General features: G+C 71.3%; 48 protein-coding genes and 2 pseudogenes (2 of these 50 running past the window's edge). 20 read left to right on the forward strand and 30 right to left on the reverse strand.

Going from position 1 to position 56,383, the window contains the following annotated elements; genetic code table 11:
* A protein-coding gene (locus ACIQI8_RS27820) for a beta-galactosidase (RefSeq protein WP_402355708.1) crosses the window boundary here: on the reverse strand, positions 1–1,043 show its start. Its footprint begins 3,034 nt before the window's first position; only the first 1,043 of its 4,077 coding nucleotides appear in the window; it begins with the start codon at positions 1,041–1,043; the stop codon falls past the left edge of the window.
* 338 nt (positions 1,044–1,381) lie between these two features.
* On the opposite strand from ACIQI8_RS27820, the gene ACIQI8_RS27825 reads away from it, so the two are divergent.
* Entirely contained in the window at positions 1,382–1,621 is a 240-nt protein-coding gene (locus ACIQI8_RS27825; RefSeq protein ID WP_124004695.1) for a hypothetical protein, read from the forward strand.
* Positions 1,621–1,998, forward strand: a complete 378-nt coding sequence (locus ACIQI8_RS27830) for a fic family toxin-antitoxin system, toxin component (protein WP_402355710.1) — start codon at positions 1,621–1,623, stop codon at positions 1,996–1,998. Before ACIQI8_RS27825 ends, ACIQI8_RS27830 begins: the two co-directional genes overlap by 1 nt.
* Positions 1,999–2,104: 106 nt before the next feature.
* Here the strand turns inward: ACIQI8_RS27830 and ACIQI8_RS27835 are convergent, their stop codons facing one another.
* The 5 genes from ACIQI8_RS27835 to ACIQI8_RS27855 form a co-directional block, all read right to left on the reverse strand.
* A complete protein-coding gene (locus ACIQI8_RS27835) occupies positions 2,105–4,123 on the reverse strand; it encodes a hypothetical protein (RefSeq protein WP_402355712.1) in 2,019 nt (672 codons plus the stop codon).
* On the reverse strand, positions 4,120–7,725 hold the full coding sequence (locus ACIQI8_RS27840) for a DUF5682 family protein (protein WP_402355715.1): 3,606 nt from the start codon (positions 7,723–7,725) through the stop codon (positions 4,120–4,122). Before ACIQI8_RS27840 ends, ACIQI8_RS27835 begins: the two co-directional genes overlap by 4 nt.
* Complete coding sequence (locus ACIQI8_RS27845; RefSeq protein ID WP_402355718.1) at positions 7,722–8,882, reverse strand: AAA family ATPase; 1,161 nt, start codon at positions 8,880–8,882, stop codon at positions 7,722–7,724. Before ACIQI8_RS27845 ends, ACIQI8_RS27840 begins: the two co-directional genes overlap by 4 nt.
* Positions 8,883–8,965: 83 nt before the next feature.
* Entirely contained in the window at positions 8,966–13,867 is a 4,902-nt protein-coding gene (locus tag ACIQI8_RS27850) for a DNA-binding protein (RefSeq protein WP_402355721.1), read from the reverse strand.
* Positions 13,864–14,730: a DUF4132 domain-containing protein gene (locus ACIQI8_RS27855; RefSeq protein WP_402355724.1), complete on the reverse strand. Its 867-nt coding sequence runs from the start codon at positions 14,728–14,730 to the stop codon at positions 13,864–13,866. Before ACIQI8_RS27855 ends, ACIQI8_RS27850 begins: the two co-directional genes overlap by 4 nt.
* Positions 14,731–15,027: 297 nt before the next feature.
* Here ACIQI8_RS27855 and ACIQI8_RS27860 point away from each other — a divergent pair, with 297 nt between their 5' ends.
* Both ACIQI8_RS27860 and ACIQI8_RS27865 read left to right on the forward strand, forming a co-directional pair.
* Positions 15,028–16,740: a stealth family protein gene (locus ACIQI8_RS27860; protein ID WP_402355727.1), complete on the forward strand. Its 1,713-nt coding sequence runs from the start codon at positions 15,028–15,030 to the stop codon at positions 16,738–16,740.
* 13 nt (positions 16,741–16,753) lie between these two features.
* Entirely contained in the window at positions 16,754–18,568 is a 1,815-nt protein-coding gene (locus tag ACIQI8_RS27865) for a stealth family protein (RefSeq protein ID WP_402355730.1), read from the forward strand.
* A 48-nt stretch (positions 18,569–18,616) separates the two neighbouring features.
* Here the strand turns inward: ACIQI8_RS27865 and ACIQI8_RS27870 are convergent, their stop codons facing one another.
* Positions 18,617–19,846: a PP2C family protein-serine/threonine phosphatase gene (locus tag ACIQI8_RS27870; protein ID WP_402355733.1), complete on the reverse strand. Its 1,230-nt coding sequence runs from the start codon at positions 19,844–19,846 to the stop codon at positions 18,617–18,619.
* A 101-nt stretch (positions 19,847–19,947) separates the two neighbouring features.
* Positions 19,948–21,183, reverse strand: coding sequence for a low temperature requirement protein A (locus tag ACIQI8_RS27875; RefSeq protein WP_402355736.1), 1,236 nt, complete (start codon positions 21,181–21,183; stop codon positions 19,948–19,950).
* Between the two features lie 175 nt (positions 21,184–21,358).
* Between ACIQI8_RS27875 and ACIQI8_RS27880 the strand changes: the two genes are divergently transcribed.
* The 3 genes from ACIQI8_RS27880 (at position 21,359) to ACIQI8_RS27890 (ending at position 23,891) form a co-directional block, all read left to right on the forward strand.
* Entirely contained in the window at positions 21,359–21,997 is a 639-nt protein-coding gene (locus ACIQI8_RS27880; protein ID WP_402355739.1) for an HD domain-containing protein, read from the forward strand.
* Between the two features lie 31 nt (positions 21,998–22,028).
* Positions 22,029–22,949, forward strand: a complete 921-nt coding sequence (locus tag ACIQI8_RS27885) for an NADP-dependent oxidoreductase (protein WP_402355741.1) — start codon at positions 22,029–22,031, stop codon at positions 22,947–22,949.
* A gap of 102 nt (positions 22,950–23,051) precedes the next feature.
* A complete protein-coding gene (locus ACIQI8_RS27890) occupies positions 23,052–23,891 on the forward strand; it encodes a lysozyme (RefSeq protein WP_402355744.1) in 840 nt (279 codons plus the stop codon).
* Between the two features lie 79 nt (positions 23,892–23,970).
* On the opposite strand, the gene ACIQI8_RS27895 is transcribed toward ACIQI8_RS27890, so the two are convergent.
* The 3 genes from ACIQI8_RS27895 to ACIQI8_RS27905 form a co-directional block, all read right to left on the reverse strand.
* Positions 23,971–24,651 (reverse strand): class I SAM-dependent methyltransferase, encoded by a 681-nt coding sequence (locus ACIQI8_RS27895; protein ID WP_402355747.1) that lies wholly within the window; start codon positions 24,649–24,651, stop codon positions 23,971–23,973.
* A gap of 88 nt (positions 24,652–24,739) precedes the next feature.
* A complete protein-coding gene (locus ACIQI8_RS27900) occupies positions 24,740–25,465 on the reverse strand; it encodes a hypothetical protein (protein WP_402355750.1) in 726 nt (241 codons plus the stop codon).
* A gap of 13 nt (positions 25,466–25,478) precedes the next feature.
* Positions 25,479–26,117, reverse strand: coding sequence for a SigE family RNA polymerase sigma factor (locus ACIQI8_RS27905; RefSeq protein WP_402355753.1), 639 nt, complete (start codon positions 26,115–26,117; stop codon positions 25,479–25,481).
* 241 nt (positions 26,118–26,358) lie between these two features.
* Here ACIQI8_RS27905 and ACIQI8_RS27910 point away from each other — a divergent pair, with 241 nt between their 5' ends.
* Positions 26,359–27,435 carry a dihydrodipicolinate reductase gene (locus ACIQI8_RS27910; RefSeq protein ID WP_402355756.1) on the forward strand — a complete coding sequence of 359 codons (1,077 nt, stop codon included), beginning with the start codon at positions 26,359–26,361 and terminating at the stop codon, positions 27,433–27,435.
* A gap of 2 nt (positions 27,436–27,437) precedes the next feature.
* Entirely contained in the window at positions 27,438–27,929 is a 492-nt protein-coding gene (locus tag ACIQI8_RS27915; protein WP_402355759.1) for a carboxymuconolactone decarboxylase family protein, read from the forward strand.
* 73 nt (positions 27,930–28,002) lie between these two features.
* On the opposite strand, the gene ACIQI8_RS27920 is transcribed toward ACIQI8_RS27915, so the two are convergent.
* Complete coding sequence (locus ACIQI8_RS27920) at positions 28,003–29,643, reverse strand: GMC oxidoreductase (protein ID WP_402355762.1); 1,641 nt, start codon at positions 29,641–29,643, stop codon at positions 28,003–28,005.
* A gap of 226 nt (positions 29,644–29,869) precedes the next feature.
* On the opposite strand from ACIQI8_RS27920, the gene ACIQI8_RS27925 reads away from it, so the two are divergent.
* The 4 genes from ACIQI8_RS27925 to ACIQI8_RS27940 all read left to right on the forward strand — a co-directional run bounded on the left by ACIQI8_RS27925 (position 29,870) and on the right by ACIQI8_RS27940 (position 33,255).
* Positions 29,870–30,406, forward strand: coding sequence for a hypothetical protein (locus ACIQI8_RS27925; protein ID WP_402355765.1), 537 nt, complete (start codon positions 29,870–29,872; stop codon positions 30,404–30,406).
* A gap of 2 nt (positions 30,407–30,408) precedes the next feature.
* Positions 30,409–31,620, forward strand: a complete 1,212-nt coding sequence (locus ACIQI8_RS27930) for a sensor histidine kinase (RefSeq protein ID WP_402355768.1) — start codon at positions 30,409–30,411, stop codon at positions 31,618–31,620.
* Positions 31,617–32,282 carry a response regulator gene (locus tag ACIQI8_RS27935; RefSeq protein WP_402355771.1) on the forward strand — a complete coding sequence of 222 codons (666 nt, stop codon included), beginning with the start codon at positions 31,617–31,619 and terminating at the stop codon, positions 32,280–32,282. The genes ACIQI8_RS27930 and ACIQI8_RS27935 overlap by 4 nt, the downstream gene beginning before the upstream one ends.
* Positions 32,283–32,358: 76 nt before the next feature.
* Entirely contained in the window at positions 32,359–33,255 is an 897-nt protein-coding gene (locus ACIQI8_RS27940; protein WP_402355774.1) for an arginase family protein, read from the forward strand.
* 391 nt (positions 33,256–33,646) lie between these two features.
* Here ACIQI8_RS27940 and ACIQI8_RS27945 read toward each other — a convergent pair whose 3' ends face one another.
* Positions 33,647–34,252, reverse strand: a complete 606-nt coding sequence (locus ACIQI8_RS27945; RefSeq protein WP_402355777.1) for a TetR/AcrR family transcriptional regulator — start codon at positions 34,250–34,252, stop codon at positions 33,647–33,649.
* Between the two features lie 264 nt (positions 34,253–34,516).
* On the opposite strand from ACIQI8_RS27945, the gene ACIQI8_RS27950 reads away from it, so the two are divergent.
* The 3 genes from ACIQI8_RS27950 (at position 34,517) to ACIQI8_RS27960 (ending at position 36,898) form a co-directional block, all read left to right on the forward strand.
* Complete coding sequence (locus tag ACIQI8_RS27950; RefSeq protein WP_402355780.1) at positions 34,517–35,335, forward strand: tautomerase family protein; 819 nt, start codon at positions 34,517–34,519, stop codon at positions 35,333–35,335.
* An 89-nt stretch (positions 35,336–35,424) separates the two neighbouring features.
* Positions 35,425–36,153, forward strand: a complete 729-nt coding sequence (locus ACIQI8_RS27955) for an SDR family NAD(P)-dependent oxidoreductase (protein ID WP_402355783.1) — start codon at positions 35,425–35,427, stop codon at positions 36,151–36,153.
* Between the two features lie 118 nt (positions 36,154–36,271).
* A complete protein-coding gene (locus tag ACIQI8_RS27960; protein ID WP_402355785.1) occupies positions 36,272–36,898 on the forward strand; it encodes a GntR family transcriptional regulator in 627 nt (208 codons plus the stop codon).
* Between the two features lie 39 nt (positions 36,899–36,937).
* Here the strand turns inward: ACIQI8_RS27960 and ACIQI8_RS27965 are convergent, their stop codons facing one another.
* The 3 genes from ACIQI8_RS27965 to ACIQI8_RS27975 are packed head-to-tail and all read right to left on the reverse strand — an operon-like array spanning position 36,938 to position 39,459.
* Positions 36,938–37,276, reverse strand: coding sequence for a cupin domain-containing protein (locus ACIQI8_RS27965; protein WP_402355788.1), 339 nt, complete (start codon positions 37,274–37,276; stop codon positions 36,938–36,940).
* Positions 37,273–38,064 (reverse strand): carbon-nitrogen hydrolase family protein, encoded by a 792-nt coding sequence (locus ACIQI8_RS27970; protein ID WP_402355791.1) that lies wholly within the window; start codon positions 38,062–38,064, stop codon positions 37,273–37,275. The genes ACIQI8_RS27965 and ACIQI8_RS27970 overlap by 4 nt, the downstream gene beginning before the upstream one ends.
* A 30-nt stretch (positions 38,065–38,094) precedes the next feature.
* On the reverse strand, positions 38,095–39,459 hold the full coding sequence (locus tag ACIQI8_RS27975) for an MFS transporter (RefSeq protein WP_402355793.1): 1,365 nt from the start codon (positions 39,457–39,459) through the stop codon (positions 38,095–38,097).
* Between the two features lie 175 nt (positions 39,460–39,634).
* Between ACIQI8_RS27975 and ACIQI8_RS27980 the strand changes: the two genes are divergently transcribed.
* From ACIQI8_RS27980 to ACIQI8_RS27990, 3 genes are all read left to right on the forward strand, one after another.
* Positions 39,635–40,321 (forward strand): DUF2848 domain-containing protein, encoded by a 687-nt coding sequence (locus ACIQI8_RS27980; RefSeq protein ID WP_402355796.1) that lies wholly within the window; start codon positions 39,635–39,637, stop codon positions 40,319–40,321.
* A 352-nt stretch (positions 40,322–40,673) separates the two neighbouring features.
* The gene (locus tag ACIQI8_RS27985) at positions 40,674–41,165 is read left to right on the forward strand and encodes a universal stress protein (protein WP_402355799.1); all 492 of its coding nucleotides are present in this window, start codon (positions 40,674–40,676) and stop codon (positions 41,163–41,165) included.
* A gap of 115 nt (positions 41,166–41,280) precedes the next feature.
* Entirely contained in the window at positions 41,281–41,763 is a 483-nt protein-coding gene (locus ACIQI8_RS27990) for a nitroreductase family deazaflavin-dependent oxidoreductase (RefSeq protein WP_402355802.1), read from the forward strand.
* A 27-nt stretch (positions 41,764–41,790) separates the two neighbouring features.
* Here the strand turns inward: ACIQI8_RS27990 and ACIQI8_RS27995 are convergent.
* Positions 41,791–42,213 (reverse strand): annotated as a pseudogene (locus tag ACIQI8_RS27995) (carbohydrate binding domain-containing protein); the annotation flags it as partial.
* A gap of 584 nt (positions 42,214–42,797) precedes the next feature.
* Here ACIQI8_RS27995 and ACIQI8_RS28000 point away from each other — a divergent pair.
* Positions 42,798–42,896 (forward strand): annotated as a pseudogene (locus ACIQI8_RS28000) (pyridoxamine 5'-phosphate oxidase); the annotation flags it as partial.
* A 38-nt stretch (positions 42,897–42,934) separates the two neighbouring features.
* Here ACIQI8_RS28000 and ACIQI8_RS28005 read toward each other — a convergent pair.
* The 13 genes from ACIQI8_RS28005 to ACIQI8_RS28065 all read right to left on the reverse strand — a co-directional run.
* Positions 42,935–44,659, reverse strand: a complete 1,725-nt coding sequence (locus ACIQI8_RS28005; RefSeq protein WP_402355805.1) for a glycoside hydrolase family 9 protein — start codon at positions 44,657–44,659, stop codon at positions 42,935–42,937.
* 73 nt (positions 44,660–44,732) lie between these two features.
* On the reverse strand, positions 44,733–45,269 hold the full coding sequence (locus tag ACIQI8_RS28010) for a hypothetical protein (protein WP_402355808.1): 537 nt from the start codon (positions 45,267–45,269) through the stop codon (positions 44,733–44,735).
* Positions 45,269–46,729, reverse strand: coding sequence for an aldehyde dehydrogenase family protein (locus ACIQI8_RS28015; protein ID WP_402355811.1), 1,461 nt, complete (start codon positions 46,727–46,729; stop codon positions 45,269–45,271). The genes ACIQI8_RS28010 and ACIQI8_RS28015 overlap by 1 nt, the downstream gene beginning before the upstream one ends.
* A 55-nt stretch (positions 46,730–46,784) precedes the next feature.
* Complete coding sequence (locus ACIQI8_RS28020; RefSeq protein ID WP_402355814.1) at positions 46,785–47,687, reverse strand: N-acetylglucosamine kinase; 903 nt, start codon at positions 47,685–47,687, stop codon at positions 46,785–46,787.
* Positions 47,684–48,703 carry an SIS domain-containing protein gene (locus ACIQI8_RS28025; RefSeq protein WP_402355817.1) on the reverse strand — a complete coding sequence of 340 codons (1,020 nt, stop codon included), beginning with the start codon at positions 48,701–48,703 and terminating at the stop codon, positions 47,684–47,686. The genes ACIQI8_RS28020 and ACIQI8_RS28025 overlap by 4 nt, the downstream gene beginning before the upstream one ends.
* On the reverse strand, positions 48,700–49,818 hold the full coding sequence (locus ACIQI8_RS28030) for a Gfo/Idh/MocA family protein (RefSeq protein ID WP_402355820.1): 1,119 nt from the start codon (positions 49,816–49,818) through the stop codon (positions 48,700–48,702). The genes ACIQI8_RS28025 and ACIQI8_RS28030 overlap by 4 nt, the downstream gene beginning before the upstream one ends.
* On the reverse strand, positions 49,815–50,567 hold the full coding sequence (locus tag ACIQI8_RS28035; RefSeq protein WP_402355823.1) for a sugar phosphate isomerase/epimerase family protein: 753 nt from the start codon (positions 50,565–50,567) through the stop codon (positions 49,815–49,817). The genes ACIQI8_RS28030 and ACIQI8_RS28035 overlap by 4 nt, the downstream gene beginning before the upstream one ends.
* Complete coding sequence (locus tag ACIQI8_RS28040; RefSeq protein WP_402355826.1) at positions 50,564–52,555, reverse strand: primary-amine oxidase; 1,992 nt, start codon at positions 52,553–52,555, stop codon at positions 50,564–50,566. Before ACIQI8_RS28040 ends, ACIQI8_RS28035 begins: the two co-directional genes overlap by 4 nt.
* A 41-nt stretch (positions 52,556–52,596) precedes the next feature.
* Positions 52,597–53,433 (reverse strand): GntR family transcriptional regulator, encoded by an 837-nt coding sequence (locus ACIQI8_RS28045; RefSeq protein WP_402355828.1) that lies wholly within the window; start codon positions 53,431–53,433, stop codon positions 52,597–52,599.
* Positions 53,430–54,470, reverse strand: coding sequence for a Gfo/Idh/MocA family protein (locus ACIQI8_RS28050; RefSeq protein WP_402355830.1), 1,041 nt, complete (start codon positions 54,468–54,470; stop codon positions 53,430–53,432). The genes ACIQI8_RS28045 and ACIQI8_RS28050 overlap by 4 nt, the downstream gene beginning before the upstream one ends.
* Positions 54,471–54,562: 92 nt before the next feature.
* Entirely contained in the window at positions 54,563–55,534 is a 972-nt protein-coding gene (locus ACIQI8_RS28055; protein WP_402355833.1) for an NAD-dependent epimerase/dehydratase family protein, read from the reverse strand.
* On the reverse strand, positions 55,531–56,322 hold the full coding sequence (locus ACIQI8_RS28060; protein WP_402355836.1) for a sugar phosphate isomerase/epimerase family protein: 792 nt from the start codon (positions 56,320–56,322) through the stop codon (positions 55,531–55,533). The genes ACIQI8_RS28055 and ACIQI8_RS28060 overlap by 4 nt, the downstream gene beginning before the upstream one ends.
* A 43-nt stretch (positions 56,323–56,365) precedes the next feature.
* Positions 56,366–56,383, reverse strand: the final stretch of a protein-coding gene (locus ACIQI8_RS28065; protein ID WP_402355839.1) for a ThuA domain-containing protein. 657 nt of this gene lie beyond the right edge of the window; only the last 18 of its 675 coding nucleotides appear in the window; the start codon falls outside the window, past its right edge; its stop codon occupies positions 56,366–56,368.

Below are 56,383 nucleotides of genomic sequence, written 5' to 3' on the forward strand. Positions count from 1 at the left end.
TCGTACTTCGGATCGAGCTGGCGGGTCTCACGGATCGCTGCCCCGTAGTCGTACGACGTGTAGTTCTGCGGCATGCCCAGCCAGCCCCAATTGGTGCCGCCGTAGGTCATGTAGAAGCTCTGCGCGGTCGCGCCGACGGCGATGTTCTGCTTGTAGAACACGTTGGCGAACCGGTCGTTGATCAGCTGGGCGCACTTGTCGTAGCCCGGTCCGCCCCAGGGGTCGAAGGCGCCGCCCTGGAACTCCGGTGAGTACAGCGGCTTTCCGGCCGGGTGGTCGTAGCTGATGTCGGGGACGCCGTTCCACTTCGAGGGATTGGAGCAGTCGAAGCCCTGCGGGTAGGAGTCCGGGCCGTCGACATCCAGGGCGCCGGTACCGGAGTTGAAGGTGCCGTTGTTGTTGCCGGTCAGCGGGACCGTGATGCCGTCGGCGTGAGCCTTGTCCTCCAGGTGCTGCATGTAAGAGCGCGCCGCGGCCGAGCCGTTGTAGTACTCGTTCTCGACCTGGTAGGCGATCACCGATCCGGTGCCGTTGGAGAGTTGGTGGCGGGCGATGATCCGGTCGATCTGCGTCAGCCACTCGTCCGCGTACTTCAGGAACCTCGGGTCGTCACTTCGGTTGTTCTCCGCCTTGGTGGTCAGCCAGCCGGGCAGACCACCGCTGTCGACCTCCGCGTTGATGTACGGCGCCGGGCGCGCGATGACGTAGAGGCCGGCCTCCTCGGCCATGTCGAGCAGCTTGTCGACGTCCCGCACCCCGGTGAAGTCGTACACCCCCGGCTTCGGCGAGTGGTATCCCCAGTCGAAGTACAGCGAGGTGGAGTTGAACCCGGCCGCCTTCATCTTCTGGAAGATGTCGCGCCACAGATCCTGGCTCGGGAGCCGGAAGTAGTGGAACTCGCCGGACCACAGATAGGTGCGCTTGCCGTCGACGAGAAACGAGTAGCCGTCGAGTGTCACCGTGTGCGCCCGCGCACCGGCGGCGGCTGCGGTGCCGGGTGGTGACTGGGTGCCGACGTCCCTGGCCGCGGCGGGCGCGGTCATGCCCGCTGCCAGGGCGATGGTCGCGGCAACGGCCAGGGCTGCCCTCCACCACCGGCGGCCGGGTCTCGCAGTTTCCGATCCGATCCCATGACTCCGCACTGCGGCCTCCATAGCCCCTGAGCGATCAGCATCGAACAGACTCAGGCAAAGCCGAACAGTAAAGGGGCACACGGCTCAACACAATGGGGCGGGAGGAGACGGTCGAGGTGACAGAGGCGATGGCCGAGGTGACAGAGGCGATGGCCGAGGTGGCAGGGGATATGCGGGGGGTGTTGAGCGGACGGCAACTCGGGACCGGTGCCCGGCCGCTTGCTGGTACCAGCTGTTACCATCGGCGCATGGCGAAGACGCAGAAGGGCTGGCGGGTCGACGACGAGATCGCGGAACTGGCCACGGCCAGGGCCCGGGATCGCGGAATGAGCGTCGGTGACTACATCGCCGCGCTCGTACGGGAAGACGTCGGCGGGCTGCGGCAGCGGGGCCTGGACGCGGCACAGCGATTCCTGGACGAGCACCAGGCGGTGTTCGACGAAGCCGAGGACGCCGACCGCCGCTCCTCGGGGGCGCACGCCGCCTGATGGAACTGCACATCGACGTCCCCTGGATCCTTCAGGTCGCGGAGATCGCGGGCGCGGCAGACCCGGCTCCTGACGACTACGGAGTGCCGGTCGCCGCCGTCGCCTGCCACCGCGCCGACCTGCTGGACACGCCTGTGTACGACGGGCCTTACGCCCGTGCCGCCGCGCTGGTGCACATCCTCGGGCGCTGCCGCTGGCTGGAGCGCTCCAACATGGCCGTGGCCGCAGCGACGGGCGTCATGTACCTGGAGGCCTCGGGAATCCAGGTCAAGCCCACCCGCGAGGACGCCGTCGCTCTGCGCGACCTGCTGCGGGACCCCGCCTGCACCGCCGCCCGGATCACCGCACTGCTGCGGGCCTGGCCCCACGCCACCTGAACCGCGAAGCACGCGGCTCCACTCGCACCTGCCCGTCCGCCTTCACAGACCGGCGCTGGGTTCGCGGCCTGCGAAGGCGATCGCTTGAATGCCTCGTCGATGTCCGTCAGGCGGTGTCCGACCGCTGCCATGTGGCCTGCACCAGAGCCCGTTCGGTACCGGCCAGATAGACGGCCGCGGCGAGCCAGGCCCGTGCGTACCCGTCCGGATCGGCTTCCTCGGTGCGGCCGAAGACATCGCGGCCGCGTCGGTCCGCCTCCGCGGTGAGGGATTGCGCCAGGTCCGCGGCTGCCCGGAAACCGCTCCGCCGCAGTGCCGCGACGGCCCCCGCCCGGTCGCCGTCGCGCGCGGGTTCGGCAGCGGCCCTGCGACCGCCCGACACGGCGACTTCGACCAGCCGCCGCAGTCGCCACAGCGGCGCCTCCGCCACCGGGTCCGACGGGATCCGGACCAGCCCAGCCGGTTCCGGCAGCGCGTCGGCGGGTGGCAGGTGGATGCCTTCGAGGCGGTCGTAGCCCAGATCGGCATGCCCCGACCACTCCGCCGGCAGCCGCAGGGTCGCCGTACTCTCGTCCGGCAGCGGGCCGACGGCCAGTGGCCGGAGCGTGGCCGCGCGATCGGGGTCCAGGCGTCCGACGACACGCAGTCGCAGCCCGGGGCGCGATGCCAGTCGGCGAAGGTTCGTGGTGTGGGCGAGGTCGGGGTGGCCGTTGGACGGCAGCAACCGGATCAGGAGGCCGTCGGTGTCACCTCCGCCGGGGATCAACTCCTGCGCCAGCAACTGGTGGTCGACCACTCCGACGACGACCAGATCACAGCCGATCAGTTCACCGGCCGCCTGCTCGGCCCCTTCCGGGTCGTTCACCGGAGCGTTCCCGAGCCGGGCGGCGACGGCCTCGGCAAGGGGCCGGGTGAACAGGGCGGCCATCGGCCCCGATGCCCAGGACAGGCCCGCGACCGGTGTGGCCCGGACCCCCTTGCCGGCACCGAGCCGGCCGTCCGGGGACAGGGTCGCCCCCGAGATCAGCAGCCCGCCGCGGGAGAGTTGGGCGTGGTCGAGGCTGCCCGAGCCGAGCGCGACGGTGGCCGTCGCGGCACCGCGCGCACGGGCCGGACCGCCCGGCCGCACATCCGCGACGGAGAACCAGCGCCCGTCGTCGGAGAGGAGATGCGTGACCACTCCGCCGTAGCCTGTCGCCGAGATCACCGGTTCCCGGCACACCCCGTGCACGCGCAGCGCACCTTCGGGCCGGTAGCTGCGGCGGGCGGTGCCGACCAGCGCCGGGGCCGCATCGGCTGCGGCCAACAGGCCTGTGGTCAACAGGAGTTCACGGAGGTTGGCGACAAGATCGGCCAGCCGGTGGCCGTCATGGCGGGACCGCGCGCCCCGCAGCCCACGGACCACCCGCAGCGCCGCCGCCTCGGCGCGGTGCAACCCGGCGAGCCGTGCGGTGTGCGAGGCCCGCAGAACTTCCGCCTGTGCCACCGCACCGGCTGCGGGTACACCAGCGGCAAGAACCGCGGCCGCGGCGGTCCACAGTGCGCGCGCCGCGGCCAGTTGCGCGTCCGTAGGGCCTGTCGACTGCGTGGCTTCGCCGATGCCCGGCCCGCGCACGGCGGCGACGGCCGAGACGGGATCCGAGTCGGCGGCGATCTGTTCGGGCCGCATGCCTTTCCCGGCGATATCGGCCGCCTGGACCGTCGCGTGCGCGTCTGCCATCGCGTTCACGTCCGCCGTCGCCATGCCGGCCATCGTGTCCTTGTCCGCCGCCGCCTCTGCGCCGCCCACTGTCTCGGCGTACGCGCCCGGCTCCACATCGGCCATCGTGTCCGCGTCCGCCACCGGACTCGCGCCGAGTACGGCCGCGCGATGCAGGCACCTCGGGGACAACAGGCAACTGCACACGGCCTGTTCGGCGTCCGTGACCGCTCCGGAAGGGCCGGGAGTGAGGACGACCTCCGCGTCCTCACCGCACCGCACACGGCGCACGGCACCCTCGACGGTGACGGGTGCGGACACGTACGTCTCGATCGCGGCGTCCAGCTTCTTGCGCAGTCGGGAGGTCAGACCCTCCACGGCAGCGGCGGCCACCTCGGGTGCCACCGGGGGCAGTTCGGGGTTCATCGGGTCTCTCCGCGGAGGCGTTCGCCCACCCAGCGGGCGAGGGCGAGAGGACTGAGGGCGGCGACGGGCATGCCGGCCGCGACGAGTTGCTGGGCCACTGGCACGGAGTAGCGCGGGTTGCCGGTGTCGTCCAGAGCCGCGCAGCCCATCAGATGCACCCCGGAACTCGCCAACGCCCGTACCTCGCCGAGGAGTCCGCCCAAGGGGTAACCCTCCTCGAAGTCGCTCACCACCACCACGAGGGTCCGGCTGGGTACGGTCACCAGGGAGCGCGCGTGGGCCAGACCTGCCGCGATGTGGGTGCCGCCGCCCACTCGCACCTCCAGCAGCAGGGACAGCGGATCGTCGACGCGGTCCGTCAGGTCGATCACGTCGGTGGAGAAGGCCAGGAAGTGCGTGCTGAGCGTGGGTACTCCGCCCAGCACGGCCGCGGTCAGCGCCGACCAGATCACGGAGGCCTCCATCGACCCGGACACGTCGACCACCAGGATCAGCCGCCAGTCCGCCTCCTTGCGCGAACGGGTGCTGAACACCGGCCGTTCCGGCACCACCAGAGTGCTGCCGTCAGCCCTCTTGCGGGCGTGCACCAGGTTCGCGCGCAGGGTGCGCGGCAGGTCGATCCGCCCTCCCGAACGGCGAGTCGGGCGAGGGGTGGCCAGCCCTGTCAACGCGGGCCGCATCCGGGTGGCCAGTTCCTTGGCCAGCTCGTCGACAAGGCGGCGCACTAGCGGGCGCAGCCGGGCCAGTTGCTGCTCGGGCATCCCGCCCGCGAGCGACAGCACGGAGGTCAGCAGATCGACCGAGGGCCGTACGGACTTGGGGTCCAGCTCGGCCAGTACGTCACTGCGCCCCTGATCGGCGGCGCGGGCGAGCACCTCTTCGCGCACCTCCGTGCCGAACAGTGCCTGGAGCTCCTCGGCCCACTCGCGGGCGGTCGGGAACGAGGTGTCCTGCCCGCCGCGACCATTGTCCGCTCCCAGCTCCGAGGAGCCCTCGCCCCGACCCGAGCCGTACAGCTCGTCGAGCGCGTGCGCGTAACGCCGGGCGTGCGCCGGCAGTTGGTCACTCTCGCGGCCCAGAAGCAGGCGCCACCGGTCCGTGGGGGCGAGACGGAGAACGCCGTCGGTCGGCTCGTCCGCGTCGGACGGGTCCGGCGACGGCACCGGTCGTGCTTCGGCAGCCCCGGAGGCAGGAACTTCGGCGTTCTCCGAGGCCGGAGCATCGGCGGCCCCTGGCAGCGGGATCGCAGGCCGCAGAGACTCCACCGCCGCACGGCCGGCCTCGTCCGCCGCCGTCCACAGGGCCAGCAGTCGCGGGGAGGCGGTTAGCGTCAGGTCGAGGCGGTTGCCCAGCCTGTCCGTGATCGTGTGCAGCAGACGGTCGCGGCCGGCCGGGCTGAGCGTGTCGAAGCCGCCGCGCAGGGCGGGCAACCGAGCCAGGAAAGCCTGGTCTCCGAGCGAGTCGATCCGGTCGAGCAACGGGTCCAGCGCGGTCGGCGCCGACTGGAGCAGCGGTGCGGCCCCGGTCAGCAGTCCGGCGAGTCTGCGAGCCAGCGCATGGCGACCGTCGGGGCCGGAGGCGGTATCGATCCACCCGGCGGCTCGCGCGCCGAGCGTGTCGGCGTCGTCCAGATCCAGCAGGACCCGGCAGGCCAGGGCGGCTCCCTGGACGAGAGGAGAGGCGGTGTGCGCGAGGCCGTCAAGGGCCTCGTCCATGCGGAGTCCCAGGCGGTGCTCACCGGCGCGGGCGGCCAGGGCGACGAGCGCGGCGGCCTCCTCCGGGTCGTCGCTCCCCGCCAGACCTGGCAGTGACCGTACCGCCGATTCCAGAAGGTCCGCGGCGAGTACGCCCGCCGCCTCGCGCCCCTCGGACGTGGTCCCGGGAAGATGGCCCCGGCGCAGCGCCTCCAGCAGGTCCAGTCCGGTCAGGATCTCGGGGAGCGTCGCGGAGGCGGGCAGCACCTCGGCGGCCTCGGCCAGCCGTTGCGCGACCAGGGCGGGCAGATCGCAGCGGGCGGCGTCCCGAAGCCCCGTCAGGACCAGTGCGCAGGTGGGTCCGCCCTCCGCCGACTCCCTGCGGAAGGTCTCCCGCAGCGTTCCCTCGGCCGCCAGGGCGGCGGTCACGCCCCGCACCCCGGCCAGGTCGAGCCGGACGGGCACGGACGGCACCCACGCCAACCGCCACCGGGTGGTGAGCGCGGCGCCGTCGCCCGTACCGGACACCTCAACGGCCTCGCCGTATCCCACCCCGCACACGTCGAGGCGCCGAAGGAGGATCTCGCGCCTGTTGTCGAGGGCCGAGCGGATTGGGTCGAGGCGCAGTTCGCGCCGAGCGGGCTCGTCGGGACCGGGCAGGCGCAGGGCGGCGAGCTCGGCCTCGACGGACGGGCCGAGCCCGGAGCGTGGGGTGCCCGGTGCGATACGGCCGCGATCGGAACCCACCAGGACCACTTCCAGGGCCCGCGCGAGAGCCCGGCCCCGGCCGAGCGGTTCGCCCTGGCCCATCACGGACGTCAGGGCCTCCAGCACTTCACCCCGGCCCGGTGCCGGGAGCCCGCGCAACCGGGCGAGGTCGCAGGCCACGCGCAGCGTCTCCCGGGCCTCACCTGTTCCTGCGGTGTGCCCGGCCGTGCGCAACTCTCGGCAGACTCCCGTGACGGCCCGGGCAGCGGCGTCGTACAGCAGGTCGGGATCGCCCGCGGCGCGGAACACCGCTTGCTGCCAGCGCGGATCGCGGATCCCGGCCGGATAACCGGAGCGGGAGTCCAGAAGGTCGAAGGCGTACGGGACGAGGGAGGTTACGACGGTCGGCGGTTTTTCAGGGAGTACCGATCCGGCCGATGCCGATCCACCGCCCGTCTCTTGCGACGCCCGCTCGCGCCCGTCCGCCGCATCGGCCAGCGCCGGCGCGTGGAACGCGCCGATCACCGCAGCGACCCTGCGCCCCCCGGCCGCCGCGAGGGCGATCGTCTCCCGCATGTGGGCTTCCCGAGCCAGGTCCACAGCGGGAACGCCGCCCGACGACGCGGCGTCCTGTCGCAGCGCCCAACCGACGCCCAGGGCGGCGCGGCGCAGCGACTCGGGGGTGCAGCCGGGAGCGAGCACCTCGACGCTTCGGTCCCACAGGTCGTCACCCTCACGGCCGGTCCCCGCCGCGGTGAGCGCCTGCGCGAAGGAGACGGGCGCCGGCTGCTCGGCCGTATCGGCATGGGTGTCACCAGGGTCGGCAGAGTGCTCCGCGCTCCATCCCGCATCGCCCATCGGTAGATCGCAGCAGACGACCTCCACGCCCCGCTCCCGCGCCCAGCGGACCGCGGCGAGTTCGGGCGAGAAGTCGGCGAAGGGGTAGAAGCCGAGCCGCCCGTCCGCACCGGCGCCCGCGAGGGCGACCGGCGCGAGGGTGCCGGGTGCGCCGAGGTGGGTGAGCCACGGCTGGAAGTCCGTCGGCAGTTCCACGCACACGACCTCGGCGCCGGCCGCGTCCAGCAGGGCGGGCACCGCGGCGGCGAGCGCCGGGCTGTGGTGCCGTACGCCCAGCAGGTACGGCAGCGCGGAGTCGGCGAGGGCGGCGAGCGCGGCCCTCGGTTCCTGAGCGAGCGTCACCGAAGGTTCTCCCGCAGGTCCCACAGGCGGCGCCAGGTCGCCGAACCGTCCTCGGCGCGGCGACGCACCGGGCCGTCCCAGTAGCCCAGCAGGCGTGCGTGGTCGGAGGGGTCGTCCTTGCGGACCACGCCCAGGAGATGGCCGGGCACCAGGTCGAGGGAGTCACCGGCGGGCAGGTAGGCGGCGGCCACCCCGAGGGAGACGGCGACCTGGACCGCTTCCGCGGTGGACATCACCGTGCCGGGGCGCTCCACGTCCCAGCCCTCGGCCGAGCGTCCGACGCGCAGGTCGCGGAAGACGGTCACCAGCACGTCGAGCACCGCGTCGTCGACGTCGAAGGCCGCACCCGCCCGCTGGACGGCCGCGACGGCCTGGCGTTTCACGAGCGCGGTCTCGGCGTCGATGTCCGAGATCGGGTGCACCGTCTCGAAGTTGAAGCGGCGCTTGAGCGCGGCGGACATCTCCGAGACCCCGCGGTCGCGCAGGTTGGCGGTGGCGATGACGGTGAAGCCGGGGGCGGCGGCGACCTGCGCGTCGTCCGTGCCGGACAGCTCGGGCACGCTCATCCGGCGGTCGGAGAGGATCGACACCAGCGCGTCCTGCACCTCGGGCAGACAGCGGGTGATCTCCTCGACGCGCGCGACCAGTCCGGATCGCATCGCGGCGAGCACGGGGGAGTCCACCAGCGCCTGGGGAGTGGGTCCTTGGGCGAGGAGGAGCGCGTAGTTCCAGCCGTAGCGCAGGGCGTCCTCGGTGGTGCCCGCGGTGCCCTGCACGGTCAGCGCGCTGGTGCCGCAGACGGCCGCCGCCAGCAGCTCCGAGAGCATCGACTTGGCCGTGCCCGGCTCACCGACCAGCAGCAGTCCCCGTTCGCCGGCGAGCGTGACCACGCACCGCTCCACCAGGGCGCGTTCACCGACGAACTTGGGGGCGATGACGAGTTCGCGGGGCAGCGTCTCGTGCGGCTTCGACAGCTTCAGCTTTTCGCCGGCGCTGCCGCAGACGAAGGTGATGACGGCGCGGGGCGTCAGCAGCCAGCCGGGCGGACGCGGTCCTTCGTCATGGGCGGCGAGGAAGGCGAGTTCGGTGGCGTGGCGCTCTTCGGCGGGCAGGGTCTGCCGGTCCGGCAGGGCCGTCGCCGTGTCGGTGAGGGTCATGAATGTCCTTGCTGGGTAGGTCTGTTCGTCGTCAGAGAGGCGGGGGCGCCCGGTGAGGTCCCGGGCGCCCCTTGAGGTGTGCGTCAGCGGCGGCGACCCCGCCGGACCTTCAGCTCCTCGAACCGGGGAGCGTCGCCCTCGCGCACCCGCTGCCAGGCCTTGCGGTACAGGTCCGCGACCGGTTCGGTCGGCACGATCACGCCGAAGGACGCGTGATCGCCGTGGACGGCGTCGAACAGGGGCAGCTTCCAGCGCTCCAGGGGAACGCGCGGGGCCGGTTGTTCGGCCCAGCCGCCGGGCAGGAAGAGCGAGCGGCCGGCTCTGGTCCGGGTGGCCTCGACCACGAGGTCGGTGGCGGCCAGTTCGGCGCGGGCCTTCTTGAGGCGGGCCGGCTTCCATCCCGTCCACCGCGCGGTCGTGCGGTCGGTGGGGTCGGGCATGGCGAGCAGCATCAGATACAGCGTGGCCGCGTCCTCGCCGAGTCCGTACTCCTTGGCCGCCTCCGTGACCAGCTCGGGCACGGAGTGGCCGGGGTGCTGGGGCCACCAGGTGCCGTCCTTGTCCCGCTCGCCCGCGATCGGCTCGCCGGGGTCGGCGAGGAGGGCGGCGAACCGGGGATCGCGGACCAGGCGCAAGGCGACCTCGGCCGGGTAGGGGTGGTCGTCGACGCGCGCCGCGGGCAGGTAGGGGTCCTGGCCCGCCTCGTCGAGCAGGTCGACACGGATGCCCGGGGCCGGCTGGTCGTCGTGGGTGGCGAGGACGACGGCGCCGTAGCGTTCGTATCCCGGCCCGGTCTCGGTGGGGGTGCCCGCCGTCTTCCGGAAGGCCGGGAGGCTGATGTACCTGCCCAGGTCGAGCATGAGACCGGGGGCGGCGAGCCGTCCGCGCACGGCGGTGAGCACGGGTGGCAGCGCGGCGCGGATCGGGTCGCCGGCGGGCAGGCGGTGGGCGAGCCAGGCGGCGAGGCCGACCGTACCGACAAGGGTCTGGGTGGTGAACCCGGCACTGTCGTTGCCGACGGGCCGCACGCGGTCGCCGTTGACCTCCCAGCGCAGGTCCCGGCTGAGCTGTGGGGCGCGGTCCGGGTCCAGCAGGGCGGGCAGGGCTTCCCGCACCGGCCACGGCCCGTGCTTGAGGGTGCGGACGGCGTCGCCGAGCAGTTCCTCGGGGACGGCCGAGCGCTTGCCGAGCCTGCTGTTCCACACGGCGGCCGCCGCTGCCACGTCCGGGCCCTCGGTCCACAGCCGGACCGGGTCGGCGGGCAGCAGCGCGGCCACGACCGCGGCACGGACGGCGGCGTCGATGCCCCGCAGTTCGTCCTTGGCCAGCGCCGCCGGGGCGACCTTCACGCCGATGACGTTGCGGACCTCGGTCGTCAGGAAGGCCCGCTCGTAGGCGTCGACGCCCGGCAGACCGGCGACGACGAGCCGGGCCAGGGTCTCGGTGACGCCGGTGAGGCGGGCGAACTCCTCGGCGGCGTCCGGGAACCACGGTGCCGGGCCGCGCTCGGCGAGTTCGGCGAGGAAGGAGCCGAGCCTGCCCCGGGGTTCGTCCTGGCCGATCGGGTCGCAGGCCAGGACCTTGTAGGGCTCCGGCACGGCGAACCGCCCTGTCGGGTCGTGGAGGAGGCCGGTGAAGTCGCAGCCGTCGTCGTCCGGGGACCCGTGTCCGGTCACCGCGACGAAGGCGCTCTCCGCCAGCGGCAGCAGTCCGCTCCAGGAGCCCTCCCGCCAGTTGCCCGAGGCGATGCGCAGCCGGTGTGCGTCCAGATGCAGGGTCACCTTGCGCCAGGTGCCGGCCGCGCCCACCTGCCCCAGCCCCAACCGGTCGAACACGGCGAGCAGTTGCCGCAGGGTCTCGCGGTGCTCCTCGGCGGTGATGCCGGCGGCGGCCCGGAAGGCGAGAGCCGCCGTCCGGTCGAGCAGGGTGTGCAACTCCGGCTGACCCGTGGGCAGTTCGGGTCCGTCGAGGTGGAGCCGGCCGTCGGACGGTTCCGGTACGGCGTCGGTGGCCTCGGCGGCCCGGGTCAGCACCCGCAGGGCGCGGAAGACGGTGTCGGAGCCGTCCTCCCGGCTCCACCAGTAGCCGTTCGACGCGCCGAGACCGCTCATCGCGTCGCGGATCAGGCTGTCGGAGGGTCCGGACGGTCCCTCGTCCTCCAGGCCGCCTTCCAGGGCCCGGGTCAGCCGGGTCGCCGCCGAGTCCAGGACGGCCTGCTGGGCCGCCGCGTAGCGCACGACCCCGGCGATGCCCGCGAGCAGGGCGGGGTGGGTGACGGGCAGCAGGGTGCGGATCGCTTCGGGCAGCGCCTCCGGTGCCTTGTCGGCGGCGGCCGACAGAAGGGCGGCCGCGGTGTCCCGGTCGATCTGCCGCAGTCCCGTGGAGCCCTCCGGGTCGCGCGGGGTCAGGCACTCCCAGTACTGCACCGGCGGCAGCAGCAGGGTGCCCTCGCCGAAGACGCCCGCCGTGCGGTCGGTCTTGCCCCAGGCGGTGACGACACCGTCCGCGTCGACCAGGTCGAGCCGCCAGTTGTTGCGCACGACCGCGGTGGGCCGCTCCGCGCCCGGGAACAGCACCAGCCCGTAGGGTCGGCCCGCCTCCGCGGGCAGCGTGAGGGTGTGCCCGGCGAGATCCTCGACCCGCGTGGAGCCGTCGGGGAGTTGGATCCGGCGCAGGCCGACGAGGCCGTCGACCGGGGCCGAGGCGGGCGCGGCGCCGGTCGTGGGGGAGGGGCGCAGCCGGCCGCCCGCGAAGGTGCTGCCCGCGGGGGCGTCACGCAGCGCGTCGGCGAGGAAGGCGGGCCTGCTCATGCGCCCGCGCTCGTCGGTGGCCGGGTCGTACTCGTACCAGCCGCGCTCCTCGCCGTCCTCGGAGTCCGCGTGCCAGACCCAGTAGGTGGAGCCGTCGAAGAGCAGCGCACGCTCCTCGGGCACCGTGGTGTCCCCGGCGTGCAGCACACCGCGGCCGGTGGTACGGCCGCCACCGGGCAGCGGCATGGTGATGGGGAAGTCGCCCTTGTACCAGTCCATTTCGGTACCGCGAGTGCCGCGCGGGCCTTCGAGGTTCTCGACGCGGTCGGCTCGGGTGTGCCAGTAGCCGCGCAGGCCGTCGTTGCCGCTGTTCCAGTAGACGAGGAGGGCGCCGTCCACGTGGTGGAAGCCGGGGTCGCCGTGCTTCTCGCCGGCGGGGATGCGCAGGTCGTGGGTGAGCAGGGTGCCCTCGGCGCCGATCACGCGGGCCTGGGCCTCGCCGGCCACCACGAGGTGGGGCCAGGCGTCGGCGACGATCAGGTCCTCCACCCGGTCCTTCGGGACGAGCTCGGCGGCCGCGCTCTCCCAGGCGGGCCAGACGAGTTCGTCGAAGAGGCCGGCCCGCAGGGTGCGCGCCAGCACGGGAGCGAGGTCGGTGGCGACCGCCTCGCGTACGTCCGCCTCGGCCAGCGCCAGCGCTTCGGCGGGCAGCCACTTCAACCGGTCGAGCGCGTCGGGCAGTTGAGGCAGACCGACGGCGTTGAACCGCTCGACGACAGTGCGCACCCACCGGGCCAGCAGCGGACGGCAGCCGGGTGACTGGGCCAGCAGCCGGATGGCCCGCAGTCCGTGGTCGTCGTCACGGAACCGGTCCGCGCCCTTGAGGAAGGCGTCGTGGAACCGGGCGTCGGCGCCCAGGAGCAGCAGGTCGCGGTGTCCGTCGCCCAGGGCCCACTGGGTCAGCGGCAGGGCGTCGTCCCGCTCCGGGGCGGCCACCGGTACGTCCAGGGACAGCAGCAGGTCGATCAGATCGATGTCGTGGGCGACCTTCAACGCGCCGCCGGACGCGGCGAGTTCGGCCCGAAGCCGGTCCACCGTCCGCTCCACCAGCGGGTACAGCTGCGGCATCCGGGTCGAGTCGCGCCAGGACCTGGCCCGCTCCCGGAACGTGACGAAGCGCTCCAGCCAGCCCGCCGTGCCGTCCCGCGGACGCTCCTCCTCGGGCAGCGAGGCGTCCCACAGCCCCGCCGCGGCACCGGAGTCCTCAAGCACCTGGAGCCACAGCGCGGGCATCTCGTCGTCGGAGCCCGAGGGGAGCATGTCCAGCAGGGCGCCGCGCACCCCCCGCTCGCGCGCGGCCAAAGCCACCAGCGCGGCTCGGTGGCCCTTCCACCAGCCGGTGGCGGCACGCAGCGTGGCCGGCAGTCCGAGCAGCTCGGACAAGTAGCGCTGCTCGACGAGGTCGGCGTCCTGCCCCGCCGCGCGGGCCAGCTTGCGCAGGTCGCCCGCCATCTGCGCGGACGGCGGCAGACCTCCCGCCGTGCGGCGCAGACACAGCCGGGTGAAGCGCCGCAGCGCCTCCTCGGCCGGTACCCGGGCGGCCAGTTCCTTGCCGTAGGAGGACAGCACCTTCACCGGCAGCGCGCCCGCCAGAGCGAACTCCAGGAACACCGCGTCGAGCCGGTCCTCCTCGATGACCAGGCCGTGCTCGGCCTCGGCCTTGCGGGCGCGGGTGAACAGCTGAGCCGCGTAGGTGGCGTTCTCCTCGGCGAGGAACACCCGGCCCGCCTGCTCGTAGAAGGTCGGCAGGAAGTGCGGGACGGAGGCCGCCAGCCGCGCGCCGAGCTCCACGTAGGCGTCGAGGGCGGTCTTGGGCCGGGACCTGGCCTGCCGGGCCGCCCGCTCCAGGTCCGGTACGACGCCGAGCGCGTGGTGTCCGTCCTCGGGGTGGTGCACCAGCACCCACTCCGGGAAGCCCAGCGACTGACGCAGCCCCAGACCCACCACGGCCGGTTCGCCGTCCTGCTCCAGTCCCAGGAAGCCGGCTGCCAGGTCCTCCGCCGCGCCCAGTTCACCGGCGACCAGCCGCACCACCACCCGGTCGTCGAGCCCCGGATGCCGGTAGCTGCGTGCCGTCAGCGGTACCGCACGCTCACCGGCCCCCTCCGTGTCCGGCGGCAGCACCGCGCCCGCCGCGAGCATGTCCTCGTACGACACCTGCGTCCCCCCACTCATGCGTTCTTGCCCTCCTCGATGTCACGGCCCGCGTACAGCGCCGCGGCCATCCGCATCCCCTCCGAGAAGGCCACCGGGCCCACCTCGCCGAGCGGCAGGGCGCGGCCGTCCTGGTCCTGCCAGCTGAGGCCGCCGGTCTCCACCGTGTCCTCCCAGTACGGCTCCCCGATCCACACCGAGGCCTCCACGACCCGCCCGCCGTCGCGGACCCGGGCCGTGGAGTAGCCGCCGGAGACGCGGTAGCCCAGCGAACTGGCGCGTGCGGCGAGCGCGAAGCGGGAGCGGAACGAGCCGCCGGCGAAGTCCCGTATCTCGGTGGCCTTGGGGGCGAGCTCGTCGGGCCGCTGCCAGGTCGCCCGGTGGATCTGCTCGACGCGCTGGACGATGCCCAGCTCCGCCGCGAACTCCCGGATGTCGTCGAGGTCCGGCAGCAGCACCGGGTGCGGCAGGGTCACCGTGCGCGGGGAGAGCCGTACCGTCTCGCCGTCGAGGTTCACCACCCGCAGCTCGCCGTCCTCGGTGGTGCCGCGCAGGAAGCCGACCTCGTCGGGGTCGTCGCCGACCACGGCCAGGTCGCGCAGGGCCGACTGCCAGGCCTCGTCCGGCCACACGCGGGCCAGCAGACCGGTGGGGACGGGCAGCGACGACACCATCCAGGAGTCGACCTGTGCGACGCACCCCGCGGCGTGCCGATCCAGCCATTCCGCGAACCGCCGCAGCCGGTCCACCTCGGGGTGGTCCTTGAGCGCGCGCGGCAGGGTTTTCAACTGCCGTCCCGCCGACCGGCCCGTGGTGGCACGCGCCGCCACCCGCCCCTCCACCAGGGCGACTTCATACCCGTCACCCGCCGACAGCCAACCCACGATGCCCCCGCCTCCCACATCAAGACAGCCTGAAGAAAGCACAGTTCGGCCGGGAGGTTCCGGCGTCTGTGCGACGACATGCGGAACGTTAGCGGCGATCACTGACATTCGGCCGGACGGGCTGTGGACGGGCCGAAATGAGCCAAGGTCGCCGGTGATACCACACCAAGTGATGACTCAGCTGTGGAGTGTGCTTCCAACGAGTTAAATCTCGGCGAACTCTTCTACAACCATTCGTCACGCGCGTCTGTCTGGCTAGCAAGAGTGTGCCGTTGTTCGTGATGAGGAGTACAGAACGTGACCGTGCGTTCCTTTGCCAGGCGGATGCGACCGCGAGTGGAGCGGAAGACCGCCGAGGGGCTGTGGCAACTGCGTACGATGCGACGGCGCCGCAGATCCGCGGTCACGGACCCGGCACTGCGCCCGGTGACGGTACGCGGCCAGCATCTGTACGGCCGTGTCGTGACGAGCTTCAGCGCCGCCGACGCGGCCGCCGCCAACCTCGAACTGGTCGTCTCCGCGCTGGAGCAGGAAGGCATCGCCTACTTCCTCGTGCCGGCCTCCCGCACCCGGCACACGGTCGGGATGAACGCAGTCGACCGGGAACGTTTCCTCGCCGCCTTCGAGGCACGGAACGCGGACCAGGCGGTGTTCATCGGCCGCCCGCTTCCCGGCGGCAAGCTCAAGCATCCCGCCCTGCTCATGGACGGTGTCCTGCCGGCCGCCCTGCGCACCGCGCCCACGCTGCGGATCGGCGAGAACCACCTCGGCCCCGCCGGCCAGCTGCTCGGAGGTCCTGAACTCGCCTGTGACGTCGAGTTCTGGGAGGACGGCGCGCAGATCCTGGCCCGTGAGGACGGGGAACGGCGCCTGGCCAAGGTCCAGCCGCAGGCCTCGGAGGACGTCTTCGCCGAGTCCCTGGTCGCACCCCGCACCAACGACATCGCGGACGTGCTGCCGGCCTCCGAGCAGACACCTGCCACCCTGCGGATCGCCGACCGCGAGCTGCCGACGTTCGCCCCGCTCACCCTGCCGACCGTCAACGACGTGACCTTCCCCGTCGACGTCGTCTACACCTGGGTCGACGGCGAGGAGCCCGAGATGCGGGCCAAGCGCGCCCGCCACCAGGGCCTGGGCACCGCCGAGATCCTCGACAAGGAGACCAACGCCTCCCGTTACACCAGCCACGACGAGCTGAAGTACTCGCTGCGCTCCCTGGCCATGTACGCCGACTTCGTCCGGCATATCTACCTCGTGACCGACGGGCAGAAGCCCCACTGGCTCGACGACACGGCACCGGGCATCACGGTCGTGGACCACCGCGACATCTTCCCGCCGGACGTGCTGCCGGTGTTCAACTCGCACGCCATCGAGACCCGGCTGCACCACATTCCGGGCCTGTCGGAGCACTACCTGTACTTCAACGACGACGTCTTCGTGGGTCGCCGGGCGAGCGCCGAGAGCTTCTTCCACGGCAGCGGCCTCATGAAAATTCCCGTCTCGCCCCTGAAGATCGGCATCGGCAAGCCGCACGCCGAGGAAACGGCCACCAACTCCGCGAGCAAGAACGTCCGCCGCCTGCTGCTGGAGAAGTTCGGCCGCATGACGACCAACAACTTCATGCACACCCCGCTGCCCCAGCAGCGCGAGACCCTGCAAACCCTCGAAGAGCTCTTCGCCGACGACATCCGCCGCACCACGGCGTCCCGCTTCCGCTCGCCGCAGGACATCGCGATGACGGCCCCGCTGCTCTACCAGTACGCCCTGATGACAGGACGCGGCGTGCCGGGCAGGTTCAGCTTCCGGTACGTCAACATCAGCCGCCCCGACGCCGAAGCGCGCCTGGCCGAGCTGAGCCGTACCCGCCGCTTCGACTTCTTCTGCCTCAACGACGTCGACGTGCCGCCGGAGGAGCGGGAGCAGGTCGGCGTCCGCATGCACGAGTTCCTGGAGGACTACTTCCCCTTCCCGAGCCCCTTCGAGAAGCAGTCCGTCGAGAAGCAGAGCTGAAGGGGGTACGCCGATGGATCTCCGTCACCGCTTCGCGGCGCCCCGGGGCCTGCGCGCAGCCCGGGATCTGCTCCGGCGCCTGGGCCTGTGGGTGTCGGCCTGGCTGTGGGCGTTGCGGGCGGCCCGGGCCCGCCGGCGCCTGCGGGCCGCCGTCCCCGGCCTGCGCCGGATCGCCCGCGGGCCGATGCGGCTGTATGGCCAGACGGTCGCCGGCTACACCGCCGCCGAGGCCGCCGAGACCGACCTGGAGCGGGTGTGCGGCCTGCTGGAGGCGGCCGGTGTCCCGTACTTCCACGTCCCCGCGGGTCAGGCCGGGGGCATCCGGCCGGTGATCGGCGTTGAGGCCGGCCACCGCGCCACGGTCCTCGCGCAGGCCGCACGCCGGTTCGCCGGCGGCGTCGCCTACGTCGGTGCCGTCGACCCGCAGGGCACCGTCACCCGCGCGGTGCTGTGGGCCGACGGGAAGCTGCCGCGGGAGCTGAGGCGAGCCCCCGTGCTGCGCGTCGGAGTGATCCGCCTGGGCCCCGAGGGACAGGTGTTCACCGCGCTCGACACCGGCTGCGACATCGAGTTCTGGCAGTACGGCCGGGACCTGCCCGCTGCCCGGAAGCCGGACCCCGGGTGGCTGACCGTGCCTGGCCCGCGGCTCGGCGAGACCTTCGGCACGGCGCTTGTCGCCCCGCGCCGCAACCCCGTCTCGGAGGTCGTCCCGACGACAGCACAACAGCCCGCCGCGGTGGCGAGCCGCCGCCACAGCGTGCCGACCTTCGCCGCGTTCGCCGAACCGGGCATCGACGAGGTGCGCTTCCCGGTCGACGCCGTGTACACGTGGGTCGACGGAGACGACCCCGTGCTTGCCGCCAAGCGCCGCGCCCATCAGGACCTCGACGGCGGCGGCATCGCACCGCGCGAGACGGGCGCCTCCCGCTACACCAGCCACGACGAACTCAAGTACGCGCTGCGCTCGTTGGAGATGTACGCCGACTTCGTCCGGCACGTCTACCTCGTGACCGACTCGCAGATCCCCGCCTGGCTGAACCCCGAGGCGGCGGGGCTGACCGTGATCGACCACCGGGACATCCTGCCGCCCGACGCGCTCCCGGTCTTCAACTCGCATGCGATCGAGAGCCGGTTGCACCACATTCCCGGCCTGTCGGAGCACTACCTCTACCTCAACGACGACGTCTTCTTCAATCGCCCGGTACGGGCCGAGACCTTCTTCCACGGCAACGGCATCGCCCGCATCCCGCTGTCCCCGCTGAAACTGGGCGTCGGTGCCCCGCACCCCCTGGAGCCCGCCCCCAACTCCGCGGGCAAAAACGCCCGCGAGGTCATCAGGCGCTTCCACGGCAGACAGGTCACCCACAAGTCCCTGCACACCCCGCACCCCCAACTGCTGTCCGTCATGCGGGAGATGGAGAACAGCGGGATCGAGGAGCTGGAGCGGACCTCCTACTCGCGCTTCCGCTCCACCGCCGACGTCGCGCCCGCGTCCACGCTGCACCATCACTGGGCCATCGCGACCGGCAGAGCGGTCCCGGCCGACTACCGCTTCCGCTATGTGGAGTTGGGGACACCGGACATGCAGCGCCGTCTGACACGTCTCGCGGAGGGGGACGACGTCGACTTCTTCTGCCTCAACGACGTCGACACCGCCCCGACGGCCAGGGCGCGGGCGCAGGCCGCCATCCACGCGCTCCTGGAGTGGAAGTACCCCTTCCCGAGCCGTTTCGAAGGGGCGCCCCGCCCGGCTCCGGTCGCCATGATCTCCCAGCCGACGCGGGTCCCGCGGCAGTTGGCGTGCCAGGACGTGCAGCACCAGGACTGACGCTGCGGGCTCAACGCGCGCACGATTGCCGGGAGTTGGGCGAGGCCGTCACAGCCGCAGGACGACCAGGGCCGTGTCGTCGGTGTTGCCCCCGGTGGGGAGCAGGTCGGCGAGCAGGGCGTCGGCCAGCGGTTCGGGTTCCGCCTCCCGGTGGCGGGTGAGGGAGTCGGCGAGGCGGGCCAGACCGCGGTCGATGTCCTCCGTACGGCGTTCGATCAGTCCGTCGGTGTACAGCACGAGGGTGGCGCCCTCGGTGAAGCGGATGCTCGTCTCCGGCCGGCCGACATGCTCGGGGCGGGCGCCCAGGGGCGGGTCGGTGGCCCGGTCGAGGAAGGTCACCGAGCCGTCGGGGTCGAGCAGGGCCGGGGGAGGGTGGCCCGCGCAGCTGTAGGTGATGGTGTGGTCGTCCCAGTCCACGAACGTCGTCACCGCGGTGGCCGACTCGGCGCCCTCGACGAACCGGGCGTACAGGCCAAGGGCCTCCAGAGCGGACCCCGGCCCGTCGGCGACCCGGCAGGCCGCGCTCAGGGCGCTGCGCAGCTGGCCCATGGCGCAGGCGGCGGCCAGGCCGTGCCCGACGACGTCACCGACGGCGATCGCCATGCCGCCGTCGGGCAGGTCGACCAGGTCGTACCAGTCACCGCAGACGTTGAGCGCGCCGACGGCGGGCCGGTAGCGTACGGCCGCCCGGTGGTGGCCGACCGGTCGCGGCGGGGGCAGCATCGCCGCCTGCAGGGTCAGGGCCACCTCGCGCTCATGGGCGTGCGCCCGGCGCAGCCGCTCGTTGACCTCCTGCAGTTCACGGGCCCGGGTGTACAGCTCGGCCTCCAGGACCCGGGCCCGTCTGTCGTCGGCCTTGCCGCCGAAGGCCCGGATGAACTCGGTGACCTCCTCCACCCGGTGGACGAGCAGCATGACCTCCCCGTCCGGGCCGAGAACGGGCGCGTTGACCGGGCTCCAGACGTGCTCCACCCACTTGCCGGGCCGCTGGGGGTCCTCGATGTCGTAGCGGACCAGCGCCATGGTGTCGCGCTCGCCGGTGGCCACCGCGCGCAGCATCGACTCCCGGGTCTCCCGCATCCCGGCCGCCGCCGGGTCCTTGGGGTTCTCGGGGAAGACGTCGAAGATGTAGCGGCCGACCAGTTCCTCGCGGGTACGGCCCGACAGGCGCTCGAAGTCCTCGTTGGCGTCGACGTAGACCAGTTCGGGGGTGAGCAGCGCCACCATGCCGGGCAGGGCGCGGAAGACCGCCGCGTAGTCGATCTCCGGATCCTGCATGGTCTGCCTGCTTCGTCGCCGAGGGTCGATGTGTCGTTCCACGATAGGAGGGATCCGGCCACCGGGCCCGGAAAGTGCTCTCTTCGGGTCCCGATGAGCGGTCACGCCGTTGACGTTCCCGTTCCGCTGTTCACGGCCGGCTTCGACGGCTTCGTCGACCGCCGTTCGTAGAGGATCGGCCACGCGGTGATCAGGACCAGCAGCCAGACCATGACCACGGTGCGGACGTGGGCGCCGAAGGCCGCCAGCAGCAGCGGCAGTACGCAGCAGGGCAGGGCGACGGACAGCAGCCAGCGCCGTTCCCGGGCGGCCCGGCCCAGCCAGGCCAGTCCGCTGAGCAGGAAGTACCCGGCCAGAGCCGAGCACAGCAGCCAGCGGGTGGCGTCCGGCAGTGTCTCCAGGTGCTCGGCCGCGGCTCCCAGCGCGGCGGCGAGAGCGGCGAGGCAGCCGGAGACGAAACAGTGCAGGGGCAGCGCCGCCCGGGCCGGCAGCACCCCTGCCGCGAGGTGCGGTACTCCCGCGTAGCCGTGCCGGAAGGACAGTGCCCACAGCGTGGCCAGCAGGAAGAACGCCGCGACGGCGAGCGTGTACAGCTTCCTGTCCCACTCCGCCGCGGACGTGGCCTGGACCAGCTGGGCGACGCCTTCGCCCAGCACGATGATCACGAAGAGGCCGAGCCGCTCGCTCAGGTGCTCCGTCTGCGACCGTGCCAGCGACGTGCCTCTCCCGGAGTCGCGCCGGGCGGGCCGGTTGCCGAGCCGCTCCCGGGCCTCCTGCCGCTCGACGATGTCGCGAGCGGAGACCGCGAACGTGACGTACAGATCGAGGGCGATACCCAGGGCCCAGAGCCAGGGACGGGTCGGGTCGTGCGCCCAGAGGGACACGATCCACGGGATCACGCCGAGCGACATCTGCGCGGCCGGCCAGTCGACGAGGATCTGCCGGCGGTGCTGCCAGGCCCGGGTCGCCAGGGCCCGGATCAGGATGTACGCCAGGGCGAACACCCGCGCGTGGTGATCGTCCCCCTCGTGCACGCCCGGTACGGCCGCGGCCATGACAGCCATGCCGAACATCGCGGCCAGCACCGTACGCAGATGGGTGTTCTCGTAGGCCACGTTGGCGTACAGGGTGAAGCAGACCCACGCCGTCCAGAAGGCCAGGAACAGCAGCGCGTACAGGCCGAGGTCGGACACGTCCGGGACCCCGTGCAGCAGATGCGCGATCTGTGCCACGCCCGCCACGGCGACCAGGTCAAAGAACAGTTCCAACCAACTGGCGTGCCGGTTCTCCTCGTTGGTCCGTCGCGGGGCGGCTGCGGCCGTGTCGTCGTCGCTCACGCCACCACCATGCCCTGTCGCCGATCATGACGTCCCGCTGTTCGCCCAACGCCGTGTGTCCGGATCCGAGGGGTTGATGGCCGGACGCGAGAGGCGCCGAGGGCCGTGCGGTGGGCATGGTGGGGTACGGACGCACGGTCCCCGCCGTGCGCATCACCCGGAAAGCGCGAGCATCATGACCGACACCATCGCCGGAGTGGAGATTCCCGGAACCGCAGCCGTGACGGAGGCGACCGAGATTCTCCGTGGAATGACCGGCCCGCTTCTCTTCCACCATTCCCGGCGGGTATTCCTTTTCGGCAGCCTGCACGCGCGACGCCTGGGCCTCGACCCCGATCCGGAGCTGCTCTACGTCGCCTCCATGTTCCACGACGCCGGCCTGGTCACCCCGTTCTCCGGGACGCAGCAGCGCTTCGAGGTCGACGGAGCCGATCACGCACGGGCGTTCCTGCTCGGCCGCGGGTTCTCGAAAGGCGCCGCCGACGTGGTGTGGCAGGCAGTGGCGCTGCACACGACGCCCGGGATCCCCGGCCGCATGGGACCGGAGACGGCAGCCACGAACCAGGGCGTATTGACCGACGCCCTCGGCTGGGGCCTGGACGGACTGGACGGCGACGCGGTGGAGGAGATTCTCGCCGCGCACCCGCGCGGAGAATTCAAGAAGGAATTCCTCCAGCAATTCGTCGACGGCCTCAAAGACCGACCGGACACCACCTACGGGACCATCAACGCGGATGTGCTGGAACGGTTCGTGCCCGGTTTCCGGCGCGCGAGCATGGTCGACCGCATCACCGACGCGCCCTGGCCGAGCTGACCCGCAGAAACTCTCGAAGGAGACACCCTCCATGCAAGCCATCACCGCCCAGGACCGCGACGCCGGCCCCAGCGGGCTGACTCTCACCGTCCTGCCGTATCCCCATGCCGCCGAGAACGACGTCGTCGTACGGGTGCATGCGGCGGGCTTCACCCGCGGCGAACTCGACTGGCCCGCGAGCTGGACGGACCGTGCGGGCCGGGACCGTACACCGAGCGTGCCCGGGCACGAGGTCTCCGGCGTCGTGGCGGAACTCGGCTACGGCACCACGGGCCTCACCGTCGGCCAGCGGGTGTTCGGACCGACCGACTGGACCCGCAACGGCTCGCTGGCCGAGTACGTCGCCGTGGAGGCCCGCAATCTCGCCCCGCTGCCGGCCGACATCGACCACACGGTGGCGGCCGCGCTGCCCATCTCCGGGCTCACCGCGTGGCAGGGCCTGTTCGACCACGCCCGGCTCACCACGGGCCAGAGCGTCCTCGTCCACGGCGCCGCGGGCGCCGTCGGCTCGCTCGCGGTGCAGCTCGCGCGGGAAGCGGGCGCCCACGTCATCGGCACCGGCCGGGCGGCCGACCGGGACACCGCGCTGGCCCTGGGCGCGCACGCGTTCCTCGACCTCGACACCGAGGGGTGGCAGCAGGCGGGGGAGGTCGACGTGGTGTTCGACGTGATCGGAGGCGACGTCCTCGACCGCTCCGCCGCACTCGTCCGCCCCGGCGGCACCCTCGTCACCATCGCCGCACCGCCCAAGGTCCGCCCCAAGGACGGACAGGCGCTGTTCTTCGTCGTCGAACCCGACCGCGCACGCCTCGCCGACCTCGCACAGCGGGTCCGGGACGGACGGCTCAGCGTGCGGATCGGCGAAGTGCGGCCTCTGTCGGAGGCGGTGGCCGCCTTCGCCCCGGCGCGACGGATCCCCGGCAGGACGATCATCCGCGTCGTGGAGGAGTGAACGGCACGCCCTCCGTGCGGTCCGGAATCGATGCCCGCCCTCTCGGCAGGGAGATCCTCGTCGGCCGAACATGACGTGCGGCGCGGCACGACTCGGGGTCGGATGGAGGACGTGCAGAGATCCAAAACATCGCGGTACGACCGCGCACGCCTGCGTCTCATCGTCCTGCTGACCGGCCTCGGCCTGACCGTGGCGGCGGCACCCTCGGAGTCCGAACCCGCACCCGCGCGAGGCAATGCCTACATGGGCATCGGGGTCACGGCCCACGAACGAACCACCGGCACGCCCGAGGCGATACCCCCGGACACACGAGCCGTGTGGACGGAGGGCGTCGACGTCTCCAGCCACCAGCGTGACGTCGCCTGGTCCACCCTCTGGAGCAGCGGCACCAGATGGGCCTACACGAAGGCCACCGAAGGCACCTCCTACCAGAACCCGTACTTCAGCCAGCAGTACGGCGGTTCCTACGGCGTCGGCATGGTCCGCGGCGCCTACCACTTCGCCGTACCGGACTCCAGCAGTGGCACCGCGCAGGCCGACTACTTCGTCGACCACGGCGGGGCCTGGTCCGGCGACGGCCGCACGCTGCCCGGCGTCCTCGACATCGAGTGGAACCCGTACGGCGCCTCCTGCTACGGGAAGTCCACGAGCGGCATGGTCAGTTGGATCCGCGACTTCGTGAACCGCTACAAGACCCGGACGGGCCGCGACGCCGTCATCTACACGTCCACGTCCTGGTGGACCAGTTGCACGGGCGGCTACAGCGGCTTCGGCGCCACCAACCCCCTGTGGGTCGCCCGGTACGCCTCGTCGGTGGGGGCACTCCCGGCGGGCTGGTCCCAGTACACGATGTGGCAGTACACGTCGTCCGGAGCGACGGTCGGCGACCACGACCGGTTCAACGGATCCCCCGACGCGTTGCGGGAGTTCGCGGTCGGCTGACCGGAGATGTGCCGGCCAAGGGGCCGCCCTCTCGGAGGACGGCCCCGGTCGCGGTCGAGCGGCGAGGTGGTGGGAGGCCTCAGCGCAACCGTCGCGCACGCAGCACGATGTCGTCCGTGTGGTGGGCCCCGGCGCCGCCCTCGGGTGCCACGCGCGGCCGCTGTTCGTCCACCTCGACCTCCCAGTCGTCATCCAGCAGCGCGGCGACCATGGAGGGCCACACGTAGTCGGCCGGGTCGAAGCCGCTGTCGTCCGGCTCGTGGGTGTCCATCCCCGCGTGGTGCACCAGCAGCAGCACACCGCCCGGTGCGACGGCGGCCAGGAGCGCGCGCTCGGCCGCGGAGTCGGGGGTGCGCTGCAGGGCCGGGTACTGGGCGGAGACCAGATCGAAGGAGGCCGGCGGGAGCGCCGCGTCCGTCAGCGAGGCGTGGATCCAGCGAACGGACACGTCCGCGTCCCGCGCGTGGCCGACCGCGCGCTCCAACGCCACTCCCGAGACCTCGAGCGCGGTCACGTCCCATCCGCCGCGCGCGAGCCAGACGGCGTCCGCGCCCTCGCCGCAGCCGACGTCGAGCACCCGGCCGGGTGTGAGAGCGGCGACCTCCGCGACGAGCGCGCCGTTGGGCCGTCCGCTCCACAGTTGCTGCCGGTCGGCGTACCGGGTGTCCCATTCCGCGCGCAGCGCGGGGTCTCCGGCGTAGGTGCCGGCGGGCGAGGGGGCGTCGAGGGCAGCCGGTTGCGCTGCGATGTCGTCGGTCATGCGCCCACCGTCGGCCATGACGTCTTCGCTGGACCACTTTTGTTGCCGTTCCCGCAAATCAGCGGCGGTCCGTCAGCACCGGCACGAGTCACCAGGGGCCCACGCTCGCCAGTTGCTTGCCGTGGGCGCCGTACACGTTGAAGACGGGTCCGACCAGCTTCCTGGGGCTCTGGTTGTGTTGGGCGGGGTCCTGGGGGGCGCTGACGGCGTACGTGGTCACGAAGGCGGGCCGTCCGGGCAGGCGAACGATGGGGAGCACGGTGGTCAGGCCGTGTTCCGTCATGGTGATCCGGGTCGCGGGAATTTTGCCCGTGTAGGCGAGGATGTAGACCACGCCCTGGGGGAGGGGGTGCCAGTTCGCGGTCACCGGGATGGCGCCGGGTTGATTGACATCGAGGTCGCCGACGCAGATGGGTTTCTCGTCGCCGGCCTGCCCGTCGCACATCTCGGTCGGTTTGAGCAGATACCAGACGCCGAGGCCGGCCTGGATCCGTTCCCCGGGACGGACGATCCGCACCTCCGAGTCACGGTTCGCCGTGTGGTGCGGGGAAGGGGAGCGCGAGGGGGTGGGACGGGGGCTGGTGACGATGTGCGAGGCGTCGGGCTCGGACAGCGACACGGCTTCGATTCCGACGGGTACCAGCAGTGCCGCGCTGAGGGTGGCGGCCGCCAGTCTGCGGCGTCGTCTGATGACCTTGCTGCGGTGGATGATCCGGTCGTGCGCAAACGCCGGGACGGCGAAGTCCTGCGCGGCGTCGTCCAGTGCCTGCCACAGTTCGGGTACCGGTGGCTGGGGTGACATGTCGGTCGTCATCGGGGGTCCCCTTTCACCCTTGGGCCGCGGCGGCGGCGTAGTCGGACAGGGCCGCGCAGTCGCGCAGTTTCTTCAGGGCGCGACTGGCCTGACTCTTCACGTTGCCCACGGAGCAGTTGAGGATCTGCGCCGTCTCCTGCTCGCTCAGACACTCCCAGTAGCGCAGCACGACGACCGCGCGTTGGCGGGGCGGGAGGGTGGCGAGCGCGTCGAAGAGCTCGGAGCGGTCGGCATAGGTGTCGTGCATGCTCATCTCACCCGCCGGTGTCCGTGGCTCGGTCAGGTGGGGCGTGAGGAGTTGTACGACCCGTCGCCTGCGCTGCCGCGTGGTGTTGTTGTTGATCAGCGCCCGGCGGACGTACTGGTCGGGTGCGTCGAGGGTGCGTACGTGGTTCCAGCGCAGGTACACCTTGGCGAGAGTGGTCTGGACGAGGTCCTCCGCCTCGTGGTGGTCGCCGTTGGTCAGCAGGTAGGCGATACGCAGCATCCGCCGCCAGCGGACGGCCGCGTAGGTCTCGAAGTCCGTGAGGTCCGGGAGGTCGCGCCCGGACGGCTCCGCCTCCCGGTCCGGGCCGCTGCTGTCGTCCGCCTCCTGGTCCGATCTCCACGCCGCCTCTCTTCCAGAGATGGCAGGCGTACGAGGGCTGATCATGCGCACACCCCGTCTTCCCCGTTTCATTCACTGTTCGGCGCTCTGGTCGTGGAGCGCGTAGTCCTGTCAGTAACACCCTCGAAAAGGCGCGGTGGTTGCATGCCGCGTCGCATCCTGATCGTCGTCGTCTCCTCCCCACTGCCGACCCCGCCCCCGAACCTCGCTGACACGGCGGGCACTTGGCCCCGATTCCTCGTGCACGGCTATGGGAAGTTTTGGGGTGCATCGTTACCCTCCGGCCATGATTCCCACGGTGGTTTGGGGCACAGGCAACGTCGGACGCGCGGCCATCAGAGCCGTCGCGGCACACCCGATGCTCAGCCTTGTGGCCGTGCTGGTGTCGAATCCCGCCAAGGTCGGCAGGGACGCGGGCGAACTCGGCGGACTGGACCGGCGACTGGGGGTAGCGGCGACGGACGACGTGGACGCGGTCCTCGCCACGCGCCCTCGCGCGCTCGTGTACGCGGCCTCCGGTGACGTCCGCCTCGACGGCGCGATCGAGGACATCGGCCGCGCGCTCCGCGCCGGAGCGGTGGTCGTCACACCGTCCTTGTACGGCATGTACGACTGCACGAACGCACCGGACGAGATCCGCGACGTTCTGGTGCAGGCGGCAACGGCCGGAGGCGGCTCGCTGTTCGTGTCGGGCGTCGACCCAGGGTGGGCCAACGACGTGCTCCCGCTGCTGGTCAGCGGGCTCGGCTCCGAGATCGACGCCGTCCGCTGCCAGGAGATCTTCGACTACTCGACGTACGACCAGGAGGAATCGGTCCGCGACCTGATCGGTATGGGACATCCGCTGGACTACCAGCCGTTGATGCTCGTCGAGACCATTCCGACCATGATCTGGGGCGGACAGTTGCGGATGATGGCCCGCGCGCTGGGCGTCGAACTGGACGGCATCGAGGAGACGTTGGAGCGCCGCCCCCTCGAATCGACCGTCGTCACCGACACCATGGGGGAGTTCGCGGCAGGCACCCAGGGAGCGATACGTGTCGAGGTGCTGGGCATGGTCGGGGGCGAGCCCCGCCTCGTCGTCGAGCACGTCACCCGTATCCACGCCTCCTGCGCCCCGGACTGGCCGGTGGCGCCGGACGGCGGGGCGGGCGCGCACCGCGTGATCATCGAAGGGCGCCCCCGCATAGAGGTCACCGTCGAAGCCACGGACGAGGGAGACAACAGGGCCGCGGGCGGCAACGCGACGGCGGCCGGCCGGCTGGTGAACGCCATCGACTGGCTCGTCGAGGCCGAACCGGGTCTCTTCGACGCACTCGACGTCCCGCTGCGCCCCGCGGTGGGCAGACTGGGAAAGAAGTGATCATGCGGATCGACATCCCCGAGGGCGCCGAGCCCATCCCGTACGTCTGGGGCGACATGGTCCCCAGGATCGGTCACGCGGCCAGCGTCTTCTCCATGTCCGTCTATGAGTACTCGACCCTGGGACTGCGCGAGTTCGAGGCCGCCCGACTGCGCATCGCACAGATCAACGGCTGCCTGTTCTGCCTGGACTGGCGGACCGAACGCGAGGGCGAGGAGAAGGTCGACGCCGGGTTCCTGGACGCGGTCGCGCAGTGGCGTACGACGGACGCCTTCGACGAACGGACCCGGCTCGCCGCCGAGTACGCGGAGCGGTACGCGGTCGACCACCTGAACCTCGACGACGAGTTCTGGGACCGGATGAAGGCGCACTACACCCAGGCCGAGATCGTGGAGTTGAGCATGAGCATCGGCTCATGGCTGGCGTTCGGCCGCCTCAACCACGTGCTGGGGCTCGACAGCGTGTGCGTCCTGCCGTCGGCACAGAGTTCCTGACACCGCAACTCGGGCTGCGGGCCGGGGCGTTGGCCACGGCCCACAGTTGTCCGGTCAGGGATCCTCCGTCCGCTCAGAGGTCCTCAGCGATGACCTTCTCGATGTTGCGTTCCGCGAGCGCGGTGATGGTGACGAACGGGTTGACGCTGGTGTTGCCGGGAATCAGCGCGCCGTCCACCACGTACAGACCCGAATAGCCGCGCAGGCGGCCGTAGTTGTCGGTGGCCTTGTTGAGGACGGCACCGCCGAGCGGGTGGTACGTGAGGCCGTCGCCCCAGATCTTGTAGACGCCGAAGAGGTCGGTGCGGTAGATGGTGCCCTCGGTGGCGTTGATCTTGTCGAAGATCGATTTGGCCATGGTGATCGACGGCTGCTTCCACGCCGTCTGCCAGTCCAGTTCCACCTTTCCCGTCGCCGCGTTCCAGGTGAACCGACCGCGGTTCGGGTTCTTCGTGATGGACAGGTAGAACGAGGCCCAGGTCTCGATGCCGGTCGGCAGCGGCGCCACCTCGGCGAACGCCCCGCCCGCCACCCAGTTGTCGATGCCCGCGGTCGGGATGGACGACTGGAGCGCTCCGGTCGGGTCCCACAGGTGGTTGGCCCGGCCGCACATGACGTTGCCGTTCTCGCCCCAGCCGGTGCCGATCTCGCTGTTGAGGGCGGGGAGCGCGCCCGTCGCCTTGAGGCGGACCAGCAGTTTGCTGGTGCCGACGCTGCCCGCGGCGAAGAACACCCGTTGTGCCGTCACGGTCTTGGTGGTGGTGACGCTTCCGGTCGTGTCGAGTTGTTCGATGGTCACGGTGTAGCCGCCGGTGGCGGGAGTGACCGTGGTGACCCTGTGCAGCGGTGAGATGGTGACCCGGCCGGTCGCGCGGGCCTGCGCGAGGTAGGTCTTCTGCAGGGACTTCTTGCCGTAGTTGTTGCCGTACAGGATCTCGGCGGCCAGGGCCGACTTGGGCACCGTCCCCGCCGCCTCCTGCTTCATGTAGTTCCAGTCGTAGACGTTGGGGACGAACGTGAAGCTGAAGCCGGACCGTTGGGCCTGTTTGCGGCCCACGCGCGAGAACTGGTAGGCGTCCGCCGTCTCGAACCAGGCTGGGTCGATGGTGCCGACGCCGAGGTTGCTGTTGGCCCGGGGGTAGTACACGTCGTACATCTCGTCCGCGTCGACCGACGGAAGGACGCCCGGGAAGCGGCTCCTCTCGGGTGTCACCGCCATACCGCCGTTGACCAGGGAGCCGCCGCCGACGCCGCGTCCCTGGTAGACCACGATGCCGCCGAATTCCTCGGCGTCGAGGATGCCCGTGTACTTCGGCACGTCCTTGTCGAGCGGGAAGCCGAGGAAGTTGCTCAGGGGCTGCTTGGTCCGGGTGCGCAGCCAGTAGGAGCGGTAGTCGGGGGAGGCGGTGTTGGCGAAGATCTTGCCGTCGGTGCCCGGGGTGTCCCAGGCCATGCCCATCTCCACCATGTGCACGTCCACGCCGGCCTGGGCGAGCCGGAGCGCGGTGACCGACCCGCCGTATCCGCTGCCGATCACGAGGGCGGCCACCTGCGCGCCGGGCTCGATCACAGCCGACGCCTGAGAGACCGCGGCCGCGGTGGGAAGGTCAAATGCACCCAGCGCCACAGCGCCAAAAATAGAACCTGTTCCACCAATGAGGCGACGCCTGGAAATACCTCTTCCTTGCAGGTTGTCGCCTGATCTGGAGTCCATGTAGATCCCTTTCCTCTCACACAAAGGAAACTGGTTCTACTGATATTTGGTAAACAAGTCACGAGAAACCTATCGGTAACTTACGTGTTATTCCCCGGTTACTCGCATCAGGAATTGACCGACAACACACCGCTCTCAGGAGACGTGGCGGTGGATCTCCGTCTCCACCCGTACTTCCACCCATGGGTCCAGGTGCGAGAGGACCGGCGACAGCACGCTTGAGGGCATGACAACAACCGACTGGATCACCGACATCGCCCTCCTCCTCGTCGTCTTCCGCCAGCTGCGAGAAGGCCGTCTGGACCTCAAGACGTATCTGATCCCCCTCGGGATCGTGGCCTTCGTGGCCTCCCAGTACCTGCACACCGTGCCCACCGCCGGCAACGACCTCGTACTGATCGGCACATTGATCGCCGTCGGCGCGGCCCTCGGCATCGCGGGCGGTGTATACACCCGGATCCGCACCACCGGCGGACACCTGTTCATCAAGGCGGGCGCGGTCTCGGCGATTCTGTGGGTGCTGGGCATGGGCGCCCGCATGGGATTCCAGGTGTGGAGCGACCACGGCGGCGCCGACAACATCGCCCAGTTCAGCCTCACCCACCACATCACCACCGAGCAGGCGTGGGTCGCCGCGTTCGTCCTGATGGCCCTCACCGAGGTGGTCACCCGCCTGGCCACGATCTTCGTCCGCAGCCGCATGGTCGAACGCGGGGTCCCCTCCGGCACCCGCCCCGCGCCGGTCCTCGACCACACCGCCTGACCGTGGGTTATGGTCGCGCCGTGTCCGCACCCGAGAGTGCCCCCGCCCCCGGGCCGACTCCCGACAGGGAGCCCGGCCCGCGGGTCGTGCCACGCCAGGACCCGCGCATGCACGCGGCCATCACGCTGGCGGTCGTCGTCATCTCGATCGCGACCGTGCGGCCGGTCGGTTTCAGCGGCCGCGGACTGGCCGTCGCGGTCCTGCTCGCGGTCAACTGCGTCGCCCTGTCGGCCCGGCATCTGCCCGAGGCGAAGTTCCCGCCGCGGGTCGCCTTCGTCTGGCTGACCGTGGGCGTCGTGGCCGCCGCCGCGCTGGTCGGAGTGAGCAGCAGCGGCTCCAGCTATCTGTTCGCGTACTTCCTCGTCGGGCACATCGGCTACCGCCTGCCCCTCGCGCAGGCTCTCTCGCTGGCGGCCCTGTCCAGTCTGCTGTGCGGCGCCGTCCTGTACTTCGAGCTCGGCCCGGGCCACCGGTCGGTGGCCTGGACACTCGGGGCCACCACCGGTCTGCCGGTGGTGGCCGGGATCCTCAGCCGCAGCAGGCAACGCGCCGTGGAGGCGATGATCGAGTCCGCCGAGTCCGCCGAGCGGGCCGCCCGCGCCGAGGCCCGAACCGCCGTACTCACCGAGCGCGGCCGCATCGCCCGGGACGTCCACGACGTGCTGGCGCACTCACTCGCCGGCATCAACATGCAACTGGAGCTGGCGGACGCCCTGATCGACACGGGTGACCTGGAGAAGGTCCGCGAGGCCAACGGCAAGGCGCACAGCATGGTCCGGGAGAGCCTGAAGCAGGCCCAGTGGACCGTGCACGCGCTGCGCGAGGACTCCCTGCCGCTGCTGGAGAGCCTGACGGCGATGATCGAGTCCTCCGGCCACCGTGACGTCCTCACCGTCACCGGGACCGTCCGCGAGCTGCCCGCACCGGTCACCCAGAACCTGCTGCGGATCGCCCAGGAGGCACTGACCAACGCGGCCCGGCACGCCCCGGGCGCCACCGTGGGGGTGGAGCTGACGTTCGACGCCGCGTCGAGCACACTGGTGATCCACAACGGACCCGCGACCCGTGAGGCGGCCGCGGGCATCGGCAGCGGAATGGGACTGATCGGCATGCGTGAACGCGTCGCCCTGCTGGGCGGCATCATCACCGCGGGCCCGGTCGTCGAAGGACCGGAACAGGGCGGCTGGCAGGTGGAGGCAGTGATCCCGGGATGAGCGAACCGACCAAGAAACCGCAGCCGTTGAGGGTCGTCGTCGCCGACGACCAGGCCGCCGTCCGCGAACCCCTGGCCGCGGTACTGGGCATGTCCGAGGACATCGAGGTCGTCGCGGCCGCGGCGGACGGCACCGAGGTGCTCACCGCCGTGGCCGGCGCACCGGTGGACGTCGTGCTGATGGACCTGCGGATGCCCGTGATGGACGGCATCGAGACGACCCGCCGGCTGAGCGAGGAACATCCGCAGGTCGCGGTCGTGGTGCTGACGACGTTCGCCGACGACGACTCCATCCTGGCCGCCCTCGGCGCCGGAGCCCGCGGCTATCTGACGAAGAACGCGGGCCGCCAGGACATCATCCGCGCGATCAGGGCCGCCGCCGCGGGCCAGTCCGTACTCGACCGCGAGGTCCAGGACCGCCTCCTGGCCACCGTCCGCACCCGCCCACCGGCCCCCGAACACTCCCTCCCGAAGGACCTCACTCCCCGCGAGCGCGAAGTCCTCGCCCTCATCGGCCAGGGCCTGCCGAACCGGGCCATCGCCGAGAAGCTCTTCATCAGCGAGGCCACGGTCAAGACCCACATCAACAACCTGTTCGCCAAGGCCGACATCCGCGACCGGGCCGACGCGGTCCGCCGAGCCATCGCGGCGGGCCTGACCTGAGCGGTCGGGCGGTGCTGAATCCCGCCGGGAGCAAAACGCCATGGTCCGTGCGCCCTCGCGTCGCCAGAATGGCGGGATGCCACGTCTCGTTGTGATCGACGCCCCGTCCAACCTCGGCCTGCGGCCACCCACCGAAGGCAGCGTGCCGGGCTGCTACAAACTCGCGGGCGCGCTGCGTGAGCAGCGCCTGGTGCAGCGGCTGGGGGCGTACGAGGGCGGAGTGGTCGTGCCGCCCCGCTACGACCGAGGTGACTGGAGCGAGGGCGACGGTGTGTTCAACGCCGGGGCGATCGCCACGTACACCCGCAAGCTCGCCGACCGCATCGAACACCACGTCCGGGCAGGGGACTTCCCGATCGTCCTGGGCGGCGACTGCTCCATCCAGCTCGGCGCCTCGCTCGCCCTGCGCCGCATCGGCCGGTACGGACTCGCGGTCATCGACGGATCCGCGGACTTCCGCCACCCCGGCAACTCCGACCGCGTCGGCGCCGCGGGCGGCGAGGAGCTGGCCCTCGCGACCGGCCGTGGCCAGCGGGACCTGACGGACCTCGAAGGGCTCCAGCCGTACCTGAGGGACGAGGACGTACGCGTCCTCGGAATCCGGGACTACGACGACGAGCGCGCCGAACTCACTGAGCTGAAGATCATGAACGCGACGGTGGGGGAGATCAGGGAATGGGGCGCCGAGGAGCTGGCGCGCGCGGTTGTGCAGACCCTCGAAGTGCCCGTGACCGATGGTTTCTGGGTGCACCTCGACGCGGACGTCCTCGATCCGTCCGTCATGCCCGCCGTCGACAGCCCCGACCCCGAGGGCCTCCTGCCCGACGAACTGGCCCCGCTGCTGCGGACCTTGGTGCGGTCGCAGCGGTGCGTCGGCTTCAACCTCACCATCTACGACCCCGATCTCGACCCCGACGGCTCCTGCGCGGCCCTCCTCGCCGACATCGTCCAGACAGCCTTCACCGGCCCCTGACCACGAGCAGACGCGGCCCCCACGCGCGCGACCCTGCACGCGCCCAGCCCCGATGCCCGTGTCGGCGAGACGCCGGCGCCACACGGTCGTTGACCGAACACTCGCTGCGCGGAGAGATCCCGGCGCCGGGGAATGTATGACAGGGCCATGCGGTTGGAAGGAACGTGGGAATGAAGGGGACAGTGTCCCCGGGCCTCACCTATAGCCTGCGGGGACGATCGTCCGGCTGAAGCCCCGCAGAGCACATCGCCGCGTAGGCGACCGCCCTTCATTCCCACAACGCGCAGACGTGGCCCCGGGTGCTTCGATCGCCCCGGGGCCGCGGAATGTGCGTCACGCGTCGATGCTCACTTCGGGTCCAGTCGCCTCGCTCACCGCGGCACGTCGTTTCCTACCCGCCCTGACGGCCGGAACTCTTGGGTGAGACGCTCGCCGCGTAGTGGCTCAGCGCGATGTGTACAGCGTCGTAGGGGGCCGGGTCACGCTGCGCGCGGGCGGTGACCATTGCTCCCTCCACGCCCGCGATCACGGCGTTGGCGAGGGTGCGCGCCGTCGGCCGCTCAAGGCCGAACGCGACGAAATGGTAGGTGAGCCGATCGGTCATCTCGGCGAACGACTGGCGGCTCGCCTCGGCCACGTCGTCCGAGTCCTGGGCGGCGCCTTCGGTCACCAGCGGGGCGATCCCACAGCCGCGTGTGTAATCGCTGGCCACCATGCCTTTTCTTCCGAGGTCCACATAGATCTCGACGAGCCGTGCCGCGCTGTCGGCCTGCTCGGCTGCGCGGTCGATCGTCTTCACTTGCTCGTGCGCGTGTGCCGCGGCCGCCTCGATCGCCAGTTCCGTTTTGCCTCCCGGGAAGTGGAAGTAGACCGAGCCGCGCGGAGCGCCGCTGAGCTTGAGCACGTCGGAGAAGGCGGTCGCGTTGTAGCCGCGTTGTCGGATGAGCTGCTTGGCCGCCTGGACCATCTTCTGCTTCGCGTCGGACCGTTGCCCCATCACTGTGCCATCCCGTAGCCGTAAAAGGTATGACAGCTTACATATCTCGCGGTGGAGGTGGCAGACGCGTGTAGTAAGCCGCTCAACGTACATAATACGCGGTCACCGCTCGTCCTGACTGGCGTGATCGAGAGCATCACACGTCGCACGCTACGTAATTTTGCCGCTGCCTGACTCACTAGGTATGCCGCACGACATAGTATCGTCACGTCGTTGAGGTCGGCTGTCGGGTCGGCCCGACCAGGTCCCGGAAGGGGATGGATCATGCCGTTTGTCGATATTTCACTGGTGCGGGGCAAGTCACCCCAGTACCTTCACGCGGTTTCCCGAGCGGTTCACGACGCGTTGGTCTCCGAGCTCGACATGAAGCCCGAGGACGACTTCCAGCTCATCCACGAGTTCGAGCGGGACGCGATGGTCTTCCCCCGCGAGTTCCGGGGTGGTCCTCGTTCGGACGACTGGACCGTTGTCCGGATCACGGACGGTCTTGAGCGTGGCCCGCAGGCCAAACGTCGCTTCTACACGGCGCTTGTGCACCTGCTCGACCTCGATCCGGGCATCAGGCCGGCGGACGTCTTCGTCATGATGACGCTCACCCCGCCGGAGAACTTCTCCTTTGCCGACGGCGTCATCGGGACCGACGTGGTCGCGGTAGAGGCTCTCGACGCCGCGGCCGACCATCCCGGCTCGCGGCAGGAATACACCAAGAACGAGATGGCCTACGCGATCACGGAACTGTTCGCACGCCGTGACAGCAACCGCATTCTGCCGATGCTGCGGGAGGACTTCGTCATGTCGCTACCCGAGTCACTGCCCTATGGCGGCGACTACACCGGGCGCCAGGCATTCGAGGAGTTCTTCGCGAAGACCCCGGGTGGGGCGGAAGTGTGGGACTCGTTCAGCAGTGAAGTCGACCAGGTGATCGAGGGCCAAGGGCACTTCGCGGTCCAGTTGACCAATACGGCGGTCCCCAAGGCGACCGGCGTTCCCGTGGTGTTCCACAACCTCTGGCTGTTCGAGGTCGCCAGCGGTCGTGTCGTCCGCACCCGGCTCTACGCCGACACGGCCCGGGTCGGCGGCTAGCCGTCCTCACGCCAACAGGCAGGCGGATCTGTGCCATGCGCTTCGAGTTCGTAGACGAAATATCCCGCAAGACTGCTGAGGAGTCCTCGATGAAAGAGTCCGTACCCCCCGCACCGCTTGCGCTGGTCACCGGCGCCACCAGCGGCATCGGACGTGCCACGGCGGTCAGGCTTGCCGCCGACGGGTTCGAGGTCCTGGTGCACGGCCGGGACGCGCAGCGCGGCGCCGAGGTCGTCGAGCAGGTCGAGAAGGCCGGTGGCTCCGCCCGGTTCTTCGCTGCGGACCTGGTCGACCTCGACGCTCTCGGCGCTCTCGCCGAGGCCGCCGCCGAAGCTCAGGTCCTGGTGAACAACGGGGGGTTCGCATGGTTCGGGCCGAGTGGCGCATTGGAACCCGCCGTCTTCGAGGAGATGTTCGCCGCGAACGTGCGCGCCGCGTACTTCCTGACCGCCGCCCTTGCGCCGAGGATGGCCGCGCGCGGTACGGGCAGTGTGGTCAATGTCGGCAGCGTAGGCGGTCAGATCGGCCTGCACGGCTCCGCCGCCTACAGTGCCACCAAGGCCGCGCTTGCCGCGCTGACGCGGTCCTGGGCTGCAGAGTTCAGTCCGGCGGGCGTGCGGGTGAACACCGTCTCCCCTGGCCCCACTCTCACTGCCGCCGATCCCGAGGTGATCGCCACGCTTGGCCGCACCACGCTGTTCGGCCGCGCCGCCGAGGCGGCGGAGATCGCCGAGACGATCGCGTTTCTCGCCTCGGACCGCTCCTCGTATGTCACCGGTTCCCTGCTGGCTGTAGACGCCGGCCGCAGCGCGGTCTGACCTGTGCGCGGCTGACCGGCCGGCCCGGTGGAGGGATCGATCCGGACTGAGATCCACTCCGCGAGGTCTCGCATGATAGCGTCTGTATACAAACTGTATGCGATGTCTGGGGGTTGCGGTGGCGTCCGGTCGGGAGAAGGCCTACGCGTATCTCAAGGACACGGTGTTGACGGACCCCGAGATGCAGGGGGCCTTCCTGTCGGAGCAGGAACTCGCCGATCGTATCGGGGTCTCCCGCACCCCCATCCGGGAGGCGCTGCTGCTGCTCGCCGCGGAGGACCTGGTCGAGCTCGTGCCCAAGCGCGGCGCCCGGGTCGCACCCCTGACCGGGCGTGAGGTGCGCGAGTTGATGGAGCTGCGGGGTGTCGTCGAACGGTACGCCGCCGAGCGGCTCGTCGCGGCCCAGCGGGTGCCTCTGGACGAACTCCGCTCCCTGTTGGAACGGCAGCGCGAGCTGACCGGCGCCGAGGAGACCCGGGAGTTCATCGCCGTGGACCACCGCTTCCACGCGTCCCTCGTGTCGGCCGTCGGCAACACCCTGCTGGACCGGCACTACGACGGCCTGCGCAGTCGGCAGGTCCGCGCCGGCGTGGTCGCCGTCTTCAACCAGCAGGGACGGCAGAAGGCGGTGCTCGACGAGCACGAGGCCATCGTGGACGCCCTCGCCGCCGGTGACGCGCCGGCCGCGTGCGCGGCCATCGACCATCACCTGGAGTCGACCCTCAAGGTGCTCCTCGACGGCTGAGACCCCGCCGCCGAGGGACGCCCCCCGTGCCCGACGCGGTCAGGGATAGGTGATCACGAGCATCGTCACGCCCTCCGACGTGCTCCACGGACCGTGCGGCATGCCCGGAGGGCGGCAGGCGTACATGCCCGCCGTGAAGGTACGGTCCAGTGTCAGGTCGTACATCGCGCCCTCGACCAGGTAGACCTCCTCCCATACGTCATGCCGGGCCACGCCCGCGGCCGAGGTGTCCGTGCTCGGCGCCCATCGCACGAGCGCGGTGCGCCGGCCGCTGTCGGGATCCTCGGCCAGCACGCACTCCTCGATGCCGGGCCCGGCGCCCGTCGGGGCCCGCCAAGGTCCCCTGGGCCGAAAGAACTCCAGCTCGGGCCCGCTCATCGCCACATCTCCGGCCGCCGGTTCGCCAGTACGGACGTCTTCTCGCGGACCGCGCCGACCTCGTCGATGTCCAGGTCCGTCACCAGCAGTTCGGGCTCGGCGCCGAGGGAGGCGCGTACGGTCCCGTCGGGTCCGACCACCAGGCTGTGCCCGATGCCGGTCGGCGCGGGGCCGGGAGGGGTGCCGGGATCGGCCTGGCCGACGGCGGCGACCCAGACGGTGGCGTCCAGCGCACGGGCCCGTACCAGCAGCTCCCACTGGTCGAGCTTGCCGGGGCCCGCGCCCCAGGAGGCCGCCAGGAGTGTGCCCATGGCCCCGGCGTCGGCATGCGCCCGGAACAGTTCCGGAAAGCGGACGTCGTAGCAGGTGGCCAGGCCGAGCCTGACGCCGTCCACGTCGATCACGGCGGTGCGGGAGCCCGGGGCGACGGTCTCGGACTCGCGGAAGCCGAAGGCGTCGTAGAGGTGGATCTTGTCGTACGACTCCTCGACGCCGTCTCCGGCCGCCAGCAGGGTGTTGGTCACCCGACCCTCGTCGGCCGGGGTGAACATGCCGGCGACGACGACCGTGCCGGTGGTCCGGGCGATCTCGCGGATCCCGTCGGCCCAGGGTCCGTCGAGGGGCTCGGCGAGCGGGGCCAGCGGTGTGCCGAAGCAGGCCATCGTCGCCTCGGGGAAGACCACGACGCGGGCTCCGGCGTCGGCGGCGCGACGGGTCCACTCCTCGACGAGGCGCAGGTTCTTCTCGGGATCGGGGCCGGTGGTGAGTTGGCTGAGGGCGATCCGCATGGGGTGATCTCTCCTTGTCCGGGGACGTTGTCAGCGTGACAGGGGCAGGTCCGCCGCGGCCGGGGCCTTCGGCGCGGCGAGTTGTGCGTCCTCCTCGACGGCGGCCTCGGGGTTGCGGCCCAGCAGGACGCCGACCAGCGAGATCGCGGAGGCGAGGGCGATGTACAGGGCCAGCGGGACCCAGCTGTCGTAGGCGCTCAGCAGGGTGGTGAACAGCAGGGGAGCGATGGCGCCGCCGATGATCCCGGCCAGGGTGTAGGCCAGCGAGGAACCGGTGTAGCGCAGCCGGGGCGAGAACTGCTCGGCGATGAAGGCGGCCTGGGGTCCGTAGAGACAGCAGTGGATCACCAGGGCGACCAGGACCCCGGCGGCGAGCGGCAGCCAGGAGCCGCCGGCGGCCATCGGGAAGAAGACGAACGGCCATATCGCGGCTGCCACTGCTGAAATGCCGTACAGGAGGCGCCTGTTGACGCGGTCGGAGAGCGCGCCGGCCAGGGGCATCAGGAAGACCTGGACGGAGGAGCCGATGAGGACGGCCGCGAGGGCGGAGCCGCGCGACATGTCGAGTTCCTGGGTGGCGTAGGTCAGCACGAAGACAGTGAACATCGCGTACAGCACGTCGGGGCCGACCCGGCACAGGATCGCGGCGGTCAGGGCGCGGGGCTGGGTGGTGAAGACCTCGCGTACGGGGGCCTCGGGCCGGGACTGCTCGGCCTCCATCGCCTTGAAGACCGGTGTCTCCTCCAGCTTGGCCCGGATCCACAGGCCGAAGCCGACCAGCACGCCGGACAGCAGGAACGCCACCCGCCAGCCCCACGACTCGAACTGCGCTTCGGTCAGCAGCGCGCCGAGGGCGGCCAGCACACCGTTGGCGAGCAGGTTGCCCGCGGGCGGGCCGACCTGTGCGGCGGAGGCGTAGAAGCCCCGGCGGCGGGAGTCGCCGAACTCGCTGGACAGCAGCACCGCGCCGCCCCACTCGCCGCCCACGCCGACGCCCTGGGCGAAGCGGAGCACGACCAGGGCGATCGGCGCGGCGACGCCGATCGTGCCGTAGGCGGGCAGCAGGCCGATCAGGAAGGTTGCCACGCCGATCAGTACGAGGGTGGCGATCAGCACCTTCTTGCGGCCGATCACATCGCCGAGGCGGCCGAAGACGAAGCCGCCGAGGGGACGGGAGAGGTAGCCGACCGCGTAGGTGGAGAACGCCAGGAGCGTGCCGGTGAGCGGGTCCTCCGACGGGAAGAAGAGATCGCCGAAGACCAGCGCGGCCGCGGCGGAGTAGACGGCGAAGTCGTACCACTCCAGGGCCGTGCCGGTGAGGCTCGCGACGAAGGCGCGGCCGACGCCGGAGCGCTTCTCCGCGGCCCCGGCGTCGCTCTTCGGGGTGTCGTGCATGGGGCCCATCCTTGCTCGGGAACATCGACCTTCCGGCATACTTCTTGTATACAGGTCGTATGCGCAAGCCCTGCGCCGGAAGTTAACCGTGGAGAAATCAGAATCCGCGGACGCCTTCCCCGATCCCTGAACCCGAATCTCCGTTCACCGTTCCCCGATCCCTGGGAGTGCCCTCATGGCCCTGCTGACCTTCGAACTGCCCGACGGATCGACGCGTGAGGTCGACGTCGTCCAGGTCCTCAACGCCGGGTATGCCGGACGCAGCCAGGACGACGTCGCCGCGCACGTCAAAGAGCTCGCCGAGCTGGGCGTGCCGGGCCCGGCCGTGACGCCGGCGCTCTACCCCGTCTCCCCGTACCTCGCCCAGCAGACCGAGCGCGTCGCCGTCCAGCACGGCCGCACCTCCGGCGAGGCCGAGTGGGCGCTGGTCGTCGCGGACGACGGCGAACTCCTCCTGACGGCCGCCTGCGACCACACCGACCGCGACCTGGAGGTGCACGGGGTGGCGTGGAGCAAGAACGCCGGCCCCGACGTCCTCGCCCGCCGCGCCTGGCGCCTGGCCGACGTGCAATCCCGCATCGACGAACTCACCCTGCGCGCCTGGGTCAGCCACGCCGGCATCGAGACCGAGATCCAGACCGGCACCCTCGCCGAACTCCTCACCCCCGCCTACTGGGTCGACGTCCTGCGCTCCCGCGGCGACCTCACCCCCGGCACGGTCCTGATCTCCGGCACCATCCCCATGGCACCCGGCGTCGACCAGTTCGCCGACGGCTGGCGCGTCGAACTGGCCGACCCGTCGGCAGGCGACACCATCACCCTCGCCTACGACGTCCGACCGATGCCGGAGCCGATCGGCTGACGCACCTGAGCGCGCTCCTCAGCCGAAGGGCATGACGCGGTGTCACTGGTGGCCGCTCGACGCCGCCCGAGTACTGGACAGGGGCGCGTTCGGATCCTTCGGCGCCGGAGAGCGAAGAACATGCACGTCAGCCCCCTGCCCCCATCCTCTGGACGCGGCGGCCGGGTGCGGGCCGGTGAAGGCCGCATCGCGCCGGCCCAAAGCTGGTGCGGAGTGACTCTCGCGGCCGGCGCAGTCCACCACCGCCACCGTGTGAGGCGCCGGCCGGTGCTCGATGGTTGCCTTGTGGGTGTGTGTCGCATCTGATCGGATGCTTGCCCGGACCGGAGTCACAAGCCGGAGGTTGAGGCGTATGACCGTCGTCGTCTGGATCGTCGAGGGCACCTGGCCCGCAAGCGTGGACGCCGCCCGCGCCCACGCGCCCGAGGGATCGCAGATCGTGCTCCTGCATGTCAACGGGCACGAGGTCCCGGGTGTCGCCCACGGAGCGTTCGCCGGCCTGCTGGGGCGCGGTCACCCCGAACGCGATCCGGGCACCCGGGTGGAGGAACTCGCGGGCGTCTTCGCCACCCGGCTGCTCGAAGAGGCCGCGGAGCGTCTCGGCCGCCCCAGCACGCGCGTCGAACGCTCCGGCCACGTCGAACGCGAGGTTGTCGCGGCGGCCGAGGGCGCCGAGTTGCTGGTCCTCGCCCGCGACGGGGACCGCAGCCGTCTTGGCCCCAAGAGCCTGGGCCCGCACAGCAGGTTCGTCGTCGACCACGCTCCCTGCCCAGTGCTCCTGGTCTGGCCGGAGACCGCGCCGGGAGTTTCCAGCATCCCCGCGCCGCCCCCGCATCATCAGTAGATCGACGTCAAAAGGGATGCCGAGCGGGATGTAGAGACCGGCGTGGCGGCTCCGTCCCAGGAGTGGACGCGGCCGGCGTGGCCGCACCGTCGCACCTACCGGAAGGACAGTCGCCATGGCCATCGCCGAGGACCTCGACCGCGCCACCGACTCGCAGTGGGACTGGGTCGCCGAGCACACCCGCACGTATCTCGCCTCGGGCGGTACCGAAGGTCACGAGAACAACGGAGTGCACACGCTCGTGCTGGCCACGACCGGACGCCGTACGGGTACGCCTCGCCGCACGTGCCTGATCTACGGCACCTCGGGCGACGAGTACGTGGTCGTCGCCTCCAAGGGTGGCGCCGAGGAGGACCCGGCATGGTTCATGAACCTCGTGGCGGACCCCAGCGTCGGCGTGCAGGTCGGCACTCGCCGGTTCACCGCACGCGCCCGCGTCGCGTCGCCGTCCGAACGCGCGGCCCTCTGGCCCCGGATGGTGCAGATCTTCCCGCTGTACGACGAGTACGCGCGGAAGACCGCCCGAGAGATCCCGATCGTCCTGCTCGCCCCGCTCGATGGACCCGCCGACGCCGGGCACGGTGCGCAGGTCGGCTGAGCGCGGCGGAAGGCTCTAGGCGCTACTGCCGCCGCTGGGCTGGTGGAGGGCGATGTCGTCGGCGTAGTAACTGCCTTGTGCGTACCAGCCGTGGACGTAGATCGTCGCGCTGGTCTGGGAGGCGCCCGTGGTGAAGGTGACGGTCAGTGGGCTGTATCGGGTGGGGGAGGTGACCCAGGTGGAGGGGCCGTTGTCCACGCCGATGTAGACGTTGGAGCCACGGACCCAGCCGCTGAGCGAATAGGCGGTGTTCGGCCGGACCGCGACCGTCTGGTCGCACTGCGCGGTGTCGCGCGAACTGACCTTCCCCCGCAGGGCCTTGGAGCCCGAGTGGACGGGAGAGGAGACGATCGAGCTCGGGTTGCCGGTGCAGTGCCACGGTGAGAGGGTGCCCGTCTCGAAGCCGGCGTTCGTCAGGATGTCGAGGGGTTCGACCGCGCCCGGGGTGGCCGACGTCGGAGCGGTCGACGGGCTCGGGCTCGCCGAGGGTGCGGTCGAGGTGGCGGCGGTAGGGCCGGGTATGAGGAGGGAGCAGCCGAAGCCGATGACGGCTGCCGCGACGACCGCGATCGCCACGGCTGCCCGGCGCTGTCCGGACCCGAGGCGTGGGCGGTCCACGGGACGCGGCGGGCGGGCGTCGCCGTCGGATACGGGGAGTCTGGGCGTCTTACCGCCGGGGACAGGCGGGAGCAGCTGCGTTGTGCCGCCTGGGACAGGTGGGAGTTCCTCTGTCTCGTCGCCGGCCGGGACGTGGGGGAGGGACGCGGCGGCAGCGGTCTCGTGGCTGCGGTAGTCCTTGTCCTGGCGTATGTCTTCGAGGAGTTGGGCCAGCGCGTCGGTGCGGCGCGGGCGCAGTACGCGGATGGGCTCCAGCGCGGGGCGGTCGTTCGGTGAGGGGGACCCGGGCGGTGTGGGCATCGTGCTCTCCTTCCGTCCCGTGGCAGAGATCGGGCTGTCCCTGTGGAGTTGATTACGCAACGCCCGCTTCGGAGGTTCAGCCGGTGCAGAGCCTGGGGGAGTCACGCCGGGTGCCCTTTGTGTATGTACGAGTGGTCCCGACGACTGTGCGCGCCTGGCGCGGTGAGCCGGAACTGCGCGGGCGAGTCGTCATGCGTGACGGGATGTGGCAGGAGTAGAGCCCCCGCTCGCCGACGCGTCGCACCACGACCGGTCAGCGCGCCGCGGCCACCGCGAGCAGGAACCAGCCCGTGTGCGGGATCCACTGCTCGGCCCATCGCCACGACTCACCGTCCGGGGCGTCCGCGGGCAGGAAGGCGATGTCGTCCTCGTCCGTCCAGCCGGAGGTGATGCCGTTGACGATGCCGCCTGGAAGGTTCGGGAAGTCCGACTCGTAGTCGACGTTGCCGCGCCCGCGGCCCTGAAGCATGCACACCTGGAAGGGATTTCGGCCGGTGATCCACGCCAACTGGTCGTCGGCGAAATCCAGCAGACGTTGCCGATCGGCCGTGGACACGCCGTCCGCGTCCGCGCAGAAGGCGGCAGCCGCAGCGAGCGAGGCGATGGTGGCGTTCTCGCCCTGCCACCAGTAGCCGGTCTCGTTGGCGTGCGGGAAGAAGAAGGCGTCCCGGTCGCTGCCACCGGCCGGCCGGACCCGCTGACGCGGGTAGCCGAACGGGTTCGGTACGGCGGACGTCCGTGCCAGCGTGTCGAGCATCGCCTCCAGCGCCACCTCGCGCGCCGGGGCAGCTTCCGGCGCGTCCGGGAGGACCGCGGCGAACCGGAGCAGGGCGAGGACCGGCAGACCGGCCTCCACCGCGTGGAAGAAGGGCCGCCCTTCCATGTCGGCACGGAACCAGCCGGGGCCGCCGTCGGCCGGTCGCACATATCGGGCGCACAGCGCCCGCGCCCGTAGCCGAGCCGCCTCACCCACCGCGCCACCCAACTGAGCGCCCGTCCCCACCAGTTCGCATGCGGCCAGGAGCGCCGCGTAGTCGTCGATCACCGACTCCGTGCCGTCGTCGAGGTACTCCAGGTTGTGGGCTTCGAGGTGAGTGAAGGCGGACAGCGCCGCCTCCAGGTACTGCGGTCCCGTGAAGTCGCCGTGGTCGTCGAAGGTGGACGCGCGGGCGAGGGCGGCGATGGCGAGACCCCCGCCCTGCCGGTAGGCGGCCTGATAGCGGTCGGTACGGACGCACTCCGCGAGCGGCGCCGTGACGAACCGTTCGTCGAGCCGCTTGGTCAGGGCGTCGAAGATGCCGGTGTAGAAGTAGCCCTCGGCCGCACGGAAGCGCATCAGGAAGTCGGCGCCCCACAGGGCCTCATCGCGCAGCCGGGTGCCGAGCGAGCGGACCAGGTCGGGGTGCCGGTCGGCGATCGCGTCGCGGGCCACGGCCATCGCCCATGCGCACAGCGGGATCTGCTGCGGGCTCATGGTCCGGGTGTAGGTGAGGTGGCTCAGGAACTTGCTCGGATCGCCGCTCGCGTCCAGCCAGCCGCCCCGCGCGTCGACCTCGCGCCCGCTCTCGTCGCCCCACAGCCGCGCGTGCCGGTCCTTGCGGTCGATCTCGCCGCTGGACCGCATCGCCCTGAAGTATGCGAGCACGTCGGACATCGTCTGACGCTGGATGCGGTCGGCGGCGATCTCGAACGGCTCCGACACCGACTCGCGTCCGCTGCCGTCGACGACCCGCACCGCGTACGTCCCCGGTGACAGGTCGTCCGGGAGCGGAACCCGGGTGAAGGGACCCTGCCGCCAGCCCGGGACGGTCATGACGGGTCCGGCGGTGAGCAGACGTGGGATGCGGCCGGGACCCAGGAGTTGGCACTCGCCCGGCGCGAGCCCGTCCGGCAGCACGGCGATCACCGCCTTGGACGCCGCGAGGTTGTGGCCCAGGTGAGCGGTGAGGATCGTAGGAGAGTCATGGGTCGAGCGCACCCTCGGGTACCGCCCCTTCCGTCGTGCCGGTCGTGTCGTTCGTGCCGGTCGCGTGTGTCGTCCGTCGGTCCGGTTACGCCAGCATCGCCGCCATCGCGACAACCATGGCCACGCTGCCCCCCTCCTGCAGCGCGGCCACGCGCTGGGCCCCCACCCCGTCGGTGGGCGGGGGCCCGGACGTTCTGACGAGTGCGGTGAGTCGGACACCCGCGCGGGCCAGCGCCCAGCAGACGACGAGGAGCAGGAAGAGCCGGATGTCGTAGGTCCCGGGGGCGCCGCTCATGTGCATCGCGGACCGGTGTCCGGGTGCCCCGTCGCGCCCGATCCGGCTCGCGCACGCCGTCAGGACCGCCATCGTCGCGAGGTCCACAACAGCCGTGCCGCGACTGCCCGCCTGCCCGGCGAGCGCGGTCCACAGGGCGAGGGCGGCCACCGTCCCTGCTCCGGCCGCCAGGGTCGGACCGCCCACTCCGCACACCATCAGCGCCATGACCGCCAGGACGACCGCGGGCGGAGCCCAGTCGCGGACCGGCCCGGTGAGCCGGCCCATCACGCATGCGCCGGCTCCCAACAGGCCCAGCAGCGCCATGAGGTGATGTACCGACGTCATCAGTACGGATAGTGCACCGGGTCGGAGTTGACCGTCCGCCACCGGCGCTCGGTGAACTCCTCCAGGTTCGCGTCGCCGCCCGCCCGGCCGCCGAGGCCTGACTGGCCGATCCCGCCGAACGGGGCGAGGGGTTCGTCCTGCGGTGTCGCGTCGTTGACGTGGACCATGGCGCAGTGCAGCCGGCGCGCGACCTCCGTGGCGCGGTGCACGTCGGTGCCGACGACCGAGGAGACCAGTCCGTAGCGCGTGTCGTTGGCGAGCGCGACGGCCTTGTCCACGCCGTCGACGATCGCGACCGGTGCGATGGGCGCGAAGATCTCCTCCGTCCACAGCGCGGAGGCCGGGTCGACGTCCACGACGACGGTGGGCCGGAAGAACCTGTCCGCGCTCGTGCCCCCGGTCAGGATCCGAGCACCGCCCGCGACCGCCTCGTCCAACAGGCCTGCCGCACGCTTGAGTTGAGCGTCGTTGATGATCGGACCCAGGCCGGTGCCGTCCCGGAGCGGATCGCCCACGGTGACGGCCGCCGCCCGGTCGGTCAGATTGCGCAGGTAGGCGTCGGCGACCGCGCGGTCGACTATGTGCCGTCCGGCGCTGATGCAGGTCTGCCCCTGGTAGTGGAAGCTCGACCACGCGCCGATCATGGCCGCCTGGTCGATGTCCGCGTCGTCCAGGACCAGTAGGGCGTTGTTGCCGCCCAGTTCCAACGACGTCTTCTTGAGCAGGGACCCGGCGGTGCGGGCGATCTCGCGTCCGACCGTCGTCGAACCGGTGAAGTGGACCATCGCCACGTCCGGGTGCTCGACCAGCCGACGGCCGACCCCCTCGCCGCCGGGCAGCACCTGGAGGATGCCGGCCGGTGCACCCGCCCGCTCGAAGAGTTCCGCGATCGCCAACCCGCCGGACACCGGGGTCTCCGGCGACGGCTTCAGCAGGACTGTGTTGCCGAGGGCGAGAGCGGGTGCGATCACCCGCATCCCCAGCACCAGCGGGAAGTTCCACGGTGTGATAGCCCCGACCAGGCCGACCGGCACCCGCTCGGACACCGAGAAGCGCCCCGCGTGGCCGGTCTGCAGCACCTCGCCGACCGGCCGCGAGGCCAGCGCGGCGGCCTCGGTCAGCTCGCCGACCGCCGAGGCGATCTCGTAGTCGGCCTTGCCCGCGATGCTCCCGGTCTCCCGCATGATCAACTCGCGGAATCCGTCGGCCTGTTCGAGGGCCGTCGCGACCCCACGCAGGACCGCGACACGCTCGGAGTAGGGGAGTGCCGCCCATGTGCGCTGTGCAGTGACCGACGAGGCGACGGCCGCGTCGACATCCGCTGTCCCGGCGGCGCCGGCGACGCCGAACACCTCGTCGGAGGACTTGTCGCGGACCGGGAGGGTTCCTCCCGAGGCGGGCGGCCGGAACTGCCCGTCGACGAAGATGGCGTTCGACCAGGAGTGGTTGTGCTCTGCCATGTTCAACTCCATTCGGGATTGCGTCCGGTGAGACTTCGGTGTCACCCCGTAGGAACTAGGCCACCCCTGCCAGCCCGTACCGGGCCCGTGCCAGCGCCACCGCCCCGGCGACCGGGGGTACGTCCAGCAGACGCAGTGTCAGATCGGGGTGTGCGGACCCGAGTCGCTCGCGCAGCCGGGCGGCGAGCAGCGGCTGCCCGAGGACCACGCTTCCCGCGGCCACGACGGTCTCGCCGACGGCGCCGCGTGCCCGGAGGCGGCTGACCAGGGCGGTCAGATGGGTGGCGGCGTCGTCGATCACCGCGAGCGCGGACGCGGATCCGGAGGCCGCGGCGCGGAAGACTGCCGGTGCCGCCGGACCCCAAGTGGCCGGCGTGGGCGTGTCGTTGACCGCTCTCGCCAGCGCCGGAGCGTCGGCGACGCCGTAGTGTGCGAGCAGTTCGGACAGCAGCCCGTCGTCCGGGCGCCTCTTGTCGTGCGCGGCGAGCGCCGCCTTGGCCGCCTCTCGTACGATCGCCGGAGCGCTGCCCTCGTCGCCGAGCACCCAGCCCCAGCCGCCCGCGAAGAGCACGGTGCCCTCGGCGCAGGCGCCCACGGCGATGGAGCCCGTGCCGGCGATGACACCGATCCCGTCGGTCAGTCCTGCGGCCGGGACCAGCAGCGCCGCGTCGTTGACCACCGCCGCCGATACCCCCAACGCCTCGAAGGCCGCGGCGAGGTGGGCGCAGTGCTCCTGCGTGTCGCAGCCCTGCGCGCCGACCCCGAGGGCCGCGATCTCATCGTCCTCGGGCAGTACCGGCCGCACCCGGTCCAACAGCCAGCGCGCCGCCTGGTCGACCGGTGCGGCCTCCCAGCCCGTGGACGGGATCTCGACGTCCACGCGTACCGTGCCGTCGGGCGTGGTCGTCCGGAGCGCGAGTTTGGTGCCGCCGATGTCGGCCCCGACGAGCACTTTCATGCGGCCGGACCCCCGGTCACCTTGATGTCGGAGTTGTGGAAGACGAACTCCTCGATGTCGAGCCCGCGGACCTCGGCGACCGCTTCCACGAGGATCTGCGCGACCAGGATCTCCATGACGGCGCGCTGTGCGGCGGGCAGCCGCGGTACCCGCACCGGGTGCAACAAGGGCCGCTGCGCGAGCCGTTCGGCGGTGACGAGCACCACCGGGTGACCGGCGGCGACCAGGGTGTCGGCCACCTCGTGCTCGCGTTCGTCGCCGAACAGGACATGGACCCCGCCGCCGGCCGACTCCATGGCGCCGTGCAGGTACTGGCGGGTGCTCATCCCGGTCGACGGAATGCGCACCACCTCGCGAAAGAGCAGGGCGGACGCCTCGGCCGAGCCCACCGCCGGACCGGTGCCGACGAAGTCCGCCGAGGTGACCGTGGCGAACAGCGGTGCCAGTGCCCGCACTTGCTCGGTCAGTTCCTTCTGCGTCGCGGCGAACAGGGCGCCCAACCTGGCCCAGCCCTCGTCGACCATGCCTCCGTCCCAGGCATCCGCGAGCATGCCGAGCGCGGCGATGGTCGCGGTGAAGCCGATCGTGGACGCGTAGCTGTCCGCGACGCTGCCGATGTCCAGTACGCCGGTCGCCGCGTCGGCGATCGGTGACGGTGTCATGTTGACCACGGCGTACCGCAGTGACGGGTCGACGGACTCCAGCAGCGCGAGCGTCTCCGCGCTGCGGCCGCTCTGCGACACGCCGAAGACCGGGTGCCGGCTCCTGGGGAACGGCAGCGGATGGTCGCCGGCGCCCAGCCGCCAGGAGTGCACGCCCCGGCTGCGCAGCGACCACACCGGGGCGCACGCGGCGGCCAGGCTGGCGCCGATGCCGACGAACACCGGTCCGGGACCGGAGAGCAGGCCGGCCGCGCCCATGGAGGCCACTTGGGGGCCCAGCCGGGCGATCGCCGCCTCCAGCTCCTCCGGTTGGGTCGCGCGGGCCGTTCGATAGGCGAGGTATCCGTCGCTCATGTCTGCTCCGTTCCGTCGTGGGTGCGCGTGGTCGGGTCCCACCGGGGTGGGATCGGGGGCACCTCAGGTGCGCTGCTCGCCACCCGGACGGGTGAGCCGAGATCGACGGACTCCTCGACGGCGAGCATCACGTCGAGCACGTGGTAGGCCAAACCGCCGTCGGCGCGGGGCCGTCGGCCGGCGCGCAGGGCGCGGGCCAATTCGAGGACGCCGACCCCGCGGTCGCTGGGGACGCCGTCGGCCGGCACGGTGGTCCAGGGGGCGTCACGCTCGGTGGAGGTCAGCAGCCGGGTGTCGCCGGCGAACCCGCTGACCGGGACCTCCATGACCCCCTCGCTGCCGGTGATCTCGAACAGCTGGCGGCGCACCGGTGAGTCGAAGCTGTAGACGGAGGTGCCGACCGTTCCCGAGGCGAACGTTGTCACCACGCTTACGTGGGTGGGTACTTCGACGGGGAAGGCCGTCCCTGCGTGCGGCCCGGACCTGATCACCCGTTCGGCGCGCGGGCTCTGCCCGGTCGCGGAGACAGACGCGACCGGGCCGAGCAACTGGACCAGGGCCGTGAGGTAGTAGGGGCCGATGTCGAAGAGCGGGCCCGCCCCCTTGGCGAAGAGGAACTGCGGCCGCGGGTGCCACAGATCGGGTCCCGGCCCTTGCATGAGGGTGAGCACTGTCCTGGGCTCGCCGATCGCGCCCTCGGCCAGCAGCCGGTGCGCGGTCTGCACACCGGCGCCGAGCACGGTGTCGGGCGCGTTGCCGACCACGACCCCGGCGGCGTCCGCCGCGTCGAGCACGGCGCGGGCCGTCGCCCGGTCCAGCGCGAGCGGCTTCTCGCCCCACACGTGTTTGCCCGCCGCGATCGCGGCCAGCGCGACCTCGGCGTGCGCGGCGGGCACGGTCAGGTTCACCACCAGGTCCACGTCGTCGCGCCGCAGCACGTCCTCGGTGCTGCCCCACACCGGCACGCCGTACTTCTCGGCCTGCGCGCGGGCGCGGTCGGGCACCAGGTCGGCCACGGCGGTGACGGCCAGATCCAGGTAACCGAGGAGGGTCTTCAGATACTGGTCGGAGATGTCGCCGGCGCCGACGACCGCGACCCGCACGGGCCCGGTCACGCGACGGCTCCGGCGAGGAAATGAGCGGCGTTGCGTTCGACGAGCGGCCATACGTCGCTGTGGTGGGCGACGACCTCGACGACCGGCAGCTCCACGCTCGGCGCCGTCAGCGCCAGCACCTCGTCCATCCGCCCGGCCGTGTCGACGCCCAGCACCGGACGGTCGTTGCCGGGTTCCCGCTCGTGCACCACGTGCAGATAGCGCACCCGGTCGCCCAGTCGCGGCAGCAGCTCGAACACGTCGGCGCCACCGACCCCCGCCCAGTACACGTCGACCTCCAGCACCACCGCCGGATCGAGGCGCGCGACGAGCAGTTCGTAGACAGGGACTCCGTCGACGTGCTGGGCGAACTCGAAGTCGTGATTGTGATAGCCGATCCGGATGCCGTGGGCGGCGGCGGTCTCGGCGGCCGCGTTGAGCGTGTCGGCGAGCCGTTCCACGCCCGCCCGGTCGGCGATGCTGCCCGGGTCGACGTACGGCGTGATGACACAGCCGATGCCCAGGGCCTGTGCCGCCTCCAGGATGTCCGTCACGTCATGCCGCAGGACCGACGCGTGGGCGCTGGCCGCACTCAGGCCGGCATCGCGCAGCGCGGCCCCGAGCCGGTCGGGGTCGGAGAGGATGTCGTACGGCTCCGCGTGCGTGAAGCCGAAGCCCGCCAGCCGGGCGAGGGTGCCGTCGAGGTCGGCGGGTCCGATGTCCTCACGCACGCTGTAGAGCTGGATCCCCAGCGGGGGTGCGGTCGTCATGCGCCGGCCTTTCCGTCGTCGTGGTGGTGTGCGTGGTCCTGGTGGTCGTGTCCGCCGGGGTGGCAGTGGGCGGTGGCGGCGGGGATGTCGAGGGTCGGGTTGCGGTCGAAGAAGCCGTACGGCTTGAGCGCGAACCCGGTGCTGTCGACGGGCATCACCGGCCAGTCCTCGGGCCGTGGGAAGTGGGTGAGTCCGAAGGTGTGCCACAGCACGATGTCGGTGTCGTCCACGGACCGGTCGGCGGCGGTCCACTGGGGCAGTCCGGCGCCGCCGCCGTGCATGTTGACCAGATCGCCGGACGGGTAGTTCTCGTCGGGCGCGTACGGCGTCACCCACAGGTGCCGCGTGGCGTACGTGGCTCGTCGGTGGATGTCGGAGTCCGCGTCGGCGAGCAGCAACGGGCGTCCCTCCGGGTGGAGTTGGTAGGCCACCGGGTTGCCCAGCCGGTTGGTGACCGAAGGGTTGGTCACCAACCAGGAGCGGTTGCGCGTGTTGTCGGCCAGCCGCTGGGCGCCCAGCTCGGTGCGCAGGCGGGTGACGGACTGGGTGAAGCCGGTGCCGGTCGGGTTGTCCGGCCCGCGCGGCACGGCCACGGACTCCACCTCGTCGACGGCGTTGTCGGCGCCGTCGACCGTCATGTCCAGGCGGGCGCTGAAGAGGTGCTGGTGGTAGGGGGCCCCGAGGCCGGGGGCGAGTTCGGAGGCGTACGCGTGACCTGGGCCGGGGTAGCCGGAGGTGAAGACGACCCCGGTCGCCTTGACCTCCAGCTCGATGACGCCGTCGAGCGAGAAGTACCAGTAGAAGCCGTAGTCGTAGTTGCCGACCGTGGCGAAGAAGGAGATCACCAGCCGACGGTTGCGGCGGGAGTCGGTAGAGCCGTTCCAGTTGTCGGTGTGCTTCCAGAGGATGCCGGTGTCCTCCTCGTGGATGCAGATCGCCTGCGGGATCGTGCGTACGCCTCCGGAGGCGTCGGCGAGCACCGCGTCGAGATAGGTGATGTCGCCGACGCAGTCACAGCCCAGCTCAAGGGAGTTGGCGAAGCCACCGAGCAGATACTCGCCGCAGTCGAAGAAGTTCTGGAACCAGCGCTGCGGACTCGGGTCGCCGTACGGGACGACCATCTCGGCGAGCGAGGCGCGGTAGACCACCGGGCGCCGCCGGCCCGCGTCGTCGACGGCGATGTTGTGCAGAACCAGGCCCTCGCGCTGGTCGAAGCCGACCTGGAGGGACCAGCCCGCCCACTCCAGGACGCCGTTGTCGTCCACGGTGAAGCTGGGGCCCTGCGGCTGGGTGATCTCGATGGGCTTGAGGCCAGGGCGCGGCGGGAGGCCGACCCAGGCGGGGTCGTGGAAGTTGCCGTCCTCGTCGGGCACCGGCAGGTCCGCGTGGTCCTCGACGGCCAGGACTTCGCGGCTGACCACGTCCACGACGACGGTGACGCCGTCCACCGGGTGCGCCCAGCCGAGGTCGTCCGGCGTCTTCTGCACGAAGGTGAAGCAGCGCTGGAGACGGCGGCCGTCCTCGCCGGGGCCGGCCACTCCGGCCGACAGCGGGTTGACCCGCAGCTGTGAGGGGTCCGTCAGGCCGCGCCTGCGCATCGCCGCGAGCCACCGCTCGTCGCGGTGCACGATCTCCTCGACGAGCGCGAACTCGGCGAGAACCACCGGGACATGGCCGTCCACGGCGACGTCCAGAGCACGGGCCGAGACGATCCGGTCCTCGTCGGGACAGGCGGTCACGTCGTGCGAGAGCCCGGTCTGCAGGTCGATCAGCATGACGCGGAAGCGGCGCGGGGTGATGTCACCGGCGAGCAGTTCGCGCTTGTCCTGCTCGGCCAGGCCGAAGTAGGAGACATGGGTGTCCGGGCCGAGCAAGCCCTCCCGCCGGAGGAGGGCCGCGCACGCCGTGATCTCGTCTGGGCGTGGTGAGGCGAGTGCCCGGGCCAGGGCCGAGGTGTCGTGGGCGGACGGGTGCGTTGCTGTGGTCACGGTGGCTCCGCTTCTGCGAAGAGGGGTCGGAGGGCGCCGGCTCAAAGCCCTGGGTTGCGCATGAAGGAGGTGCGCAGGCGGTAGCGGTCGCCCGCGTAGCGGATCGAGGAGGAGAGCAGCGGGCGCTGGGCGCGGTCGCGGACGATCTGCCGCATCTCGAGGACGGGGGTACCCGCCGCGATGGCGAGGTGCCCGGCGAGCGCCGCGTCGGCGGGGCGCGCCTCGATGGTGGTGTCGGCCTGCGCGAGCTCGAAGCCCGCGCCGGTGATCGTGTCGTAGAGGGATCGGATGGTGAAGTCGACCTCGTCGAAGCCGACGGCGATGTCGGCGGGGAGCAGGGAGAGGTCGACCGCGATCGGAACGCCGTCGAGCATGCGCACCCGCTCCAGGCGGAACAGCGGGGCACCGGGGGCGATCTGGAACGCCTCCGCCTCGTCGAAGCTGGCCGGGCCGCTCTCGCGGCGCAGCACCCGGGAGGTCGCAAGGAGCCCCATCCGGTGGGCGGTCTCGGAGAACGACTCCAGGGTGTTGGGCCACTCCTTGCGCTCGGTGGCCGCGACGTACCAGCCCCGGCCCTGGGCGGAGCGCAGCACGCCCTGCTCGACCAGGGCGTTCAGCGCCTTGCGCAGGGTGACCCGGGAAATGCCGAGCATCCCGCACAACTCCCGCTCGGGAGGCAGCCGCGAGCCCGGCTTGACCTCACCGACGGCGATCCGCCGCACCAGCGAGTCCCTGGCCTGCATCCACAACGGCTCGGGATAGGTGCCGTCCAGGGCCGCCGGCGAAGGGGATGCCGGTGAAAGGGACGTCTGCGAAGGGTCCGCCGCTGCGGGAGCCATCGGCTCCGTCCGCCGCGCGCTCATGGGTTCCGTGCTCATGCCGGGACCTGGACCTTCTCCCACGTACCGGAGCGCATCGAGGTGTAGCAGGCGTCCAGTACGCGGTTGACGACGACGCCGTCCTCGAAGGTCTCGCGGGGCGTGTCGCCGCGGGCGAAACAGTCGACGAAGTGCCGCATCTGCTGGCTGAATCCGTAGGCGCGGGCCTCCTCCGGCACGGGGTACACCCAGCCGGTGTCGGCGTCGGCCTTCTCCACCAGGTAGCCGGCCGGTCGTTCGATGAAGCCCCAGACCGGGGTCGACGACGTGTCGGTGACCAACCGGCCTGCGCTGCCGACGAGTTCGTGCCGCAACTGCATGCCGCCCTTCTCGATCCACGAGGACTCGACGGTGGCCAACTGGCCGCCGGCGAACTTCAGCAGAGCGATCGCGGTGTCCTCGCCGGTGGTCCGGTCCGCATGGGCGAGCGTCGCGCCCCACGCGAAGACCTCGGTGATCGGGTTGTCCTTGCCGAAGAAGTGCCGGGCGGACTCCACGGTGTGGCACCCCATGTCGAGCAGCGCGCCGCCGCCCGCGGTCTCGGCGTCCCAGAAGTGCGGGGCGTGCGGCCCCGAGTGGGCCTCGCGCGCCCGCATGGTCAGCAGGTCGCCGATCGCGCCCGCGGTGACCATGTCGTGCGCCTTGGCGATGTTGGGGGAGAAGACCGAACTCTCCGCGTAGCCGTGCCAGATGCCGGCCTCGCGGACGACGTCCAGGATCTGCTCGGCCTCGGCGCCGCTGCGGGCCAGCGGCTTGGTGCACACCACGCCCTTGCCGGCGGCGGCGACCGTCCGCACCGCTTCCAGATGCGCTTCGTTGGGCACGGCCACGACCACCAATTCGACGTCCGGATCGGCGCACAGAGCCGCCATGTCGTCGTAACCGCGCGCGTCCGGGGCCCACTTGGCTGCCAGTGCGGTGGCCCGTGCGAGGTCGCGCGAGCAGGTGGCGACCAGCGCCGCGTTCCGTACGTCCTGGAGCGCGTCCGCGTATGTGTCGCCGATGAATCCCGAACCTATGAGACCGACGCCGATCACGCGTTCCTCTTCCCTCGTTCTGGTCTGCTAGTGGCATGTCGTGGTCTTCTTAATATAGACCACCTAATACCACTCGAACGCGGTGCTCTTCATCACGCCTCCAGCAGCACGTCGAAGGCGTGGTCCAACTTCGCGTCGACCGACCGCAGTTCGGGGTGGGCGTCGTAGTGCGCCAACACCTCCCGGGCGCCCTGCGAGAAGGACACCTCGGGTGCGAATCCCGGTACCAGGGACCGCAGTTTGGAAGTGTCGAAGAGCATCGAGTGCCGGAAGTCGTGCTCCAGCACCTCCTCCCACCCCGGCACCTCCACGGCGATCGACTCGCTGGCCCGATGCCGCAGCACGGGCTCACGCACCCCGGCCGCCGCCGCGAGCGTCAGATGGATCTGGTCCCAGGTGAGGATGTCGCCGCTGACCACGTTGACGCTCTCGCCGACCGCGTGGCCGAGGCCCAGCAGCGCCACGAAGGCCCGCCCGAAGTCCCTTGCGTGCATGAGGGACCACAGCGACGTGCCGTCGCCGTGCACCACCACCGGCCGGCCCGTCCGCATCCGCTCGATGGCCGTCCATCCGGCCAGCACCGGGATCACCGTGCGGTCGTAGGTGTGGAAGGGGCGCACGATCGTCAGTGGGAAGTCGGACGAGCGGTGCGCGTCCTCCAGCAGCAGCTCGCAGGCGATCTTGTCGCGTGCGTAGCCGAACACCGGCTGGCGGCGCGGAGTCGACTCCGTGATCGGCAGGTGCGGCACCGGCCGGCCGAAGACGGAACAGGTGCTGATGAACACGTACTGCCCGGTCCGGCCGGTGAACAGCTCCGGGTGCGCACGCACGTCGTCGGGTGTGAAGCCGACCCAGTTGACGACCGAGTCGAACTCCTCGTCGCCCAGCACCGCCCGCAGCGCCGCCGGATCCCGGACGTCCGCCCGCAGTTGCCGTACCCCGTCCGCGACCGCACGGGCCGGTTCGGACCGCGTCACGATCGTCACGTCGAAGCCGGTGGCTGCGGCCCTGGCGGCAGCGGCGGAGCCGATCATCCCGGCACCGCCGAGGAACAACACCTTCATGCCCGCTCCCCGTTCGCCGTCGGGACGGTCGCGCCACGGGAGAGCCCGCGGCTCACCAAGTGGTCGTAGGAGCGCCGCAGCGCCTCGAACGTGTCGATGTGCAGCCGCTCCAGCTCCACGATGTGCCAGCGCAGACCGCACGGGGTGCTCAGCGTGCGGGCCCAGTCGATGCCGCCCTCGCCGATCGGCACCATCACGTCGTCCTCGTAGCTGACCGCCGGACCGTCCTTCACGTGCACGAAGCGCGCCCGCTCACCCAGCTCGGCCAGGACCGTCGCCGGGTCCGCTCCGCCCATCACCGCCCAGTAGGCGTCGAGCTCGACCAGCACCCGGTCGTCGAGCAGCTCCAGCAACAGGTCGTAGGCCTGCCGCCCGTCGAACTCCTGCGAGAACTCGGCGAAGTGGTTGTGGTAGGCGATACGCATGCCACGGGCCGCCGCACGCTCCGCGGCCTCGTTCACCCGCTCCACACCCCGGCGAATCGCCTCGGGCGAGTCGAACTCCTCGCGCTCCAAGCTCCACACGAGGACCTCGGCGCCCAACTCCTCATTGGTGTCCAGCAGTTGCTCGGCGTCCGGGCCCGCGGGAAAGGGCGTGTGCGCGCTGGTCAGGGTGAGTCCGGCGGAGGCGATCGCGTCCCTGACCCGGCGGGGCCCGAAGTGCTCGACCAGACCGTAGGTCTCGACCCCGAGGTAACCCAGGTCCGCCAGCCGGGCCAGGGTTCCCTCCAGGTCCACCCGTGCCTGATCGAGCACGGTGTACGTCATGACGCCGATGGCGGCTGTCATGTCTCCTCCTCCGGCCGGCCCCACGAGGCCGGCGCTCGTCGTCTCAGTCACGGCCGGACGC

The organism is Streptomyces sp. NPDC092369 (assembly GCF_044755245.1).
GTDB lineage: Bacteria > Actinomycetota > Actinomycetes > Streptomycetales > Streptomycetaceae > Streptomyces.

What these genes read in the sequence shown, in the direction of transcription:
- ACIQI8_RS27935 (WP_402355771.1), top strand. Translation starts at nt 31,617, where the DNA reads ATGAGCGAACCGACCAAGAAACCGCAGCCGTTGAGGGTCGTCGTCGCC.
- ACIQI8_RS27850 (WP_402355721.1), bottom strand. Translation starts at nt 13,867, where the DNA reads ATGAGTGGGGGGACGCAGGTGTCGTACGAGGACATGCTCGCGGCGGGC.
- ACIQI8_RS27925 (WP_402355765.1), top strand. Translation starts at nt 29,870, where the DNA reads ATGACAACAACCGACTGGATCACCGACATCGCCCTCCTCCTCGTCGTC.
- ACIQI8_RS27830 (WP_402355710.1), top strand. Translation starts at nt 1,621, where the DNA reads ATGGAACTGCACATCGACGTCCCCTGGATCCTTCAGGTCGCGGAGATC.
- ACIQI8_RS27970 (WP_402355791.1), bottom strand. Translation starts at nt 38,064, where the DNA reads ATGCGGATCGCCCTCAGCCAACTCACCACCGGCCCCGATCCCGAGAAG.
- ACIQI8_RS27845 (WP_402355718.1), bottom strand. Translation starts at nt 8,882, where the DNA reads ATGACCCTCACCGACACGGCGACGGCCCTGCCGGACCGGCAGACCCTG.
- ACIQI8_RS28015 (WP_402355811.1), bottom strand. Translation starts at nt 46,729, where the DNA reads ATGGCAGAGCACAACCACTCCTGGTCGAACGCCATCTTCGTCGACGGG.
- ACIQI8_RS27955 (WP_402355783.1), top strand. Translation starts at nt 35,425, where the DNA reads ATGAAAGAGTCCGTACCCCCCGCACCGCTTGCGCTGGTCACCGGCGCC.
- ACIQI8_RS27905 (WP_402355753.1), bottom strand. Translation starts at nt 26,117, where the DNA reads ATGATCAGCCCTCGTACGCCTGCCATCTCTGGAAGAGAGGCGGCGTGG.
- ACIQI8_RS27975 (WP_402355793.1), bottom strand. Translation starts at nt 39,459, where the DNA reads ATGCACGACACCCCGAAGAGCGACGCCGGGGCCGCGGAGAAGCGCTCC.
- ACIQI8_RS28025 (WP_402355817.1), bottom strand. Translation starts at nt 48,703, where the DNA reads ATGAGCGACGGATACCTCGCCTATCGAACGGCCCGCGCGACCCAACCG.
- ACIQI8_RS27940 (WP_402355774.1), top strand. Translation starts at nt 32,359, where the DNA reads ATGCCACGTCTCGTTGTGATCGACGCCCCGTCCAACCTCGGCCTGCGG.
- ACIQI8_RS27900 (WP_402355750.1), bottom strand. Translation starts at nt 25,465, where the DNA reads ATGACGACCGACATGTCACCCCAGCCACCGGTACCCGAACTGTGGCAG.
- ACIQI8_RS28060 (WP_402355836.1), bottom strand. Translation starts at nt 56,322, where the DNA reads ATGACAGCCGCCATCGGCGTCATGACGTACACCGTGCTCGATCAGGCA.
- ACIQI8_RS27885 (WP_402355741.1), top strand. Translation starts at nt 22,029, where the DNA reads ATGCAAGCCATCACCGCCCAGGACCGCGACGCCGGCCCCAGCGGGCTG.
- ACIQI8_RS27965 (WP_402355788.1), bottom strand. Translation starts at nt 37,276, where the DNA reads ATGAGCGGGCCCGAGCTGGAGTTCTTTCGGCCCAGGGGACCTTGGCGG.
- ACIQI8_RS28045 (WP_402355828.1), bottom strand. Translation starts at nt 53,433, where the DNA reads ATGAGCACGGAACCCATGAGCGCGCGGCGGACGGAGCCGATGGCTCCC.
- ACIQI8_RS28010 (WP_402355808.1), bottom strand. Translation starts at nt 45,269, where the DNA reads ATGACGTCGGTACATCACCTCATGGCGCTGCTGGGCCTGTTGGGAGCC.
- ACIQI8_RS27890 (WP_402355744.1), top strand. Translation starts at nt 23,052, where the DNA reads ATGGAGGACGTGCAGAGATCCAAAACATCGCGGTACGACCGCGCACGC.
- ACIQI8_RS27865 (WP_402355730.1), top strand. Translation starts at nt 16,754, where the DNA reads ATGGATCTCCGTCACCGCTTCGCGGCGCCCCGGGGCCTGCGCGCAGCC.
- ACIQI8_RS28020 (WP_402355814.1), bottom strand. Translation starts at nt 47,687, where the DNA reads ATGAAAGTGCTCGTCGGGGCCGACATCGGCGGCACCAAACTCGCGCTC.
- ACIQI8_RS27945 (WP_402355777.1), bottom strand. Translation starts at nt 34,252, where the DNA reads ATGGGGCAACGGTCCGACGCGAAGCAGAAGATGGTCCAGGCGGCCAAG.
- ACIQI8_RS27910 (WP_402355756.1), top strand. Translation starts at nt 26,359, where the DNA reads ATGATTCCCACGGTGGTTTGGGGCACAGGCAACGTCGGACGCGCGGCC.
- ACIQI8_RS27990 (WP_402355802.1), top strand. Translation starts at nt 41,281, where the DNA reads ATGGCCATCGCCGAGGACCTCGACCGCGCCACCGACTCGCAGTGGGAC.
- ACIQI8_RS28035 (WP_402355823.1), bottom strand. Translation starts at nt 50,567, where the DNA reads ATGACGACCGCACCCCCGCTGGGGATCCAGCTCTACAGCGTGCGTGAG.
- ACIQI8_RS27980 (WP_402355796.1), top strand. Translation starts at nt 39,635, where the DNA reads ATGGCCCTGCTGACCTTCGAACTGCCCGACGGATCGACGCGTGAGGTC.
- ACIQI8_RS27915 (WP_402355759.1), top strand. Translation starts at nt 27,438, where the DNA reads ATGCGGATCGACATCCCCGAGGGCGCCGAGCCCATCCCGTACGTCTGG.
- ACIQI8_RS27870 (WP_402355733.1), bottom strand. Translation starts at nt 19,846, where the DNA reads ATGCAGGATCCGGAGATCGACTACGCGGCGGTCTTCCGCGCCCTGCCC.
- ACIQI8_RS27880 (WP_402355739.1), top strand. Translation starts at nt 21,359, where the DNA reads ATGACCGACACCATCGCCGGAGTGGAGATTCCCGGAACCGCAGCCGTG.
- ACIQI8_RS27825 (WP_124004695.1), top strand. Translation starts at nt 1,382, where the DNA reads ATGGCGAAGACGCAGAAGGGCTGGCGGGTCGACGACGAGATCGCGGAA.
- ACIQI8_RS27920 (WP_402355762.1), bottom strand. Translation starts at nt 29,643, where the DNA reads ATGGACTCCAGATCAGGCGACAACCTGCAAGGAAGAGGTATTTCCAGG.
- ACIQI8_RS27985 (WP_402355799.1), top strand. Translation starts at nt 40,674, where the DNA reads ATGACCGTCGTCGTCTGGATCGTCGAGGGCACCTGGCCCGCAAGCGTG.
- ACIQI8_RS27895 (WP_402355747.1), bottom strand. Translation starts at nt 24,651, where the DNA reads ATGACCGACGACATCGCAGCGCAACCGGCTGCCCTCGACGCCCCCTCG.
- ACIQI8_RS28055 (WP_402355833.1), bottom strand. Translation starts at nt 55,534, where the DNA reads ATGAAGGTGTTGTTCCTCGGCGGTGCCGGGATGATCGGCTCCGCCGCT.
- ACIQI8_RS27950 (WP_402355780.1), top strand. Translation starts at nt 34,517, where the DNA reads ATGCCGTTTGTCGATATTTCACTGGTGCGGGGCAAGTCACCCCAGTAC.
- ACIQI8_RS27835 (WP_402355712.1), bottom strand. Translation starts at nt 4,123, where the DNA reads ATGAACCCCGAACTGCCCCCGGTGGCACCCGAGGTGGCCGCCGCTGCC.